At 35.9% G+C, this 56,725-nt stretch carries 59 protein-coding genes (2 of these 59 cut by a window edge); 17 read left to right on the top strand and 42 right to left on the bottom strand.

Going from position 1 to position 56,725, the window contains the following annotated elements:
- Window positions 1–667: the 5' portion of an AraC family transcriptional regulator gene (locus tag ACXAGS_RS05530; protein WP_474905252.1), read on the bottom strand. The gene continues 245 nt to the left of window position 1, outside the view; only the first 667 of its 912 coding nucleotides appear in the window; the start codon lies at window positions 665–667; its stop codon lies beyond the left edge, outside the window.
- A gap of 199 nt (window positions 668–866) precedes the next feature.
- Here ACXAGS_RS05530 and ACXAGS_RS05525 point away from each other — a divergent pair, with 199 nt between their 5' ends.
- Window positions 867–2,390 (top strand): aldehyde dehydrogenase family protein, encoded by a 1,524-nt coding sequence (locus ACXAGS_RS05525; protein WP_474905250.1) that lies wholly within the window; start codon window positions 867–869, stop codon window positions 2,388–2,390.
- Window position 2,391: 1 nt separating this feature from the next.
- Window positions 2,392–2,742, top strand: coding sequence for a DUF779 domain-containing protein (locus tag ACXAGS_RS05520; protein ID WP_474905248.1), 351 nt, complete (start codon window positions 2,392–2,394; stop codon window positions 2,740–2,742).
- A 50-nt stretch (window positions 2,743–2,792) separates the two neighbouring features.
- Here the strand turns inward: ACXAGS_RS05520 and ACXAGS_RS05515 are convergent, their stop codons facing one another.
- Together ACXAGS_RS05515 and ACXAGS_RS05510 are read right to left on the bottom strand one after the other, a co-directional pair.
- Window positions 2,793–3,344 (bottom strand): DUF4251 domain-containing protein, encoded by a 552-nt coding sequence (locus ACXAGS_RS05515; RefSeq protein WP_474905247.1) that lies wholly within the window; start codon window positions 3,342–3,344, stop codon window positions 2,793–2,795.
- 91 nt (window positions 3,345–3,435) lie between these two features.
- Window positions 3,436–4,374, bottom strand: a complete 939-nt coding sequence (locus ACXAGS_RS05510; protein ID WP_474905245.1) for an EamA family transporter — start codon at window positions 4,372–4,374, stop codon at window positions 3,436–3,438.
- A gap of 103 nt (window positions 4,375–4,477) precedes the next feature.
- Here ACXAGS_RS05510 and ACXAGS_RS05505 point away from each other — a divergent pair, with 103 nt between their 5' ends.
- Together ACXAGS_RS05505 and ACXAGS_RS05500 are read left to right on the top strand one after the other, a co-directional pair.
- Window positions 4,478–5,080 carry a GntR family transcriptional regulator gene (locus tag ACXAGS_RS05505; protein WP_474905244.1) on the top strand — a complete coding sequence of 201 codons (603 nt, stop codon included), beginning with the start codon at window positions 4,478–4,480 and terminating at the stop codon, window positions 5,078–5,080.
- 39 nt (window positions 5,081–5,119) lie between these two features.
- Window positions 5,120–5,257, top strand: a complete 138-nt coding sequence (locus tag ACXAGS_RS05500) for a hypothetical protein (protein ID WP_474905242.1) — start codon at window positions 5,120–5,122, stop codon at window positions 5,255–5,257.
- On the opposite strand, the gene ACXAGS_RS05495 is transcribed toward ACXAGS_RS05500, so the two are convergent.
- Genes ACXAGS_RS05495 through ACXAGS_RS05445 form a run of 11 tightly spaced genes read right to left on the bottom strand, consistent with a single transcriptional unit; the run spans window position 5,254 to window position 15,095 of the window.
- A complete protein-coding gene (locus ACXAGS_RS05495) occupies window positions 5,254–5,856 on the bottom strand; it encodes a nucleotidyltransferase family protein (protein WP_474905240.1) in 603 nt (200 codons plus the stop codon). The genes ACXAGS_RS05500 and ACXAGS_RS05495 overlap by 4 nt on opposite strands.
- Window positions 5,856–6,863 carry an XdhC family protein gene (locus ACXAGS_RS05490; RefSeq protein ID WP_474905238.1) on the bottom strand — a complete coding sequence of 336 codons (1,008 nt, stop codon included), beginning with the start codon at window positions 6,861–6,863 and terminating at the stop codon, window positions 5,856–5,858. The genes ACXAGS_RS05495 and ACXAGS_RS05490 overlap by 1 nt, the downstream gene beginning before the upstream one ends.
- Window positions 6,864–8,060 (bottom strand): molybdopterin molybdotransferase MoeA, encoded by a 1,197-nt coding sequence (locus ACXAGS_RS05485; RefSeq protein WP_474905236.1) that lies wholly within the window; start codon window positions 8,058–8,060, stop codon window positions 6,864–6,866.
- Between the two features lie 2 nt (window positions 8,061–8,062).
- Complete coding sequence (locus tag ACXAGS_RS05480; RefSeq protein ID WP_474905235.1) at window positions 8,063–8,833, bottom strand: sulfite exporter TauE/SafE family protein; 771 nt, start codon at window positions 8,831–8,833, stop codon at window positions 8,063–8,065.
- Window positions 8,820–9,890 (bottom strand): ThiF family adenylyltransferase, encoded by a 1,071-nt coding sequence (locus ACXAGS_RS05475; protein WP_474905234.1) that lies wholly within the window; start codon window positions 9,888–9,890, stop codon window positions 8,820–8,822. Before ACXAGS_RS05475 ends, ACXAGS_RS05480 begins: the two co-directional genes overlap by 14 nt.
- Window positions 9,877–10,470: an NTP transferase domain-containing protein gene (locus ACXAGS_RS05470; RefSeq protein ID WP_474905233.1), complete on the bottom strand. Its 594-nt coding sequence runs from the start codon at window positions 10,468–10,470 to the stop codon at window positions 9,877–9,879. Before ACXAGS_RS05470 ends, ACXAGS_RS05475 begins: the two co-directional genes overlap by 14 nt.
- A 10-nt stretch (window positions 10,471–10,480) precedes the next feature.
- Window positions 10,481–11,464: a GTP 3',8-cyclase MoaA gene (gene moaA / locus ACXAGS_RS05465; protein ID WP_474905232.1), complete on the bottom strand. Its 984-nt coding sequence runs from the start codon at window positions 11,462–11,464 to the stop codon at window positions 10,481–10,483.
- A gap of 9 nt (window positions 11,465–11,473) precedes the next feature.
- Entirely contained in the window at window positions 11,474–12,112 is a 639-nt protein-coding gene (locus ACXAGS_RS05460; protein ID WP_474905231.1) for a transglutaminase-like domain-containing protein, read from the bottom strand.
- A gap of 6 nt (window positions 12,113–12,118) precedes the next feature.
- The gene (locus ACXAGS_RS05455) at window positions 12,119–12,373 is read right to left on the bottom strand and encodes a MoaD/ThiS family protein (RefSeq protein ID WP_474905229.1); all 255 of its coding nucleotides are present in this window, start codon (window positions 12,371–12,373) and stop codon (window positions 12,119–12,121) included.
- Window positions 12,374–12,380: 7 nt separating this feature from the next.
- Window positions 12,381–14,615 carry a xanthine dehydrogenase family protein molybdopterin-binding subunit gene (locus tag ACXAGS_RS05450; protein ID WP_474905227.1) on the bottom strand — a complete coding sequence of 745 codons (2,235 nt, stop codon included), beginning with the start codon at window positions 14,613–14,615 and terminating at the stop codon, window positions 12,381–12,383.
- A gap of 18 nt (window positions 14,616–14,633) precedes the next feature.
- Window positions 14,634–15,095, bottom strand: a complete 462-nt coding sequence (locus ACXAGS_RS05445; protein WP_474905225.1) for a (2Fe-2S)-binding protein — start codon at window positions 15,093–15,095, stop codon at window positions 14,634–14,636.
- Window positions 15,096–15,261: 166 nt separating this feature from the next.
- Between ACXAGS_RS05445 and ACXAGS_RS05440 the strand changes: the two genes are divergently transcribed.
- From ACXAGS_RS05440 to ACXAGS_RS05430, 3 genes are all read left to right on the top strand, one after another.
- Complete coding sequence (locus tag ACXAGS_RS05440) at window positions 15,262–16,350, top strand: vWA domain-containing protein (RefSeq protein ID WP_474905224.1); 1,089 nt, start codon at window positions 15,262–15,264, stop codon at window positions 16,348–16,350.
- Window positions 16,351–16,488: 138 nt separating this feature from the next.
- Window positions 16,489–17,310: an OmpA/MotB family protein gene (locus ACXAGS_RS05435; RefSeq protein ID WP_474905222.1), complete on the top strand. Its 822-nt coding sequence runs from the start codon at window positions 16,489–16,491 to the stop codon at window positions 17,308–17,310.
- Window positions 17,311–17,402: 92 nt separating this feature from the next.
- Window positions 17,403–18,326, top strand: coding sequence for a 3-keto-disaccharide hydrolase (locus ACXAGS_RS05430; RefSeq protein ID WP_474905220.1), 924 nt, complete (start codon window positions 17,403–17,405; stop codon window positions 18,324–18,326).
- 49 nt (window positions 18,327–18,375) lie between these two features.
- On the opposite strand, the gene ACXAGS_RS05425 is transcribed toward ACXAGS_RS05430, so the two are convergent.
- Both ACXAGS_RS05425 and ACXAGS_RS05420 read right to left on the bottom strand, forming a co-directional pair.
- On the bottom strand, window positions 18,376–19,860 hold the full coding sequence (locus tag ACXAGS_RS05425; RefSeq protein ID WP_474905218.1) for a M14 family zinc carboxypeptidase: 1,485 nt from the start codon (window positions 19,858–19,860) through the stop codon (window positions 18,376–18,378).
- Complete coding sequence (locus ACXAGS_RS05420) at window positions 19,853–20,509, bottom strand: peptidoglycan recognition protein family protein (RefSeq protein ID WP_474905217.1); 657 nt, start codon at window positions 20,507–20,509, stop codon at window positions 19,853–19,855. The genes ACXAGS_RS05425 and ACXAGS_RS05420 overlap by 8 nt, the downstream gene beginning before the upstream one ends.
- Window positions 20,510–20,628: 119 nt before the next feature.
- Between ACXAGS_RS05420 and ACXAGS_RS05415 the strand changes: the two genes are divergently transcribed.
- The gene (locus ACXAGS_RS05415) at window positions 20,629–21,966 is read left to right on the top strand and encodes a serine hydrolase domain-containing protein (protein ID WP_474905215.1); all 1,338 of its coding nucleotides are present in this window, start codon (window positions 20,629–20,631) and stop codon (window positions 21,964–21,966) included.
- 452 nt (window positions 21,967–22,418) lie between these two features.
- Window positions 22,419–22,820 (top strand): hypothetical protein, encoded by a 402-nt coding sequence (locus tag ACXAGS_RS05410; protein ID WP_474905213.1) that lies wholly within the window; start codon window positions 22,419–22,421, stop codon window positions 22,818–22,820.
- Between the two features lie 25 nt (window positions 22,821–22,845).
- Here ACXAGS_RS05410 and ACXAGS_RS05405 read toward each other — a convergent pair whose 3' ends face one another.
- From ACXAGS_RS05405 to ACXAGS_RS05395, 3 genes are read right to left on the bottom strand one after another with little or no spacing between them, the layout of a single operon-like run.
- Complete coding sequence (locus ACXAGS_RS05405) at window positions 22,846–23,691, bottom strand: 1,4-dihydroxy-2-naphthoyl-CoA synthase (protein WP_474905211.1); 846 nt, start codon at window positions 23,689–23,691, stop codon at window positions 22,846–22,848.
- Between the two features lie 2 nt (window positions 23,692–23,693).
- The gene (locus ACXAGS_RS05400; RefSeq protein ID WP_474905209.1) at window positions 23,694–24,053 is read right to left on the bottom strand and encodes a hypothetical protein; all 360 of its coding nucleotides are present in this window, start codon (window positions 24,051–24,053) and stop codon (window positions 23,694–23,696) included.
- Window positions 24,040–24,684, bottom strand: coding sequence for a SatD family protein (locus ACXAGS_RS05395; protein ID WP_474905207.1), 645 nt, complete (start codon window positions 24,682–24,684; stop codon window positions 24,040–24,042). Before ACXAGS_RS05395 ends, ACXAGS_RS05400 begins: the two co-directional genes overlap by 14 nt.
- A 112-nt stretch (window positions 24,685–24,796) precedes the next feature.
- Between ACXAGS_RS05395 and ACXAGS_RS05390 the strand changes: the two genes are divergently transcribed.
- Both ACXAGS_RS05390 and ACXAGS_RS05385 read left to right on the top strand, forming a co-directional pair.
- A complete protein-coding gene (locus ACXAGS_RS05390) occupies window positions 24,797–25,219 on the top strand; it encodes a GNAT family N-acetyltransferase (RefSeq protein WP_474905205.1) in 423 nt (140 codons plus the stop codon).
- 106 nt (window positions 25,220–25,325) lie between these two features.
- Entirely contained in the window at window positions 25,326–26,159 is an 834-nt protein-coding gene (locus ACXAGS_RS05385; protein ID WP_474905204.1) for a formate/nitrite transporter family protein, read from the top strand.
- A gap of 57 nt (window positions 26,160–26,216) precedes the next feature.
- On the opposite strand, the gene ACXAGS_RS05380 is transcribed toward ACXAGS_RS05385, so the two are convergent.
- The gene (locus tag ACXAGS_RS05380) at window positions 26,217–27,446 is read right to left on the bottom strand and encodes a glycosyltransferase (RefSeq protein WP_474905202.1); all 1,230 of its coding nucleotides are present in this window, start codon (window positions 27,444–27,446) and stop codon (window positions 26,217–26,219) included.
- On the bottom strand, window positions 27,446–28,957 hold the full coding sequence (locus ACXAGS_RS05375) for a DEAD/DEAH box helicase (protein ID WP_474905200.1): 1,512 nt from the start codon (window positions 28,955–28,957) through the stop codon (window positions 27,446–27,448). Before ACXAGS_RS05375 ends, ACXAGS_RS05380 begins: the two co-directional genes overlap by 1 nt.
- 229 nt (window positions 28,958–29,186) lie before the next feature.
- On the opposite strand from ACXAGS_RS05375, the gene ACXAGS_RS05370 reads away from it, so the two are divergent.
- Complete coding sequence (locus ACXAGS_RS05370) at window positions 29,187–30,050, top strand: sigma-70 family RNA polymerase sigma factor (RefSeq protein WP_010518862.1); 864 nt, start codon at window positions 29,187–29,189, stop codon at window positions 30,048–30,050.
- 560 nt (window positions 30,051–30,610) lie between these two features.
- Here the strand turns inward: ACXAGS_RS05370 and ACXAGS_RS05365 are convergent.
- The 6 genes from ACXAGS_RS05365 to ACXAGS_RS05340 all read right to left on the bottom strand — a co-directional run bounded on the left by ACXAGS_RS05365 (window position 30,611) and on the right by ACXAGS_RS05340 (window position 39,739).
- Window positions 30,611–31,771 carry a YaiO family outer membrane beta-barrel protein gene (locus tag ACXAGS_RS05365; protein WP_474905198.1) on the bottom strand — a complete coding sequence of 387 codons (1,161 nt, stop codon included), beginning with the start codon at window positions 31,769–31,771 and terminating at the stop codon, window positions 30,611–30,613.
- Window positions 31,772–31,838: 67 nt separating this feature from the next.
- Entirely contained in the window at window positions 31,839–34,145 is a 2,307-nt protein-coding gene (locus ACXAGS_RS05360) for a sulfatase-like hydrolase/transferase (RefSeq protein ID WP_474905197.1), read from the bottom strand.
- Entirely contained in the window at window positions 34,145–35,575 is a 1,431-nt protein-coding gene (locus tag ACXAGS_RS05355) for a glycosyltransferase family 2 protein (RefSeq protein WP_474905195.1), read from the bottom strand. The genes ACXAGS_RS05360 and ACXAGS_RS05355 overlap by 1 nt, the downstream gene beginning before the upstream one ends.
- A 5-nt stretch (window positions 35,576–35,580) precedes the next feature.
- On the bottom strand, window positions 35,581–37,482 hold the full coding sequence (locus tag ACXAGS_RS05350; protein ID WP_474905194.1) for a HEAT repeat domain-containing protein: 1,902 nt from the start codon (window positions 37,480–37,482) through the stop codon (window positions 35,581–35,583).
- Window positions 37,483–37,627: 145 nt separating this feature from the next.
- On the bottom strand, window positions 37,628–38,002 hold the full coding sequence (locus tag ACXAGS_RS05345) for a response regulator transcription factor (RefSeq protein ID WP_474905192.1): 375 nt from the start codon (window positions 38,000–38,002) through the stop codon (window positions 37,628–37,630).
- Window positions 38,003–39,739: an ATP-binding protein gene (locus ACXAGS_RS05340; protein ID WP_474905190.1), complete on the bottom strand. Its 1,737-nt coding sequence runs from the start codon at window positions 39,737–39,739 to the stop codon at window positions 38,003–38,005. It lies immediately after the preceding gene.
- Between the two features lie 166 nt (window positions 39,740–39,905).
- Here ACXAGS_RS05340 and ACXAGS_RS05335 point away from each other — a divergent pair, with 166 nt between their 5' ends.
- Complete coding sequence (locus ACXAGS_RS05335) at window positions 39,906–41,207, top strand: dipeptidase (RefSeq protein ID WP_474905188.1); 1,302 nt, start codon at window positions 39,906–39,908, stop codon at window positions 41,205–41,207.
- On the opposite strand, the gene ACXAGS_RS05330 is transcribed toward ACXAGS_RS05335, so the two are convergent.
- Window positions 41,204–41,623 (bottom strand): acyl-CoA thioesterase, encoded by a 420-nt coding sequence (locus tag ACXAGS_RS05330; RefSeq protein ID WP_010518871.1) that lies wholly within the window; start codon window positions 41,621–41,623, stop codon window positions 41,204–41,206. The two genes, ACXAGS_RS05335 and ACXAGS_RS05330, sit on opposite strands and share 4 nt — an antisense overlap.
- Window positions 41,624–41,921: 298 nt before the next feature.
- Here ACXAGS_RS05330 and ACXAGS_RS05325 point away from each other — a divergent pair, with 298 nt between their 5' ends.
- On the top strand, window positions 41,922–42,329 hold the full coding sequence (locus tag ACXAGS_RS05325) for a glyoxalase (RefSeq protein ID WP_474905186.1): 408 nt from the start codon (window positions 41,922–41,924) through the stop codon (window positions 42,327–42,329).
- On the opposite strand, the gene ACXAGS_RS05320 is transcribed toward ACXAGS_RS05325, so the two are convergent.
- Complete coding sequence (locus tag ACXAGS_RS05320; protein WP_474905184.1) at window positions 42,326–43,003, bottom strand: DUF2461 domain-containing protein; 678 nt, start codon at window positions 43,001–43,003, stop codon at window positions 42,326–42,328. The genes ACXAGS_RS05325 and ACXAGS_RS05320 overlap by 4 nt on opposite strands.
- Window positions 43,004–43,106: 103 nt before the next feature.
- Here ACXAGS_RS05320 and epsC point away from each other — a divergent pair, with 103 nt between their 5' ends.
- Both epsC and cysM read left to right on the top strand, forming a co-directional pair.
- A complete protein-coding gene (epsC, locus tag ACXAGS_RS05315) occupies window positions 43,107–43,901 on the top strand; it encodes a serine O-acetyltransferase EpsC (protein ID WP_474905182.1) in 795 nt (264 codons plus the stop codon).
- Entirely contained in the window at window positions 43,894–44,778 is an 885-nt protein-coding gene (gene cysM, locus ACXAGS_RS05310; protein WP_474905180.1) for a cysteine synthase CysM, read from the top strand. Before epsC ends, cysM begins: the two co-directional genes overlap by 8 nt.
- A gap of 52 nt (window positions 44,779–44,830) precedes the next feature.
- Here the strand turns inward: cysM and ACXAGS_RS05305 are convergent, their stop codons facing one another.
- The 6 genes from ACXAGS_RS05305 to ACXAGS_RS05280 all read right to left on the bottom strand — a co-directional run bounded on the left by ACXAGS_RS05305 (window position 44,831) and on the right by ACXAGS_RS05280 (window position 51,212).
- Complete coding sequence (locus ACXAGS_RS05305) at window positions 44,831–45,370, bottom strand: hypothetical protein (RefSeq protein WP_474905178.1); 540 nt, start codon at window positions 45,368–45,370, stop codon at window positions 44,831–44,833.
- 40 nt (window positions 45,371–45,410) lie between these two features.
- Window positions 45,411–45,911, bottom strand: a complete 501-nt coding sequence (locus ACXAGS_RS05300; protein WP_474905176.1) for a Dps family protein — start codon at window positions 45,909–45,911, stop codon at window positions 45,411–45,413.
- Window positions 45,912–46,101: 190 nt separating this feature from the next.
- The gene (gene corA / locus ACXAGS_RS05295; RefSeq protein WP_474905174.1) at window positions 46,102–47,175 is read right to left on the bottom strand and encodes a magnesium/cobalt transporter CorA; all 1,074 of its coding nucleotides are present in this window, start codon (window positions 47,173–47,175) and stop codon (window positions 46,102–46,104) included.
- An 85-nt stretch (window positions 47,176–47,260) separates the two neighbouring features.
- Window positions 47,261–48,418, bottom strand: a complete 1,158-nt coding sequence (locus ACXAGS_RS05290; protein ID WP_474905172.1) for a hypothetical protein — start codon at window positions 48,416–48,418, stop codon at window positions 47,261–47,263.
- Between the two features lie 109 nt (window positions 48,419–48,527).
- On the bottom strand, window positions 48,528–49,991 hold the full coding sequence (locus tag ACXAGS_RS05285; RefSeq protein ID WP_474905170.1) for a MoxR family ATPase: 1,464 nt from the start codon (window positions 49,989–49,991) through the stop codon (window positions 48,528–48,530).
- A gap of 60 nt (window positions 49,992–50,051) precedes the next feature.
- Window positions 50,052–51,212 (bottom strand): vWA domain-containing protein, encoded by a 1,161-nt coding sequence (locus ACXAGS_RS05280; RefSeq protein ID WP_474905168.1) that lies wholly within the window; start codon window positions 51,210–51,212, stop codon window positions 50,052–50,054.
- A gap of 78 nt (window positions 51,213–51,290) precedes the next feature.
- Between ACXAGS_RS05280 and ACXAGS_RS05275 the strand changes: the two genes are divergently transcribed.
- Entirely contained in the window at window positions 51,291–52,094 is an 804-nt protein-coding gene (locus ACXAGS_RS05275) for a DUF1853 family protein (protein ID WP_474905166.1), read from the top strand.
- Window position 52,095: 1 nt separating this feature from the next.
- Here the strand turns inward: ACXAGS_RS05275 and hisIE are convergent, their stop codons facing one another.
- The 7 genes in view from hisIE to hisC are tightly spaced (at most 57 nt apart) and all read right to left on the bottom strand, a layout consistent with a single transcriptional unit that may run on beyond the window.
- Window positions 52,096–52,692, bottom strand: coding sequence for a bifunctional phosphoribosyl-AMP cyclohydrolase/phosphoribosyl-ATP diphosphatase HisIE (gene hisIE, locus ACXAGS_RS05270; protein WP_474905164.1), 597 nt, complete (start codon window positions 52,690–52,692; stop codon window positions 52,096–52,098).
- A gap of 57 nt (window positions 52,693–52,749) precedes the next feature.
- On the bottom strand, window positions 52,750–53,505 hold the full coding sequence (gene hisF / locus ACXAGS_RS05265) for an imidazole glycerol phosphate synthase subunit HisF (protein ID WP_474905162.1): 756 nt from the start codon (window positions 53,503–53,505) through the stop codon (window positions 52,750–52,752).
- A gap of 16 nt (window positions 53,506–53,521) precedes the next feature.
- Window positions 53,522–54,295: a 1-(5-phosphoribosyl)-5-[(5-phosphoribosylamino)methylideneamino]imidazole-4-carboxamide isomerase gene (locus ACXAGS_RS05260; RefSeq protein ID WP_474905161.1), complete on the bottom strand. Its 774-nt coding sequence runs from the start codon at window positions 54,293–54,295 to the stop codon at window positions 53,522–53,524.
- 45 nt (window positions 54,296–54,340) lie between these two features.
- A complete protein-coding gene (locus tag ACXAGS_RS05255) occupies window positions 54,341–54,760 on the bottom strand; it encodes a GNAT family N-acetyltransferase (RefSeq protein ID WP_474905159.1) in 420 nt (139 codons plus the stop codon).
- Between the two features lie 2 nt (window positions 54,761–54,762).
- Window positions 54,763–55,341, bottom strand: coding sequence for an imidazole glycerol phosphate synthase subunit HisH (gene hisH / locus ACXAGS_RS05250; RefSeq protein WP_474905157.1), 579 nt, complete (start codon window positions 55,339–55,341; stop codon window positions 54,763–54,765).
- Window positions 55,338–56,474: a bifunctional histidinol-phosphatase/imidazoleglycerol-phosphate dehydratase HisB gene (gene hisB / locus ACXAGS_RS05245; RefSeq protein WP_474905155.1), complete on the bottom strand. Its 1,137-nt coding sequence runs from the start codon at window positions 56,472–56,474 to the stop codon at window positions 55,338–55,340. Before hisB ends, hisH begins: the two co-directional genes overlap by 4 nt.
- On the bottom strand, window positions 56,475–56,725 hold the final stretch of the coding sequence (gene hisC, locus ACXAGS_RS05240) for a histidinol-phosphate transaminase (RefSeq protein ID WP_474905153.1). Its footprint extends 796 nt past the window's final position; 251 of the gene's 1,047 nt are visible here — the last part of the coding sequence; the start codon falls outside the window, past its right edge; it ends in the stop codon at window positions 56,475–56,477.

Here is a 56,725-nt window from a genome sequence, read left to right as displayed (position 1 = left end):
TATCCGCTAGTTCTTCATTACTTATAGGCCTATGGATGTTGTTTTTTATATATTCAATTACGTATGCTAACTTATGCGTACTAGCCAAAGATTTACTTTGAGCGCTATAGGCTTTTCTTGAATTGGCTTGTAAAATTCTAATAATCAGTTCTTGTACCATATTGGTTACAAATAACTCTTTAGATGGGTGATTCTCTGTAAACAGGTAAACCAAACGCTGCAGTATTTGATAAATACCACCATCATTGGTGAAATGAAAATTATAATCCATCAAATTCCACTCCCTACCATCCGTACGCTGCATTTGTTCGTTCATACGCTGTACTACCCTAGTAATACGTTCTTCTGAAATTTCCATGGCCAAACAGCGCGTGGCATTATCTGTTTTTGCCTCCGGAAAGTCTATCCGCATTAATTCGTTAGCGGGTAAAATGAGGGATTCCCCTGGTAAAAAGTCAAACGATTGTTTATCCCTAAGATGCATTATTTTTTTACCCTGTAGCATACTGGCCAGCACTGGTGTGTTAAACTGTAAGTGTACCTGTTGTGCTATTTTATGCGTCTCAAAAACATGCATGGCTACTTCTTCCATAGTATAAGAAGTATAATTTTCTACAAGGGTGGTTAATTTACGACCTTCATAAAATGATTTTGGTAGCTGCATCATAGCGTTATTAATTTGCTAACTATTTAATTTTAATTCTGTAATATTCTTAAAATTAGCGTTAATAATTATCAATTTACCACATTTTGATAGAATTGTGCAAACAGTAGATAGAAATGTTCATAAAAGATAGCCTCTATTTCTACTAATTTGGCTATTAGGCATTTAGCCGTATTCACAAACTGTATAAATAGATATAATTATGAGCAATGTAAAAACTACCGAACAAGATGTGCTTAGAAAGCCACAGTTTAAAAATCAATATGATAACTATATAGGTGGCAAATGGATACCTCCTGTTAAAGGACAGTATTTTGATAACATTTCTCCTGTAGATGGTAATAGTTTCACCAAAATTGCAAGATCTACCGAAGAAGATATTAATCTGGCCCTAGATGCCGCGTGGGCAGCTGCGCCAGCTTGGAACAACTCTTCTGCAACAGAACGTAGCAACAAACTACTTAAGATTGCAGCTATAATGGAAGAAAACCTAGAAGCTTTGGCAAGAGCAGAAACATGGGACAATGGAAAAGCCATTAGAGAAACTATGGCTGCGGATATACCTTTGGCCGTAGACCACTTTAGGTATTTTGCAGGGGTAATTAGAGCTGAAGAAGGTTCCTTAAGCGAACTGGATAGTACCACTATTTGTATGAACGTAAAAGAGCCTTTAGGGGTTGTTGGGCAGATTATTCCTTGGAATTTCCCAATTTTAATGGCCGCTTGGAAATTGGCTCCTGCCTTAGCTGCTGGTAACTGTGTGGTTATAAAACCTGCAGAACAAACCCCAGTTGGTATTCTGTTATTAATGGAATTAATAGAAGGTGTTTTACCAGACGGAGTACTCAATGTAGTAAACGGTTTTGGTGTAGAAGCCGGTAAACCATTGGCCTCTAGTACGCGAATTAATAAAATTGCTTTCACGGGCGAAACCACTACTGGCCAATTAATTATGCAATATGCTTCTAAAAATATAATACCGGTAACCCTGGAATTGGGCGGTAAATCGCCCAACATTTTCTTTGAGAGTATTATGGACGCAGATGATGCCTTTTTTGACAAATGCTTAGAGGGTGCCGCTATGTTTGCTTTAAACCAAGGTGAAGTCTGCACCTGTCCATCTAGGATTTTAATCCAAGAAAGTATTTACGACCAATTTATAGAACGTGTAGTTGAGCGTGTAAATGCCATAAAGCTGGGCCATCCGTTGGACCCAACTACTATGATGGGAGCGCAAGCCAGTAATGATCAATATGAGAAAATCTTAAATTATCTGGATATTGGCAAAGATGAAGGTTGTGAGGTTTTAGCTGGTGGGGCAGCCGCCTATAACGAAGGTCTAGAAGGCGGATACTATATACAACCTACTTTATTAAAAGGAAACAATAAAATGCGCGTATTTCAAGAAGAAATATTTGGACCGGTAGCTTGTGTAACCACGTTTAAAGACGAAGCAGAAGCTATTGAAATTGCCAACGACACCCTTTACGGTTTAGGGGCGGGCGTTTGGACAAGAGATACGCACCAAGCATACCAAATTTCTAGGGCCGTGCAAGCTGGTAGGGTTTGGGTAAATTGTTACCATTTGTATCCGGCACACGCACCTTTTGGCGGTTATAAAAAGTCTGGCATTGGCAGGGAAAACCATAAAATGATGCTAGACCATTATAGGCAAACTAAAAACATGCTTGTTAGCCATGATAAGAACGCTTTAGGCTTTTTCTAAAATGGTAGAACGTGTATTAATAACCGATGCCGCAAAACATGTGGTGGACCAATTGCGGGATAAGCATGGGGAACTTATGTTTCACCAAAGTGGTGGATGCTGCGACGGTTCTTCGCCAATGTGTTTTCCTAAGGGTGAACTTATGTTAAATGAAACTGACGTTCTGTTAGGAACAATTCATGGCTGTGCGTTTTATATGAGTAAAGATCAATTTGAATATTGGAAACATACCCAGCTAACCATTGATGTGGTAACCGGAAGGGGCTCTAGTTTTTCTTTAGAAATACCATTGGGGTTACGCTTTGTTGTAAAATCAAGGATATTTGCTCCAGAAGAACTTGCCCGTATTTAAACCATTGCATCTTAGTTACAAAAACCGTTTGTGTAAAAGCAAGCGGTTTTTTATTTTTCCAAAGTACTTATTTTGCCACTATAAGCTATTGTGTTTCTATAAGCACTATATACTTGTAAACTAGCTTTACCATTGGCAAATACGGTACCCCTAAAATCAAAACCTTCGCCATCTACCCCATTTGCCTTAAAACTAAAAATATAGGTGTTCTTTTTAGGAACATATTCTAAATTAATAGTACCCAATTCTTGCGTAACTTTTATACCGGCAGTTTCAGCATTGTACGCTCCCCCAAATTGACGCTCCCCATAATAGGGCAGGTCTACCGTTAAAGAATCATTCTTCACTTTTAAAAAGTTACTACCGCCGTTAATAACAATTCTGGAGGGGCTACTACCAGGTGGAATTAACCCACTGTTGGTAACAGCGGTTAATGCAGTAGTAGTTAAAGGCTGTATTTCTTGTGCCTCAAATTTGAAATCGGCATTTTCCAAACATTCTTTTAACTTAGGATTGAACGTTGTACCATTAGCATCACTCACCGTTTTACAAGCAACCAAAGCTATAGTTGCAAAACACAAAAGGCAGACTATTTTTTTCATGTCTAATAATTTGAAATATAGAAATTTAAGCATTCTTAATGAAATGGATATTTCATATAAAAACCATGCTTTTTAAGTACAAAAAACGTGCCTAAATTTCACCTTGTTTACGTCTGAATCTAGAAAAAATAACCAACTTCTTTTTTGTGTTGATAAAATACACTCCTGTAAGTAAAACCACAGCAGCTATTATGGATTGCGTAGTAATAATTTCATCTAAAAAGAACCAGCCTAAGAATAAGGCAACTATAGGGTTTATGTAAGTAGAGGTAGCTACTTTTTCAGGTGAAACGGTTTTTAAAAGGTAGTTAAAAGCCGTGAAGGCGATAATACTACCAAAAAGGACCAAAAGAATCATAACAATTTGGGTTTTACCGGTCCAATTGACTGGTGAACTCCACTCTTCCTGAAAAATTAGACTCATTAATGCCAATAGGATACCACCGGTAAGCATTTGGTAACCCGTATTTACAAAATAATTTTTAGGTAAATCTGCCTTTCCAACAAAAAGACTGCCGTAGGCCCAACTAATTAAACAGGCAAATATCATGATTAACCCAAGAACGCTGTTTTCATTTTGTAGTAACTCATCTTGTCCTACCAATAAGTAAATACCGATCATACCAAGGCCTACGCCTATAAGACTCATGGGTAATATCTTTTTTCCTTGTAAAATGCGCATTAGCAAGAGCACTATTAACGGCTGTATGGAAATTACCAGCGCAGCAAAACCACTATCTATAAAACGTAAGGCCCACACCACTACCCCATTACCAAAACTTAAAAACAGAAACCCAGCTATGACCGTGTTTTTAAATTGTTTCAAGGATATACCAATTGGTTTGCCCATTAATTTGGCTAATAGAAAAATAAGGATTCCGGCGGTTACAAAGCGAAAGGAAGCTAACATGAAAGGTGGTAACTCCGTAACTGCTATTTTATTTAATAAGTATGTAGAACCCCAAATTACATAGATGGCAAAAAATGCCAATAGTATAAATAGTGTTTGCGGGTTGGAATCTTTTTTCATCTGATTTAAACAAATATCAAAGTTATTCTTTTTGTTCCGGTTAAAATAGTTTTTTAAGGGGGGACTAATTTTGTGTAACTTTAAATCGTATACGATTTAAACTATGTTACGAGACCGTGTTAGAGAACATCTATTACTAGAAATTGAAGAAGGCAATGTTCAATTAGAGCAAACCATAAATTTAGCCAAGGTAGCACGTGAACTAGAGTTGAGTGTTACTCCTGTTCGTGAAGCTTTGAGTCAATTAGAGCAAAGTGAAATAGTTGTCTCTGCCCCCAATAGAGGATTTATAGTTCCCAATTTAAATCTTAAAATATTACATGATTTATACCAAACAGTATCCGAATTGGAGGTTTTGGCATTAGATGCCATAAAAGAAAATGTATTAGAAAATTTTAAGGTAAAACCCGAATCTATTTCTATTAAAAACCGACTACAAGTAAATAAGCAATTGATGCTATTGGGTAAAAATAAAGTTTTGCATCGCTTAGTTTTAAATTTACATACCAGAATTGCCTTTTATGAAGGCATTTATTTAAAAAATCAATTGCTTTCCGATTCTTTTGTACAACAATGGGCTAGTATACAAAATGCCGTGTTAGAAGAAAATATACCAACTGCTAAATTACTTTTGAAGATGAATTGGATTTCCATTTTAGAACTAATGGAACAACGGGTAATGCTTAATCAGAACGTAAATTTTTAATTCAGAACAATCAACCGGAATACTGAACGTTATGGTATTATGAAATTTTTGAACGATCAGATAAAAGCAAAGTCAAAAACCAAAAAGAGTTCTTTGGTTAGAAGGCAAATTTCTTGTGGTATTTTTCAAGAGCTGGATAATAATAAAAGTAAAGAGGTTAAAGACTTGGGTAGCTAATTAAGGCTTCCATGTTTAACGTATAGCTTTTCGTAGGTTTCCCTATCGTCTATGTCTATAAATTGCTCACTTTGAGCAGTCATTTTTAGTACATTTTTGTCGTTAATTTTCATCAGTTTTTTAGCTCCTACTTTACCTGATAAATTTGTCAAATCTTTAAAGTATTTTTTATCAAAAACTGCTGGTACTCCTACAGCATTAACATACTCCGTTGCACAGATTTTATTTACGCTGCATTTTAAAATTAAACGCTCTAAGTAGTTTTTTTCAATTAAAGGTTGATCGGCCAAAAGAATTAAAATGTTTTGTAATTCTTGATTTTGTTGCAAATAGTCTACCCCTATGCTAATGCTCGTACCCATACCCTGCATCCATTTATCATTGATAACATAAGGAACAGAAAAACTTATCTTTTTTAGGATAACATCGGCATGTGCACCTAATACTACAACAACCGTATCTGAAATGCTTTTGGCTTTGTCACAGGCTTTTTCTAATAACGTGCTATTTTTCCAAGGCAGTAATTGCTTAGGCGCTCCCATACGGCTCGCTTCGCCCGCAGCCAAGATTACTATTCCTGAAAAATGTAATTTACCCATTATACGTGTATTCTGTCTTTTTTCAACAATAAGGGCTGAGCATCTTTCTTTCGTATAACCGTTAAAATTTCAGATAGAATGGACAAACATATTTCCTCTGGGGTTTCTGCTCCCAAATCCAATCCTACGGGTCCTTTAATTTGAGAAAGAAAATCTTCCGAAATATCCGGTTGTTGTTCCCATAATTCAGCAAAGAGACTTTCCCTTCTCTTTGCAGGACCTAATAACCCAAAATAAGCTGGGAAACAACCATTAAGTTTTAACAGATAACTTAAATCCTTAGAAAAACTATGGGTCATTAATACTACCGCCGTTTGCTTATCTATGTTTACATTTAAAGCTGTAGCTTCTGTTTCTATAAGTTCAACTGCTCCAGGAAAATCAGAAAGTTGTTTTGCCTCTCGCGGGTCTACCACAACTGTAACCTCCCAACCGGTTAACGTGGCAAATTCACATAGTTTTACGGCATCGTGCTCCCCACCAATTATAAGCAATCTAAAACAGGGTGGTAGTTTTTCTTTAAAACAGTCTAAGTCTTTTGGGTCTACAAGGGTATTGCCTATAGGAATATGTTCTTCTGCCAATACAACGGTGGAACCAAATGCATTATTCTCCTTATATTCTGGTAAAAAGTAACTATTTATTTCTAAATATTTCCTAGAACGTAAGACAGCTTCAATCTTGGATACCCCTTCTTCTTTAGGAGCAAACGGCTCTATTAAAATCTGCAATATGCCTTCGCAACCTAAACGGTAACGACCATCATAGGTTATTACCTTAGGCGTTCCGGTTTTAAAAACACTAACCGCTTGTACTGCAATTTCCTTTTCTACGCATCCACCACTAACAGCACCAACCATTTTACCATTAGCGGCTAATAACATACGCACCCCGGGCCTTCGATAAGAAGAGCCTTCTAAGCCTACCACACTTGCAAGTACACAGTTAACGCCCAAGGCCTGCTGTTCTTTGTAAGTAGCTATTATTTTTTTGAATTCGTGTGTCATTTAAACGATTCTTTTTGTAGGTACAAAGGGCACCCAATCTCCTATTTTGTGCATACAATCTGGGGCTAATTCCACAAATCCGTTTGCTTTGCACAAACTGGTTAAGTCCCCAGAACCGTTACCTAAAATTAACCTTGCTTCTAGTCCATTTCTGGTTAGGCTAGCATGGGTTCTAATAAAACGGGTAAGTGGAAGGTCATTTTTAAAAGCATCTACCAGTTGTATTTTATGTAATTCAACTTCTTGATGCAAACTTTTATATAACCAAGGAACAAAATAGAGATGAAAATTTGCAAAAGTAGATGCCGGATTACCAGGAAAAGCAAATACTGTGGTATTCTGTCTTTTGTTATTTCCGAACCAAAACGGTTTGCCTGGCCTTTGTTGTACACGATGAAACAATTTGGAGGTACCTATTGCTTCTAATATGTCCGGTATATAGTCGTATTTTCCTTTTGATACACCACCACTTAAAATCAAAACATCAAAATCCTTGGAAAGGTCTTCTAATGTTTTTTTTAGTACTTCTGGGTTGTCTCTTAAATGAAAACGTTCCCAGGTTACACCCAATTCTTCTAGGGCTGCCGCAATACTATAAGCATTGCTAGTTCTTATTTGATGCGGTTTAGGCGTTGTATCTACCGCTACCAGTTCATTACCCGTAGCAATAATGGCTACTTTTGGCTTTCTATAGACCGTAACTTGGTTTTTACCTACGGAAGCTAAAACACCAATTTCTGCAGGCGATATTTTTAGGCCTTTTTCTAAAACCACATTGCCCTGAAGCTCATCTGAACCTTGCTTATGGATATTCTGGCCCTGATTAACCTGTTTTTCAATTTTTGCTATTCCATCTTGAATTTGTAGTTGTTCGTACATGATTACCGTGTCCGTACCCAAAGGTAACATGGCGCCTGTCATCACTTCTACGGCTTGCTGCTTATCATTTAATTCTAATTCTGGGGTGCCTGCGGCGGCTATTCCATTTAATTTAAATTCCCGTTGTCCATTCTCGTATGCTTCAAAAGCTATAGCAATACCATCTTTGGTAACCCGGTTAAATGGCGGAAAATCCCTATCCGTATGTATGGTTTCTGCCAAATACTGCCCAACGGCAACTTCTAGACCTACCTTTGTTGTGCCTAGATTGGCAGTATTATCCAAAACAATTGCTTTTGCTTCTTCAAAAGGAATCATAATTAAAAATTTAATTGCAGTCCATTAATACACACTACACGTATTCCTACTAAAAATACCAATATGGATGTGATTAAACGTATTGCTTTAGCGGACAATTTACCCAGACTTATTCTAACACCCAACTGGCCTCCCAAAAATACGGCTATGAGAAGACCAATAATATGTGGCCAGTATAAAGACAAAGTATTTGATACCAATAAGCCTCCTATACCGGAAATGGAATTTACCCAAATGAAAAAACTGGCCAATGCGGAAATTACAATGGGCCTATCCCATTTTAAATGATTTAAGATAGGTGCCAAAAAAATACCGCCACCAATGCCTACCAAGCCAGATAAAAAACCTATAGCACCTCCAAGCACATAACTTACCCAAGGAGCGTATTGCTTAGGCTCTTCTTTAAAATTAGAATTAAGTGTTTGGAATGCTAAGGCCAATGCGGATATAATTAGAGAAAAACCTAAGATGATAAAAAACACATTCTGTGTAAGTTTAAATATTGCGCCAATAAAAGCCAAGGGAATACTGGTTATTATAAAGGGTAGAAATTTCTTAAGAGAAAGGTGTCCGCTTTTAAAGTACAAAATACAACTACCGGTTACTACTGTTAAATTACAAATTAAAGCCGTACTTCTTATCGTGTAAAAATTAACTAACACTAGGGTTAATATGGACAAGTAACTACTACCACCTCCAAAACCTACACTAGAATATAAAAGTGCAATAACAAAAAAGAATACAACCAATAGCGCAAAATCAACTATTTCCATTATGAGCTAAATAGTGGTTTATACCTCCAATAATATTAATAACCTGGGCGTTTGGCTTATAAGCTTTTATTTTTTGATATGCTGTAGCACTTCTTTTACCAGATTGGCATACCAAATACGTGTAATTAATCGTCGACAATTCGTTTAAACGATATTGTAACTCATCCAAGGGTACATTAATTGCGTTTGGCAAGTGAAAGTCGTTAAATTCACTCGGCTCACGAACATCCCATAAATCATATGCTGTTTTCAACTTTAAAAATTCCTTTATAGAAATGCTATTAACTTCATTAACGCAACCGGGTGTTTTGTAAGAAGCTTTAAGTTGACTAATTTTTGCGGTGTTCTCTTGTTTTTTAAATTGAATGTGTCTTGTTTGTTGGGTAAGACCATCATACAACAACAGTTTTCCAACTAAAGGCTTACCAATAGCTGTTATAACTTTTATAGTTTCTAAGGCTTGTAAAGAACCAATAATGGCAGGTAGCACTCCTAAAACACCATTAACATTACAATCAGGAATACTATCCTGTTCTGGTGGATTAGGAAACAGACATCTATAGGTGGGGCCGTCTTTAAAATTAAAAACACTTATTTGCCCTTCAAAACCATGCAATGCGCCGTAAACAAATGGTTTATTTAATAAAACACAGGCATCATTAATTAGATATCTAGTTCCAAAATTATCCGTAGCGTCTACAACAACATCAAATTCTGCAATTATTTCTAAAGCATTTGTTGCATCTAAATAAGTATTAAAAGGGATGAAATTGGTGTTCGTGTTTTGCGCTTGTAACTTCTTAAGACCTACCACCAATTTAGACAATCCAACTTCATTTTCTGCATATAACACCTGTCTCTGAAGGTTATGTAATGCTATAACATCATTTTCTACAATGCCAATAGTGCCAACACCCATTGCATTTAAGTATTGAACTACAGGTATACCTAATCCTCCCAAACCAACCACCAGTACCTTTGCTTGCTGTAGTTTATTTTGGTTAATGGCACCAAAACTGGATAGGGATGTTTGTCTTAAGTACCTAGTGTGATTCATTGGCAATTATAGATTTGGCATGCTCATATTCAGCCAGTGTATTAGCATTGTAGACTACCCTATCATTAATAGGATATACCAACTTAGTGTCTGAATTGATTAAAAATTTTCTTGGACAAGAACTTTGAGCCGCTTGCATATAAGATATGGCTTCCTTTAAACCTTTAGGTTCCCATATTGAGACTAGGGGCTCTGGAAGCTTTGTTTTTTGAGTAGCCATGGCCGTTGCATTTCTTTCTGTATCACGTTCCGCTTTAAGCAATTTTAAGTTCTTAAGGTCCATTAACGGTAAATCACAAGCCAAAACCAACCAACCAGCATCTGGATGTGCTTTGTGAGCACTTAAAATACCATTAAGGGGTCCACGGTACTCGTTTAAATCTAAGATGCACTTATCCTTGGGATAGTCTACTATTTGCTGGTTATCTCGTATACTATAAAATGTGCTATCGCATACCTGTTCTAATAGTTTATAGAGGTATTTACTTTGGGGCTCCCTATGGTAATTTAAGGATGCTTTATCCGTACCCATTCGGCTACTTTTACCGCCCGTTAATACTAAACCATATAATTTTTTCATCTGCATTAAGTTAACCCCCAATTGAAGTCATGGAACTATCAAATACCGCACTATTTTCTTCTTGCGCTTCAAATCCTGTTTTAGCTCTATTACCTACTACTTGCTTTAAAATATTTCCTATTTCTGAATTATTGGACGTGTTACGCAAAAAGGTTCTTAAGTTGGCCTTGGGTTTTCCGTATAAACAGGTAATTATATCTCCTGTTGCGGTAATTCTTAATCTATTACAACTGCCACAAAAAGTTCTGCTAAAAGATGGGATTATACCAAAGGTAGCAATATGCCCTTCTATTTGATAATTTATAGCGGTAGCGGTGGCTGGGGCATTTAACTTCTTAAATTTTGGGTATACGGTTCTTATGTGTTCCAAAATAGCTTTATAGTTCCATTTGATGCTAGAAAATCCTTTTGTACCTCCGTTAAAAGGCATTTCTTCTAAAAATCGAATACTTACCGGATAATTTTTAAACCAATCCAAAATAGATAAAATGTCTCCTTCGTTTTGGTTTTCCAATACTATAAAGTTAACCCGAACATTAAAGCCCTCGTTAATTAATTTTACCAAGTTACCATAGACCGTTTCAAATTGCTTTCTTCTAGTAATACGCTCAAAAGTAGCTTTTTCTATGGCATCTAAACTTACGTTGATGTTGGTAATACCCAATTCTTTTAATTCTTGTATATAAGGGCCAATTAACGTGGCGTTTGTGGTAATGCTTATATCCTTTAATCCGTCAAGATTGCTTAAATACCTTAACAATACCATTAAATCTTTACGTACAAAAGGTTCGCCACCGGTTATTCTAATCTTATCAATGCCTTGCTCAACAGAAATTTGAGCCACCCGTTTTAATTCTGCTATGGAAAGTAATTCGTTCTTTTTAACAAAGTTGATTCCCTCACTTGGCATACAATAATTACACCTAAGGTTACAGCGGTCTGTTACCGCCAGTCTTAAGTAATTGATTACCCTATTGTGATTGTCTATCAACATAAAACTAATTTAAAACTTAAATGTGGTTTTATTGGTGTCAACAGTAAATACAGTAGGATAGTGTTCTCTAATGTTTTCTAACATAAAATCTAGTGGAACATCATCAAACGTTCCGTAGTCCTCTAAATATTCCATAAACGCGGCACCTTCTTGATTGTATTCTTGGAACATAGAGTCGGTTTCTCCATCAAATTCCAAGGGAGCCACTTTACACAAGGTACATAGTTCTTTGTTAAAAGCAGGTGTTGCCTTGACCCACTTGTCTTTTAAATAAACTTCTGCCATACCATGGGGTGTAAGCACGTTGGTACCAAAACGTTCCGTTAGGCGTTCTACGGCTATATGATTGGTTACCTTAGCTAATCTTAACCTAGCGGGTATTCCCAATCCCCTTAGCGCAGCTATTAATAGTATGGCTTTATCAATGCAATGTCCTTTAGCTTTGACCGCCAAATTACTGGCAATGTAATGATTCTTATCTGTGCTAATCGTGTACGGATCATACCGGTACCCGTCCCTGACCAACAGATATACCTTCTTTGCAATTTCAACCTTAGAAAGATTTTTATTTTTAAAAGGTGCTATTAAATCTTGAATTTCTTTAGCGCTATAATTTAAATAGGCTGTTTCTTTTAGATATTTTTCCATACACAATTATCCCCCGCTAACCGGTGGTATTAATGCAATTTCGTCGTACGAGTTAATGGGTTCTGTATCATTTGCATAATTGTTATTCACAGCAATAGCCAAAGAAGTTAGCTTGGCCAACTCTGGATAGCCATTGGTCAAAAATTTTCTTAAATCACCCACGGTTTTTAAGGTTTTGTTACCTGTAAAATTAGCTGTAGGTATAGATAAGGTTGGGGTGCCAATAATATCTTTGGTTACCCCAAATAGTAATATGGTCATAAATTAATTATCCTATTATTTCTTTTTCTTTTGGTTGAAACAATTCTGGAAATTTAGTAAAAGGTTGCTGGTAAAAACGATTACCGGTTGCCGCTTTTAATGCATTGGCTATGGCACCGCCAGCTGGTGGTAAGGTAGGTTCTCCTAAACCTGTTGGTGCTATTTCATTTTGAATTAAATGCGTTTCTACAACGGGAGCTTCTTTCATTCTAATTAAACGATACTTATCAAAATTTGAAGCGCTAGGTTTACCAGCCTCAAAATTAAAATCGCCAAAAAGGGCATGCCCTACTCCATCTACAATTCCACCTTCTATCTGGTTTAATGCTCCCAGTGGGTTTACTACTATACCACAATCTACCACACAAGTAATTTTTTTAATTACAGGAACGCCATCTTCTACAACAACATCCGCAACTTCGGCCACATGTGTATTGTGGCAATAATAATTTACGAATCCTTGATAAACGTTTTCATTTGTACCCCAACCAGATTTCTCCACGGCTGTTTCAATTACCTTAATCATTCGTTCGGGCGAATACTGGATACGTTCATCTGCTTCGGGGTTTACCTTTTTAAGTAAATCTAAGCGCAACTGTACGCGGTCTACGTTCATGTTCTCTGCCAGTTCATCAAAAAAGCTTTGTTCAGCGTAAGCTAAAAAGTTTGTATAGGGTGCCCGCCAAGCCCCTGTGGTAATATTACTTTTATGGCTAGCTACATCTACTTTATAATTTTCAATGGCTCCAGCTGGGAAAAAGTTGGGTATTAATCCATACATATTAGAATTAATGGCCGCTTCTTTTAAATGGTAAGCGGTTATTTTACCATCTTTTATTCCTGCCTTTATTCTATACTTGGTGGCCATCCGGTAAATACCATCGTTCATATCATCTTCCCTAGAATACACCACCTTCACTGGTTTTCTTACTCTGTCCGCTATTTCCGCAGTTTCTAAAACAAAATCACCGTATAACCTTCTACCAAAGCCACCGCCCATTCGTGTCAGTTCTAACTCAATTTCTTCTGGTTTGCGGTCTAGCATTGTTGCAACAGCACCCGCTTTCCATGCGGGAGTTTGTATTGGGCCAACCAAATGTACCCGCTCATCGGTAACATTTGCATAAAAATTCATAGGTTCCATGCAATTGTGTGGCAAAAAAGGAGCTTCATATGTACGCTCTATTATTTGGTCCGCTTCTTCAAAGGCCTTTTCTACATTTCCGTCTTCGCGCATGGTTGTAAACACTTTGCCATCTAACAAGGCCAACATGGCATCGTCATGCTTTTTGGTATCTTCCAAAGCGGTTACCTCCTTCCATTTGGTTTCCAAGGCTTTTTTTGCCTTAAACGCCTGCCATGTGCTCTTGGCAAGAATAACCACCTTGTCTGATGTTGAAAGTATTTCTGCAATATTAGGTTGAGCCTTTATTAGTTTACGTGCTTTTTCACCTATGGTAAATACATCAACTACTCCGTCCATATTTTTTACGGATGTGGCATCATAATCCTCAAGTGCCATACCAAAAGCAGGTGGCCTGGCTACTGCGGCAAATAAGGTGCCTTCTGGTTTGTAATCTACCCCAAACAATGGCTTTCCAGTAATTATCTGGTCTATATCTACGTTGGGAGTATCTTTACCAATTATGGTAAAGTCTTTAGGCTTTTTTAAAGTAATCTTCTCTGGTATTGGAAGTTGTGCCGCAGCATTAACCACATCTCCATAACCTAGTGTTTCATTTGTCTTGGTATTGGTAATAACGCCTTCTTTGGCCGTGCAGTTAGCGGAATCTATATTCCATTGTGCAGCCGCCGCATTTACCAACATTTGTTTAGCGGTAGCCCCCGTTCTTCTTAGTGGTTCCCACCCATGACGTAAAGATTGACTACCACCAGCTACTTGTCGCTGGTAATTAACAGTGTCTAATTTGGCTTGTTGTACATAAACCTTGTTCCATTTTACATCTAGCTCTTCTGCAATAAGCATGGGCATTGCAGTTTTTACACCTTGTCCAATCTCTGGATTTGGGGCAAAAATGGTTACCGTACCATCTTCCGCTATTTTTATGTAAGCATTAAAGTCTTGATAGTTAAGCTTGGACATGTCTGCGGGTGGAACAAAGTTAGATTTCTCTTTACATGCCTGGAAAAGATTAAATCCGATTAATAGTCCACCACCTGCTAAACCAGAAGTACGCATAAAGGCTCTTCGGCTAAAATTTTGTGAATTAGATGTTGCCATTTTATGAGTATTTTCTGATTAGTTCATGTTCTTAGCGGCTGTTTCTACCGCTTTATAAATTCTATTATAGGTACCGCAACGGCAAATATTACCATGCATGGCATTTTTAATATCTTCTGATGAAGGTTCAGGGTTCTGTTCTAAAAAGGCAGTGGCCGTCATAATTTGTCCGGCTTGGCAATACCCACATTGGGGTACATCGGCCTCTTTCCACGCTTGCTGTACGGGGTGTTCACCATATTCAGATAATCCTTCAATAGTACGTATGGTTTTATCCGCTATCATGTCTAAGGTTAAACTACAACTGCGCATAGCAATACCATCTACATGTATGGTACAAGCCCCACATTGACCAATTCCGCAACCAAACTTGGTGCCTACTAAATTTAAATGGTCCCTAAGTACCCACAAAACTGGGGTGTCTGAAGCTACCTCTACGGACTCTTTCTTTCCGTTTACGTTTATCTGATACGTTGGCATAACCTTTTTATTTTTCAAAAGTAAGTTATCAAATTCTATTGAGGCAAATACATTTTTAACCTATCAACAGTTTAATTTAACTTTTATTTAGCGGTGTAATATGATTGGGTTGAAAAATTTCTGCACGATTATTGCGTTGTAGTATCTGAACCGAAAAATGAAAAAAATGAAAAACTTCTTTAGGCAACTTTCTTGCCTATTTATGCTAGCACTTGTAGTAGCTTGTGGTAATGCAGATGACGATGTGAATTTCAACTTAAACCAGAATGAATTAGGAAAAGGAGAAGAAGTTGACGACTGCTTGAACTTTGGCGAGAATGATTTAATATTGAACATACAGGAAAAATACACCACCCTTCCAGGAAAAGTTTCCATATTATTTAAAGTTAGTGATACAGACGGCAACCCCGTTTCTGGTTTAACGGCCAATAAGTTTACAATTTACGAACAAGGCAGAAACGACGATTGTTTCAATACCATTTCTTCTAGTGAATCTTTTGCGCGCATTTCTCCAAACACCCAAATATTTAGCAACAACACCATATTGGTTTTAGATTTAAGTAATTCTGTGCTACAAGGTAGTTTAGAAGAACTAAAATCTGCCTCTACTACTTTCGTGAACAATGTGATGCCGGCTACACCAACAGATTCCTTTAAAATGGCAATTTATTGGTTTGATGGAGAAGATGAACTACATCTTTTAAATGAACTTACGTCTTCTGCAACAGAATTAACTACTGCCATTGAAGGTATAACGGCAGATATTAGCAACGACCCATCAACAGATTTGTATGGAGCGGTTATAAAATCTACCAACATTGCAGAAAACGTTTTAAAGCAAAATACCAGTAGTAGTGTAATTGGTGCGGCCTCTGTGGTTTTATTCACAGATGGTACCGATCAAGCCTCTAGGTATAAAGAAGCAGACGCCATTAAAAAAGTAGAAGATGCCAATCCAAACATTTCGTTTTTTAGTATTGGTCTTGGCGCGGAAATAGATACGCAAGTGTTGCAAAGTATTGGCAAGACAGCTAGTGTTGTTGCCGCTAATGCATCTGAACTAGAAGCCACGTTTAATCAAATATCAGCCAGAGTATCAGAACAAGCAAATAGCTTTTATTTGTTTGAGTATTGTACGCCAAAGAGAGATGGTAGTGGTACTAGTAATTTAGTAATTCGCGTTATAGATGGTTCTTTGCAAGGAGCCGTACAAACAGAATTTAGCGCCAATGGATTTACCGGTGGATGCGAATAATTTTTTTAACGATAACCTGCTATAAGAGAGCATTAAAAGCCCGTCTATTTGTAGACGGGCTTTTTTTATATGATCCAAAACGGTTTCTACTGCGTATATACTTTTGAAAACGATTAATGAACACTTAAAATTTTCAAAATGAAAAAAGTATTGTTTACCGGTCTTGTGGCTTCTGTAGTGCTAACAGGCTGTGTTTCTAAAAAGAAGTATGTAGCCTTAGAAGAAAATTTAGCACAGACCCAAAGCCAACTAACCAAGACGCAGGTAGAGAAAGAGGAATTAGCCTCTAAACTTTCCAAAATAGAAGCTCGTGTAGCAGAATATAATGCCAAAATCAACTCTTTAAAAGAGGTAAACGATAGCCAGTTTCAAATTAAAGGGAACACGGTAATGAGCAATAGCAACAAGGCTAAAATGGAAGCTACTTTGGCTAAGGTTGATCCTGCCAAACTAGCACAAGCCAAAACAATGGAAGATTCTGTAAACTTGGCCATTTCTTATAATCTTAAGAATTCTATTTCTGATGAAAATGATGATATAGACGTTTTTGTTGATAAAACTGTTGTTATGATCAACATTTCTGACAACCTTTTGTTTAGAACGGGTAGTTACCGCATAAACGATAAAGCTAACACTGTATTGGGTAAACTTGCAGAAGTTATAAATTCTGAACCAAGCATGGAAGTAATGGTAGAGGGCCATACGGATTCTAGATCTATTAACACTGCTGTGGTAGAAGATAACTGGGATTTAAGTGTAAAACGTGCTACTTCTGTTGTACGTACCTTACAAGAGAAATATAACGTAGATCCAACCCAGTTAATAGCTGCCGGTAGAAGTGAATACCAACCATTGGTAGAGAACACGGATAAAGATAGCATGGCTAAAAACAGAAGAACACGCATAGTTATTATTCCAGATTTGGATAAATTCTTTGCCCTTTTAGATTCTGAGAGCTAGAATACGAACACATCTCACAAATAAGTAGAAAAAGGAAGGGTAATACCTTCCTTTTTTATTTTGGTTATCTTTCGGGTTAAAATAGTTAGACCATGACCAAAAAAATATTCACTTTACTTCTAGTAATACTATTCACCCAAATTACATCTTCGCAAGAAAACCCATTAGAAGGCAGATGGGACTTAGAAATGAATTTTGACGGAAAAACACAACCTTCTTGGTTAGAAATTAGACATTCTGGACACGAAACCTTTGTTGGACGATTCGTTTTTGCCTTTGGTAGCGCAAGGCCTATTTCTGAAGTTAAATTAGATGGTAATCATTTTGAATTTACTATCCCTAGGCAGTGGGAGCCTAAAGGACAAGATATGCATTTTAAGGGTAATTTAAATAACGGTGAATTATCTGGTATAATGACATATACCAATGGTGATAAAATAAACTTTACCGGTGTTGCGGCGCCCACTTTAGCCTACAACACTACCCCTAGAATGGGTGGTACAATAAAACTATTCAATGGTGAAAATTTAGACGGCTGGCATGCAGACCGTGACCAAAACCAATGGATAGTAGAAAACGGAATTCTTAAAAGCCCTAAAAGCGGTGCAAATCTTATAAGCGACCAAAAGTTTGATGATTTTAAAGCTGTAATTGAATTTAAGTATCCAAAAGAAAGTAATAGTGGAATTTATTTGCGTGGCCGATATGAGGTACAAATTGCGGATAACTACGGGCTTAAACCAAGTGATATTTATTTTGGTGGCGTTTACGGATTTTTGGAGCCCAATGAAAATGCAGCCAAAAAAGCGAATGAATGGCAACGATATGAAATTACCTTAATAGGAAACCGAGTAACTATTATAGCCAACGGTAAAGCAATTATAACAGACCAAACTATTCCTGGTATTACTGGTGGTGCCCTAGATAGTAAAGAGGGAGAGCCAGGAGCATTCATGATTCAAGGAGACCATGGTCCGGTTGAATTTAGAAAATTTGAAGTAACACCTATTCAATAAAAAAGAGGGCTATTTTGCCCTCTTATTATTAGTGTAAAGCATTTAAATACTATTTAATTAGTATACCGTTTCCTGTATTTTGTGCTTCTAGAGGTTTACTTAGGTCAATTAGAAATCCGTTTACTACTGCGTGCGTAATTTTTTCTTCTTTAGCCAAAAAGAAGGTAGGGTTTACCCCAGGTTGTAACCTAAAATCTGGTAGCTTATAATTTTTGGAAACCAAGTTAATTGGCGAGTTAGAGAAACTTAATTCTTTTGGAAAACTAGTGGTTCTTACATAAGCGTTGCCCGTTTTCAAAAGGTCTACAGCATTAAGGACAAAAAATTCTTTACCTGTTGGTTGTACGGTACTTACCGCTATTTTTGGAGGAACTATTGTATATCCTGTAGCGTCAAAAGTTTCGTAACCGTAAAAAGTAGATAAATCTCCTTGGTCTACAATACTACTTCTATAGTGGAATTTAGAATGATAAGCGTCATCTATTTCATTTCTGTAAATACCTAAATCTAAAGTATACTCTTTATCATTTAAAATATAGGTGGCATTTTCTATTTTTAAGTCTAACATCTTACGATCATTCCTAGGTATTTCCTCATATGCCTCTATTGCAATGTCCTTATAACTTTCATTGGCAATAGTATGCAAAGCTGCCAAAATAGATACATAATTTAGTTTGCGTATCTCTTGCTTTTCCCTGTCATTTTTGTAACCGCCAGATTCAATTAAAATTAGACTTGTACCCCATTTCGCTATATTGTCTCCAAATGCACGGGGTTCAAAATCATCGCCATATCTACCTACCTGGCCTGGAGCATATTTTTGAATTATATTATTCATGTAAACAATAACCTTCATGGCATTTGCACGTACATCATTAATATCTTTTTCATAATTGTAGGCAGTAGCCAAATAAGAGATGGTTGCTGGTTTATTGGTACGTTCCGCATTATAATACCGGCTCTGATCATGTAAATTAAATCCAAAATCTGCATTTATGCTATCGCGAATTCTTTTTAAAACCTGGCCTTCTGGAGACTGTAGCCTTAAGGCATCTCTGTTAATATCAATACCTAGCGCATTTCTTCTGGTAAATACTTCTGCACCGTCTGGGTTAAGCATCGGTAGAAAATGCAAAGTTAGTTTACTAAGAATTGCTTTTTTTTCGGCTTTAAAAGCTTTGCCATTCAAAAAATTAAAAATATCAAAAATGGCTTGGGTTGCTGTTGGCTCATCACCATGCATTTGACTCCAGAGAAAAACATTTATTGGACCTTCTCCTATACTTATTAAACGTAAATCCCTACCCTCTATAGATTCTCCAACCTTTTTTACAGTGTACCTAGGGTCAGTTTTTAATTTATTAATCAACGGTTGTAGTTGATGGTGCTTTATTCTTCTTTTATCAAGTGTTTCTTCCTTGTAATCATTATAAGTGCCGTACAAACTCTCAGTAAAGTCTTGGGCAATTAAATTAGACTGACACGACAAACAAATTAAGAAAGCGTAAAAGAAATTACTCTTTAGTTTAATCATTAGGTATGGGTTTAAATTTAAAGGCTTTTGTAGCCCTGCGTAATTTAGTCATAAAATCTTTTCCCGGGTCTGTTTTAATGGTGCGGTAACTTTGGTCTACTTCTAACCAAAGCGGGTGATCTTCAAAATAAGTATACTCGTAATGTCCTATTAGGTATTCTATGGGGTATTTGTTTTTTAAATAGGTTATTAAATCAATATTCGCTTTTAATTGTTTCTTGGTCAACGGTGTGCTTTCCGTACCGCCTACATTTTCAATACCAACGGCGCAATGGTTTAAGCCAATTACATGCCTAGCCATAAAAGTTTCTGGCATTAACCGGTAGATAGTGCCATCTTGGTCTATTAAAAATTGACTGGAAACATTTAAATTTCCAGCACTGGTTATATCTTTTCTAGAACTAGGTAAAGTATTGTCTTTAAATGCATTAAAAGATTCTTCTAGAGTAGGTATAGCGGTCCAATGCACAACAATCATTTTGGGGTCAATGGTAATATGGTCCTGCGCCAAGTTATAATGTTCCATTAAATAAGATTGTGTCATGGCAATTCGGTCTTCGTCAAAATCTATTGGCTTATCAATAATCTTTGCGCCCGTTGCACAACCTATAAGTAAATATCCAAACAGTATAACTAAAATTCTATGCATAATTCTAAAATAAACTATTCTAAAACCAGTACCAAAAAACAAATATTTGACCTATAGTAAAAGCTATCTACTACCTTACTTATTAATGGTATATTTAAAGTACATTAAAATTGAAGATTATGAAATGGTTTAAACGAATTGCCCTTTTACTATTAGTGTTAATAGGTATCCTCTTTTACTTGAACCATAAAAAACTAACTATGATTTCTGGCTACGCCGCTAAATATATGGTCTCTAGTGTTCTGATTGCCAATCATGTACCAGATAGGGTTAAAAAAGTTGATTTAGACGCACCATTGATAAAATTAGCAGATGTAACCTACAATAATTCTAAAAAAGAAGCTACTGCAAATGTTTATGGCTTACAAAATCGTAAGGCCATATATAGGCCCGGCCTCGGGGGAGCACTTGTACCAGATGATTATAAAATTTCAAAAACAAATCTAAAACCAAATAGAAGTCAGCAATTTGATTCTATTGCTTATCCTTATGGCCATTTGCCGCCAAAGGATAGTACGTTTAAGGAAATAGATTACGACAAACTGAGTAAGGCCATGGCGCAGGTCTTTTCTAATCCAGAAATTCAAAAGACAAGAACGGCTTTAGTTTTATATAAAGGACATTTGATCGCAGAACGTTATGCCGATGGTTTTAATGCTGAAACCCCTGTTTTAGGCTGGTCTATGACCAAAAGTTTACTTGCCACCTGTTTTGGTATTCTAGAGCACCAAGGAAAGATTAATTTGGATTGGCCGGCACCTATTGTGGAATGGAAAAATGACAACCGTAAAAATATAACGTTAAACCATTTATTACGTATGCAAAGTGGCTTGGAATGGGAAGAAGATTATACCAAGATATCTGACGTTACCCAAATGCTGTTTCTAGATAGTGATATGACAATTGCGCAAAAAAATAAAAAAGCAATTGCTAAACCGGGCGAAATCTGGAACTATTCTTCTGGTACTACCAACCTACTCTCTGGAATTCTTCGGCAACAATTTAGAGATTACCAAGATTATTTGAACTTTCCTTATTCCGAATTCTTAGATAAGATTGGTGCACACAGTTTTTTAATTGAAACAGATATGGCTGGCAATTTTGTGGGGTCCTCTTATGGCTGGGCCAGTACTAGGGATTGGGCACGTGTTGGGCAATTGTATTTAGATAACGGTGTTTGGAATGGAGAAGAACTTTTTGATAAAAGTTGGATAAAATACATAACAAGACCAACGGCTAATTCTAATGGTACTTATGGTGGACAATTTTGGCTAAACAGCCAAGGAGACTATCCAGACGTTCCTAAGGATTTGTATTCAATGAACGGTTACCAAGGGCAACATGTTTACATTATACCGTCCAAGGATTTAGTAATTGTACGAACTGGTTTGGGTGAAAGACCTGAATATGATGCCAATGCATTTTTATCTATGGTTGCTGCTGCTGTGGTAGAATAAATCTTATAACAGTATTTTATAAACATACCACACTTTATAGGGCTTACACAACAATATTTTCTTTTACGGAAACAAGCTACATACATTTACATCGTAATAAACAAAGAAGTAAATTTTTTCATTTTCATATAGTGTTCTCGTAAAAGGGCCTTCGTCATCTGACAAGGCTCTTTTCAATTTAAACAGGTTCTGGCTACAGTAAAACACAATTTTTGAGCTAGACCACAATTTAAAGGCACTTCACAACAATAATTTCAGATTAGCTTCCTAGCCTACTACATTTACAACGTATTAAATAAGAAAAACAAAATTTTCATTTTCATATAGTGTTCTCGTAAAAGGGCCTTCGTCATCTGACAAGGCTCTTTTCAATTTAAATATACTCTCAAAACTATGTGACCTCTTTTCTCTTTTGGTGTCTTAAATAGTGTAGAACGATAACACTATTACAAATGAGAAGGACTATACTTTTATTAGCTTTAGTATTAATGGGTTTTATGGGTGTTACAGCTCAAACCACAGAAACCACCAATGCAGTAGAAGAAGTTACAGAAGAAGTATCTGATAAACTTTTAAAAGAGCGCGAAAAAGCAATTAAAGCGGAGCAAAAAGCGGCCAAACAAGCAGAAAAGGCACTTAAAAAGCAACATTCTCTTGAAAAAAGTATTTTAAAAGCGCAAAAAAGAGTGCGTTCTAATGAACGACGAATTGCCAAATTGAGAAATAAATTAAAAATGGCAGAAGAATTAGAGCCTGTTAAAAAAGAAAAGCTAGAATACCAACTTGCCAAGGCTGAAAAAGAATTAGAAGGCAATCAGAAAAAACTAAATAAAACCCGTTCCAAATTATACTAAGGAACGGGTTTCCTTTTTTTAGGATTTAAGGAATCCATTTATTTTCTCCAAAATTAGGCTTTCGCTTTTCTAAGAAAGCATTACGGCCTTCTTTAGCTTCATCCGTCATGTACGCCAAACGGGTGGCTTCTCCCGCAAATACTTGCTGGCCAACCATGCCATCATCCGTTAAGTTCATGGCAAATTTCAACATTTTTATAGATGTAGGGGATTTAGCCAATACTTCTTGTGCCCATTGGTAGGCTGTTGCTTCTAGTTCATCATGGGGTATTACCGCATTAACCATTCCCATTTCGTAGGCTTCCTGTGCCGAATAATTTCTACCTAAAAAGAAAATTTCACGGGCTTTCTTTTGTCCCACCATTTTAGCCAAATATGCAGAACCATAACCACCATCAAAACTGGTAACATCGGCATCTGTCTGCTTAAAAATTGCGTGTTCCTTACTAGCCAAAGTCATATCGCAAACTACATGCAGACTGTGCCCGCCACCAACGGCCCAACCTGGTACAACGGCTATAACCACTTTGGGCATAAAGCGGATTAAACGCTGTACCTCTAGTATGTTTAACCTATGGTAGCCATCTTCACCAACATAGCCTTTGTGTCCCCTAGCCTTTTGGTCTCCGCCACTACAGAATGCCCATTTACCATCCTTAGTAGAGGGTCCTTCGCCAGAAAGTAAAACCACCCCAATAGAAGTATCTTCTTGCGCATCATAAAATGCCTTATACAATTCGGCCGTAGTTTTAGGTCTAAAAGCATTGCGTACGTCTGGTCTATTAAAGGCAATACGTGCCACACCATCGCACTTTTTATAGGTAATGTCTTCAAATTCTATGGCCGTTTGCCAATTGGGTGTTTTATCCATTTTTATAAGTTAATTTGTATAAAGGGTTTAAAAAGTAGGAATGCCAATACTGCAGCGGCAATAGAGATAAAGTTTCCTACTATGAAATAATCATTATTTACTTTAGCTTCTTTATCGCTATCTAAACGGGTGCCCAATTTAATAGCACCAAAAAGAATCAATGCAGAACCTTGAAAATTCGTTAGCAATAAAAAGGTTAAAAAAACACGCTCTAAAAAGCCTTTGAGCCAAGAGGTACTTTTTTGTCCTAAACTTTTTTTACTGTTTTTGGGGTCTAACCATTTAGATACCGCATAAAAGATAATGAGCAAAAAAACCTCTATAATTACATAATATAAGATGTGAAATTTAAGTTCGCTCATTAGCTATAATATTTAAAATCAATGCTTTTACGGTATCGTAAGCTTCAATTTTTAAAGAATTGTACTTTTTCCAAGCTCCAGAACGGGTTTTGTACAACCCAAGTTCTTGCAATTTTTTATAATCCTTATGGGTTAAAAATGCGGAAATAATTTCAGATTCACTGCTTTTCCAACCGCTTTTTATGTTCTGGTACAAATATAAGCTCAGTTGTAGTTGTGTATCTGTATACGATTGTAATGCTACATAAAAATGTGACTCCCCATCTTTGAGCAATTCTAAACCTTCTCTGGCCTGTGTTAAACCACTACCGTACATCTCATGTGCTATTCTTGGATTTATAGGTGTTTCTATTTCGCCATATAATAAGGCATAGCGTAGTTTAAAAGGAAAGCCCAATTTCAACAATTGCTCGTCTAAATAAAAAACAAGCGTAAATAACGCATTTTTACTAGCTACCACACCTTGGAACTCATCTCCTAGCGTTATGGTCAAGGGCGATAATATACTTTCCTGGAAATTAGTATTAACTTGCTGTATAAGCGATTTAAACGCTTCCATAAAACCTTTATCCTTACCAATGGAGCGGCTATCGATAACATCTGCCATAATTATGTAGTACTGCTCTGCCATAATATCCTATTTTTGGAAACAACAAACAATGTTTCTTAAAAACGGAAACAATATACAAAATTTCCTTCAAATGGAAATAATTAATTAAAAGAAAGCCGGTATCTTTAACAAAATGAAAACCGTAATACAAATAAGACCCATACACTATACTAAAACATGGCCTATAAGGCATAGCGTAATGTGGCCTAACCAGTCGATAGATTTTGTAAAACTAGAAAAAGATGCAGAAGGTTCGCATTTAGGCTTGTTTGTAGGTGAACAATTAACCAGCATCATTTCTTTGTTCCATACATTAGAAGGTTTGCAATTTAGAAAGTTCGCTACACTAACCAAAGCGCAAGGAAACGGATACGGTACCCATTTGTTAAAGGAAGTGCTTAAAAACTATTCTAATAAATCTATTTCTCGCATTTGGTGTAATGCACGTACAGAGAAAGCTGAATACTATGAGCGCTTTGGTCTTAAACAAACAAATAAAAAATATGTGAAAGGCGGGATAGAGTTTGTGGTGATGGAGAAATTGTTTCAGCATTAACTATTCCTAGAAATTACCTTGATTGAGTTAGTCAGAAGGGGTAAAAGCACGCAAAAAAACCAATTCAGTTAATACAACATGTTTAATTCTAGTAATTTGCCATGCTATGGCAGAAAAAGAAGAACTAGATAAAAAAATTGAGGAGGTACATGAAAATGCAAACCAAGAACAGGTAAAAACTGAAGAAGATATTTTGGTAGACCAACTTTGCGAAGGCTTGGAAACCTACAAAAATAAGAAGACCAATGTTTTAATTAGTGCCCTAATTGCAGGTTTAGAAATCGGGTTTAGTTTTTTACTCTTGGCCATTCTTCACCACTTATTAAAAGGTAAGGTTTCAAAAGACCTTCTATTTCCACTATTAGCATTTGCCTATCCCGTTGGATTTATCATTGTAGTTCTGGGGAAATCTATCTTATTTACCGAGCAAACTTCATTACTAACCCTTCCGGTTTTGCACAAAAGACGTTCTGTAAAAGAATTGCTAAAACTATGGGGTATTGTTATTTTAGGTAATTTATTGGGTGGGTATATTTTTGCCTTTTTGGGCGGCCATACCGGGCTATCATTAGAGATTATAACAACAGAAAGCATAGAAGAAATTGCGCATCACGTTTCAAAATCTGGACCGCTTTTAACCTTAGGTAGCGCTATTTTTGCGGGATGGCTTATGGCCGTGTTATCTTGGCTTTTAAGTTCTTCTAGAGATACTATTAGTAGAATTGTTATTATCTATTTAATAACCTTTACGGTAGGTTTTGCTGGTTTTCACCATAGTATTGTTGGAAATATAGAGGTATTTGCCGGATTACTATTTACGCACAAGATTTCTTTTATCAATTACCTGAGTTTTCAAAGTTTGGCCCTGTTGGGTAATGCCATAGGCGGAGTGGTCTTTGTGGCTGGTTTACGTTACCGTGCTTTTGCCTCTAATTTTTAAGGTATTTGGTAACGCCATTATAGCTTCAATTAAATATCAAAAAACAAAAAAAGTACATTAATTGCCTTTGTTCTTTTCTGTAATCCACTTACCCATAAACTTGGTTGCATTCAGGGCATTGGTATATAAAAGATTACCTAAAATGTTTTTAGCACGATGCGTTTCAATATCTTTTTGAATAGCATTAAGTGTTTTAAGGAACTTTTCCGATTGTTTGGTTTTGTCATAATTGTTTTTCAGAAAAACAAACCCTCTTACTTGCGCATCTTGCCAGAGTTTTTCGTTTTGATAGAAGTTAATAGCTTCGTCAACAAATTCTTTTTTAGTGTTCCCCACACCTCCTGGCCAGTTATTAAGATTTCCCATCCCCTCTACGCCTATTTTAGTAGTAATGCTAGGCGTGCCACATTCCATTGCTAAACTTAGTTTACCTTTAATACCTGCCCCAAACCGTAAAGGTGCCAGTACCAAACGTGCTTGTTCTACTTTCTTTTTTAAATCTTTTACCCAACCATGCACTAAAAATCCTTCTTGTGGATTATGCCACTCTAGCACTTTTTGTGGCAAATAAGCTCCGTAAACGTTTAACTTGGTATTCTTTGGTAATTTTTGGCGTAACAACGGCCAAATATCCTGTTTTAAATAGGCTATACTGTCTACATTTGGTGCATGTTTACCGTTACCAAAAGTGATTACGTCTTTACGTTTTTCATAATTTGGCGATTCTTGCGTAGGAGGTTCTAATAAAAATGGCAAATGCAATAGGTATTGCGGTTGTATACCAACTTCCTGCTTTAAAAGCTGCGTTTCGTATTCGGATACAAGAAGGGTTAAGTCACAACGGTAAATACTGGCAATTTCACGTTGTGTTTTTGAATTGGCGTACCAATATTGCAATTGAAATTTCTGCCTTTTTTTATGGGCTAATTGCCGTGCGTCTCTTAAAGAATGTAGGTCTTCCGTATTTAAAATCCGTAATGCATCTGGGCACTGTTCCCGTATACGCCAACCAAATTGTTCTTCTAACATAAACCGGTCAAAAACAACTACATCTGGTTGTAGTTGCTTAACATAGGCATCAAATGTGTTGCTATTTAATGCAATTGCTTGGCAATGTACACCTAGTGTTTCTAAATTAGCAGAATATTCCGTTTTGGTAGCAGTTGTAGCAAAATGTACTTCAAAATTATTGGTTAAAAACAATTCCAATAGTTGCAACATACGCTGACCGGCCGCTGTGGTATCCGGTTCTGGCCAAACATATCCTACAATCAATAGTTTTTCCATTACATACGTTGCGCAAACTTCTTAGAAATACTAGAACGCAATTTGCGTTCGTAATCTTCTTCTAACCATTCTTTGTAATTCTTAGTATTATTCATGATACAATACGAATATTGGCGCACGCGAAATTGAATTTCATCTTTCAATTCCTTGGCCAAAATTCGAGCATCAAAAACATCTTCAGAATTTTCTACGCAAATCTGGGCATGTTGTTCAATACTACGTTCCAAAACTATTTTAGACTTGAGACCTTCAGCAAATACTTTTTTGTATTCCGCTTTAATATCAAATTTTATATTTTCAGAATTCTTGAATTTTGCTCTTAATTCATCTGGCATTTGATACACAAATTCGCGCTCAATGTCTTCATCGTTCTTGATATTTTCCAAATAAAAGTCTGGAAAATGGAAAATCTCCTGCCAATCTATAGGTTCGTCCCAAGGTCCAAAACGGGCTATATTGTTACCTAAATCCACCACATTGAACGATTCCTTGTTCTTATAGGTTCTAGAGCCCCTACCTATCATTTGAAAATACAAGGTTAATGAACGGGTGGCACGGTTTAAAATAATGGTTTCTACAGAAGGTTCGTCAAAACCTGTGGTTAAAATACTTACGGACGATAAAATTGCATCTGGAGTTTTATGAAACCATTCTAATATTTCTTTACGTTCCGTGGCCGTATTGCGGTTATCTAAATGCCTAACATTATAGCCTGCCTTTTTAAAGGTTTCATAAACATAATAAGAGGTATTGATACCATTGTTGAAAATAAGTGTTTTGGTGCCTTTACCTATTTCTTCATAGGCTGCAAGCAGTTTTCCCAACATGCTGTGGTTACCATAGAACTCTTCAGAAGATTTTACGGTGTAATCCCCGTTCATACCTAATTTCAAGGTTCTAAGGCTTACATCATAATTGTACAAGTTGGCTTTGGCCAAGAAACCATCCTCTATTAAAGACTTAATACTCTTACCTACGATCAACTTTTTATAGTTGTCTTTCATAGGTAGTTTAATGTTACTACTTAATGGCGTTGCCGTAACACCTAAGATATTCGCCTTTTCAAAGAATTTAAATAGTTTTCTAAAACTGTTGTAGTGCGCCTCATCAATAATTACCAGGCCAACATCCTCCAACTTAATTTTATCTTCCTGTAATCTATTGTTCAAGGTTTCTACCATGGCCACAAAACATTTGTATTTGTCTTGGTCCGTTAGTTCTTTAACCTCGCTATTAATAATCTTGTTGCTAACCCCAAAGCCTTTTAGCATTTTAGAGGTTTGCCCGCTTAACTCTATTCTGTGGGTAAGTACAACTACTTTTTTTCCGGTCTGTTCTATGTATCTTCTGGTAATTTCAGAAAACACAACGGTTTTACCACCACCAGTGGGTAATTGGTAAAGCATGTTGCTCCCTTCTGGCATTTTATCCAACTCGGCAAAAATCTTTTTAAGATCTGCCAATTGGTAATCGTATAAGTTCTTTTTAGCAACTTCTTTTTGTAACTCCAAAATCTATTTATGGTTTAGGCGATTTTTAAAAAACCCTACAAAATTAGCAGATTTTTGCCCCGGTAAAAAGAAAAACAACGGCTTTCCTTGGTAAAATTTGATATCTGTCTGAAAACCCATGATTTAGCCTTATTGGTAAATTTTGGAAAACATTACCATTTGGTATTTGGAAAAATGGGCTAAAAAGCCTATAATGAGTAATTATATACAAATCTGAATTATATAAAGAATGAGGCAATTAAAAATCATTAAGCAGGTAACTAACCGTGAGTCCAAATCCTTAGATAAATACCTACAAGATATAAGTAAAATTGATTTAATAACTGCCCAAGAAGAAGTAGAATTAGCACAGCGAATTAAAGCAGGTGACCAAGTGGCCTTGGAAAAATTGACCAACGCTAACTTAAGGTTCGTAGTTTCTGTAGCCAAACAATACCAAAACCAAGGATTAAAACTTCCCGATTTAATTAATGAAGGAAACGTTGGTCTGGTTAAAGCCGCCAAACGATTTGATGAAACTAGAGGTTTTAAATTTATTTCTTATGCTGTTTGGTGGATTAGACAATCTATTTTACAAGCACTGGCAGAACAATCTAGGGTTGTACGTTTGCCTTTAAATAAAATTGGTTCTATAAATAAGATTAAGAAGACATTTTCTTATTTGGAGCAGGCACATGAAAGACCTCCATCTCCTGAAGAGATTGCCAAGGAGTTAGATATGACGGTTTCTGAAGTAAAGCAATCTTTAAAAAATACCGGGAGACATGTATCTATGGATGCGCCCTTAAAAGAAGGTGAGACTTCTAATTTATATGATGTTATGCGCTCTGGAGAATCTCCTAAACCAGATAAGTCTTTATTACATGAATCTTTGTACACAGAGATAAACCGTGCACTAGAAACCCTTTCGCCTAGAGAAGCAGACGTGGTACGTTTGTATTACGGAATTGGGGAAAACCCTAGCATGACACTTGAAGAAATTGGCTCCACGTTTGATTTAACGCGGGAACGTGTACGCCAGATACGAGAAAAAGCCATTAGAAAGCTAAGACACAGTTCTAAGAGCAAAATACTTAAGACCTATTTGGGTTAAATAAAAAAGGGAGCTTTGAATAAAAGCTCCCTTTTCTATTAACACACACTTAAACTAAGAACAATTTAGTTGATTAATTTCAAAATGATTTAAAATTTCATTCAGGTTCTGAATAAAATTGGTGTAAGCACTATTTTCGTTTTTGTAGTTTTTCATGACTAAGATTTTTGATTTGGTTTTGACTATAGGTAATCTAATTCTACTAATTGGTTTACACTTAAAATTTCATTCAATTCTTGCAAGAAAGCTAAGTACTCTTCACCGTAGGTATCGTATAACATAGTGGTAGTGATTAAGTTAATTTAATTTGGGTTATTAACTGATACTAACTTATTTCAATCTGGTCAGCTCTTCAACAATTTGTGGTGTATGCTTTTATTTTTGTTGTGAAAGTTTAGTTAAAAGTATTTCTATTGGGTTCTAACAAACAACTTTGTCGGTCTTGATCTTGCTACCATGAAAAAAGATTAAAAAGTACCAGTGTAACTATACTAACAGCAAGAAATAATAGGAATTAGCCAAGACTTAACGAAATAATGTGCTCTGGGATACCCGTTACCCTATTTAAAGCGAATTTGATAACGCAAACCTGCGTTAAAACCCCAGAAATAGTTTCCTGAGTCAAAAGCCAACTCCTGCCTACGTACGCCTGCATTAATGGTATACACATTGGAATTGTTTTTGTTGGCAAATTGATATTCCAAATCTACCCGTTGACTTTCCAAATACAGAATAGTTTCAGACAATAGCCTATCATTGGCAATAAATTGGTTCAATTGAGAATCAAACCCATAAGTAAGTCTTGCACCAAAATAAGTATCCCCATCCCTAAAATAACGTCTAGCCAATAAGGTGCCTGAAACACCAATACCTCCATCATCTTTGATGGCTACATATGGCCGTGCAGAGAAATAAGAATTGCCTTTATACCATCCAAATGAGCCCGTACCAATAATTGCGGTACCGCCAGCACCAAATTGAATATATCTACCTCCAATAGAAGCTTCAAAACCCTTAGGAAGTTCCTTGTAAATTTCTGCACCCGCAGTGTGGTTAGGAAATATGGTTGCTTTAGAATAAAAGTAACCTAAGTAACCATGCCATGATTTATTTATCTTAGGATAATACTCTAAACCATATTGTATCCCTATGGTATCTAGTCTTTGAGAAAATTGTAGTTGTGGAATTACCGTGCCAATCTTGGAACGATGCTGATAGTTTAACTCTCCCCTATAAATAGGATCATAAACCATATCAAAAGCCTCGGCGCCCGTAAAAACACCAATGGTATTTCTTCTATTTAACTCCTGATTTTCTTTTTTAAGTGTTTCTTGTATTTCCGGCGTAGTGGTAATGGCCGTAATTAGCTCCTCTCTTAACGTTTCTAATTCCGCATCTGTACCCAAATATGATATTGCCTTTTGGGTTAAACCTAATGCTATTTGATTGTTCTGAGCATACTTCTCATTGCGTATGGCAGCCATCCAAGCCTCTCTGTGGTTACGTTTGTTAGAGGTAATCTTGTTTAGTTGCCTACGGGCATGGTCATACTTGCCGTCCCAGCTATCTAATTTTGCCAACAAAACAGAAGCATCTGAGTATTCTGGATAGTGTTTTAGCAGTGCATTTAGTTGTTTTCTAGCAGCAACTTTCTCACCACTAAAAGCTAAATCCCTTGCGGTAATAAAATTAGCATCGGCATCCATAGTAGTCTGCGCCATGGTTTTGCCCATAGTTCCAAACAAGAGGAATAATAAACAAATATGTAGGTAGTAAAATTTCATTCAATTATAAGGAACTTATAGCTTTAATTTGTTGGTTACACCTTTTTAACTTGAAAGCCAAATCATCTGAGCTAACTCTATTTTCTTTTAATTTATCAGCCAAAAAAGCTGCTCTATGATTATTTCCAGACCAGTAGTACGCATCTAAAAGTGCAGCATACCCATCTTCATATTGCGGGTACAGTTCTACCACCTGTTCTAACAATTCTATACTGTCATAATAACGTTTAGACCAAGAGAATATTCTACCCTTTAATATTTTGGCATCTACATGCCCAGGAACTTTATGCAAAATGTAATTTGCCAATAACAAGGCGCCTTCTAAGTTGCCAGAATGGGCCAACTCTTTTGCTGTTTGGTACCCTTTATCGTAATCAAGACCAGAAAATACACTATTAATATAGACCAAGTCCGCATCACTAAATACTTTGTTATCTGCTGGAAAAATGGCCAATTCCTTGGGTAATAATTTATCATAAGCAGTTACATATTTAGAAACCGCCTTGTAGGCTTTAAACCTTGATTTCAATCGTTTTCTTTCCGTTGTGGATTCTATTGGTTTTAACTCTCCCATAGGTTGCACTTTAACAAGTTGATCGTCTAGTAAAAAATAACCGTTACTATAAAAATCCTCCAAATAGCCTTTCCTATTATGCAGTGCAAATTCTTTTTCATTTTTAAATAAGCCTGAACCCAACCATGCAACCTGCTGTGGCGATTTAATTTGATAGTTCTCCTTTAAATAACCTAAGATGCTTGGCGCAACATCTTGGTGGGAGGCCACTGTAGTAATAACTTCTGGATTTTTAATTAGCGGGCCATAGAAAAAGAATGGAACGTGATGCCTTTCTATTGCATTTTCTGAAGGCAAATATTTATTTGCGGTACTGGTAACTAAAAATAAAGTATTCTGATGTTCTTTGGTTTCTCTATGAAGATTTATAAATTTTTCTAATTGTTTGTCCACATAAATTAAAGAGGCAAAATATTCCTTGTTTTTTTGAATTTGCTTTTGAACTTGCCTTGAAAAATTTGGGTTTAAGGCAATTTTTTCAACCTGATTTATAAACGTATCCTGTTCTGGGAAATTAAAGGGTCTTTGACTACTTAAATTTAGTAGTACTTCTATTTTGGGTGTATTTGGTATTTGGTAAGAAGAGGCCCACTTTCTATACAGTTCACCATCCGGATAGCCTAAACTCACTCCAGCTCTATCTTCTAACTGTAGTTTATAATTAGGCCCAAATTTGCTTTTATCCAAAACCACATCTACATGCTCTTGCTTTAAATAGGTGTCTAGACCACTAATTCCTAAATTACCACCATAATGAAAATAGCTTCTATAACCATTCTTTTTCAAAACACTATAAATGGTATTTCTGTTTATAGCCTGCGGCAACAACGAAAAACCACTATTACCATAAGGTAGTGAACCTGTAATGTTGGTAACCGCGTCATTTATTTCTGTTCCATTACTATAAAAATTTTGCCATTGAACAGAAGCGTTCGCCATTTTTACCAGATTCGGCATAAAAACCGCCATTTCGTTCGTGGAATCTGTGAAGTGTTTTGGTATACCGTCTAAGATTATTATAAATAGGTTAGGTGTCTTATTAGTTTGATTAATAAACTGGGACAGTTCATTGGTTGGCAAGTTTGGCTTTAGCAATGGAAATTCCCTTTCGCCCTTATAGGTATTTAAATCTAGTGTCTCCTTGATTTTATTGGCAAATAGGTATTGGGTTTTATTCTCGTTTATATAATTCTTTTCAACAAATAGACTACCTATTATAAATACCAACAAAAAGAAAATATACGGATATAGATGGCCTAAAATTGCGTTGAGTCTATTGGCAAATTTATAGCTGAGCACAAAAGAGCCTACAAGGATAACCATTAATATGAAGAAGTGAAGAATACTGCTTAAGGTAAGGGTTAAATTAAATCCTTCGTTTAAGGCATCATAACTTAAAAGCGAATAGTTTTTGACAAAATAGAGTACCAGAATGGCTTCCAAAAAAAGCAGAACACCATAAAAGACCATACTTAGTTTGTAGCCTAACCCGGGTTTACGTTTTTCAAAAAAACGAAAGGCAAACAAAAAGATAAAAGCGACTATTGAAGCAAATCCAAGCTGATTTATAAATAAAACATAGAAAGCACGATTAAATACCGAAGCAATAACCCCTTGGTCATATAATTGTATTTGCTGGTATATTCCTAATACAATAAGGGATATAGCAAAACCAAGATACAAGCGAGTGTAATCTTTAAGTGTACGTATTTTTTTTATGTTGGCTTTAACTTGCATTAGGCTGCTTTACTAAATCCTTTACGGGTCATGGCGCCCCATCCCGATTGTATGTTGAACAGTTTTTTATAATTTCCCTTTATAGCAGACCAAACCACTATAGGATGAAAAGCCACCGGTTCAATAATGGCACAGAACATTAGAATTAGAATATCCTTAGTTTTGTTGTATTGGTTATAGGAATACACATCCCACAGAATGGCATAAAAAGAGAACATAATGCTAAAGGCATATATGGCTGCCGTAATTGCTACAAAAAACTCCCAGTTTAAAATACCCATAAAATAGAAAATGATAATGGAAAAGAAACCAAAGAATTCTAAGATTGGAGACAACCATTCATAAAAAAACCAATACGGATAACTTAATAATCCTAATGTTCCGTATTTGGGATTAAAAAACATTTCCTTGTGCTTCTTAAGGGTTTCTAAATTACCTCTAGACCACCTATCTCTTTGTTTAACCAAAACCTCTAAACTTTCAGGAACCTCTGTCCAACACAAAGGGTCTGGTATGTATTCTATGGTATATGGAATCTTTTGGTCATGCATATATCTACGCATTCTAAATACAATTTCCATATCTTCCCCAACGGTATTGGTGTCATAACCACCGGCTGCAATGGCTACTTCGCGATCAAAGAATCCAAAAGCCCCAGAAATAATCAATAAACTATCTATTCTACCCCAAGCCATTCTACCTAACAAAAAGGAACGTGTGTACTCTAACAGTTGAAAACGGGCCAGCCAGTTGGTAGGCAGATTTATTTGTTCTAATGTACCACCAGAGATGGTACAGGAATTGGCTACGCGGATTACCCCACCTACGGCAATTACCTTCTTTTTACTACGCTGAGAAAACGATTTTACTATGTGTAATAAAGCATCTGGTAATAAAAGACAATCTACATCTATACAGCCTACATACCTATTTTCTGATAAATACATACCCGTATTCAAAGCATCGCTCTTACCGCCGTTTTCCTTGTCTATTACGGTAAGCTTACCAAAGGATTTTTGTGTGGATTTATAAATACCGCGAATGGGTTTAGACCTCCAATTAGGATCAATTTGCTTTTCTATTTTTTCTAAATGAAAGGCAGCAATAAGTTTTTCCAGGGTATCATCTTTACTACCATCATTAACCACCATTACCTCGTAGTTAACATACTTTAAACTTAATAAAGAACGTACGTTTTCTACAATGGTCATACCCTCATTATAGGCAGGCGCAATTATGGTAATTGACGGCGCCAAAGGCGAAGCCATTATTTTAGATAGGTCATTAAAACTGTTTTTTTTACGATAATGTAGTGAGTTCCTTGCAGATAAGTAGCCCATTATGGTAAATAAACTGAAAAGTACAATAGAAAAGGTGAGAAACACCATGTTCATGTACTGAATCAATATTTCAATGGAGCCACTACTCATGCGGATTAGGAAACTAACTTGTTATAATCTTTATTAAAATATTCTGGAGCAATCTCAAAACTGAATAATTGCTCTATCTCCTCTTCTTGGTTTGGATTTTCTTTTTCCAAACTCTCGTTCAGAAACAACAATTCTAAAGGTAAACGATGGTCTGCCAACTCTTCCTGTTTTGTTGCCTCCCCTCCTATTTCTTCTACGTCAACAACCACTTCTAAATTTTTAATACTATTCAGGTTAATTGTTTCCAATTCATCTTTTTCAGTATTGGTTGGTTTTGGCTGTAATCTATCCAAAGCCTCTCTTACGGCAGCTAACAGTACCTTATCTGTTTCAGTTTCCAATAAATGATGTAGAAAAACCACCTCTTTGTCCGTTCCAATTTTACCTGCTTCTTTAACCAGTACTACTTTACCCGTATGGTCTCCATAATTGAACAAGGAATAAAACACACTATCTTCTGGCTTATAATTGGTATCGAAATCTACAGCTTCATATTCAGGTTGGTTGGTATCTGTAAGGGTATCCACACCACCATTTACATGTTGGTTTTCGTTCTTTTCCAATCCTTGTAATATTCTAAAGGCTTTATATCTAATTTCGGAATGGTCTTCTTTTTCGGCTATAAATTCTAAAAACTTTATATCCTGTGGATTGGAGCTTTCTTTTAATTCAAGTAATAAATTTATTCGCGCTTCTTGGGTCATATGGATATAGATATCCATTTTTTCTTGGGTAGACATGGTATGTGCGTTTTCTGCATCCAAACCTTTGTTAGGGTTTAAATGATTTTCATAGTAGCTTTCTACTGTTTCTTCTGCAACGGTTACCACATCATAAACTTCTACTTCTGAAAACTCTATACTAGCTTGTTCCGCTGGAAGAACTTCCTCGTAAATCACGGTAATATCCAATAAGGATAAAAAGTCTAATTCTGTTTCTTCTTTTATAACATTATCTACCTCTGGTAGTTCTTCTAATTCTATTAAATCTTTAGAAGGCAAGACAGCATCTGGTTGTATGCGATTCATAGCACTTTGTGCCTTACTAGCAACAAGAAAATTCTTATCGTTCTTGCTTACGTCTTCTAGAAAAAATAAATCACTAGGAGTACCCATTTCTGCAAAAGCGTTTAAAATAGCTATTTTAACATCATTATTACTTTTCCAAAAAACCCGTTTCATAGTGGGTAAGGCCGAATGAAAATTAAAATCGATTATACAGTTTACAGCCGCGGCCTTTATAGTATCGTTTTTATGTTTTACCAACGTGGTTATAGCAGCTTCTGCCCCAATTTGGTTGTAATGTTTAATTAGACGTAAGGCAAACAATACTACGTCTCTATTACTAGATATTAGCCAATCTTTAAATTCTGGTGGTCTGTACCCTTCTTTATTTCCTAATACTTCTATAAGTTTTAATTGTTGCCACTCACTAATTGCAAAACGGGTAGAATCTAAAACATACTCAATACCTTCTGTTTTTAAACTCACCGTGGCCAACTCGGCCTGTTTACGTACCACACTTCGTCTATCATTAACAAAGCGCTTAATAATGTGGTAGGCATCTTTAACGTTCATTTTAGACAGTTGCAATATGCCCTTGGCTATCTTGTGCCACTGCCAACTGTTTAATTTTTTATAGGCATCTTCATGTAAACCCAATTCCTGGTATAATTTAAAAAGACGTTCTCTTGTAGAACCCGATACATCCTTTTGTAAATCAAAAAGAACTTCAGAAATGACTCTTCTAAATTGTTTGTCTTTTAGATAATCCCTAATGGTAATTTTAAGTTCTACATATTCTTTTTGTTCCTCTTTTGGACCTTCTGGTGTGTGGAACAAAAAATTACTAATAACCGGAGCCAATTCTGCTCGCTTGGCTTCAATTTTTTTAGTGGTAGCACTCATTTTATTTCTGTAATAAAAAATAAACAGAAAGTAAAGTGCGCCTAACAGAATAAATAAAACTGTTAGGTCCCATAAAAGGCTGGTATGTATTTGGGGGATTTCGATAAGTAGGTAATTTTTGGGGGTTAGTTACGTACTAGTATTATTATCTTTTTCTTATAAGTTCTCTTTTTACACGGACCAACAGTTCTGATGGACTTACGGGTTTTGAAATAAAATCGTTTGCACCCAATTCAAACGCGCTAACTACGTTCTCGTCGTTTGATGCTGCACTAATAAGTATTATTGGAATTTGACTATTAAGTTGATTTCTTAGATAGTCCGTTAACTCAATACCCGAAAAATAGGGCATCATGATATCAGAAACTATTAAGTCTGGTATTTGTGAGTCTAACTCTTCCTTAACCTTTTTACCATCTTGGCATAGTGTTACGGAAAAGCCTTCTTTTTCTAAACGATATTTTAAAAGTGATGCCAACATAACATCATCCTCTGCTAATATCAAACTCTTGTTATCCATTTAATTTCCATTCAACAAACGGGCTAACTCTTTATCAATTTGCGCTTCTACCACTCCGTAAGCATCAATAAAACACGTGTACTGTTCTTTAATGCCGTTAAGATTTGTAGCCGTTCTGCTAAACTCCTGTATCTGTTCTACATAATTAAGTAGACCATTTGCCTTTACCATTTTTAAAGAAGATTTTATTTTGTGGGCGGCAAAGCCAATACCAGAATAATTCTCTTCTATTAAATGTACCTTGGTTTTACCAATAAACTCAACAACATTGTTTTTTAGCATGGTAACCAATTCTTCTAACAAATCAGGTTTTTGCAAGCACTCATTGAACAAACCTTCTAAATCTACCAAAGGTTGACTTTCAGAGTTATTCAAAGTTAGTTCCGGGTTAATACTTTCCTTTTTGTCGTTGTTAATGTACTGGTCAATTCTGGTCAAAAGTTCTTCTGTTTTACAGGGTTTAAGCATAAAATCTACTATGCCGTAGGCTTTATAGCTTTCTTCTAAAGAAGCTTGTATGTCTGCAGATAGTAGTATAATTGGAATTTGTGGTCCGTCTACTTTAATTTGGATGTCCTTGGCCAATTGCACACCCGTAGTATCTGGTAACCGCATATCCATTAAAATGAGGTCTATTTTTTCTGTTTTTAAAATGTAGAGGCACTCTTCCCTATTTTCTGCCAAAAAGGGGTGTCCGCCACATTGTTTTAATCTACTTTCCATTAATTTTCTGGAAAGAAAATCGTCTTCTACAACTAGAATATTTGCTCCGGCTATACTTACACTTGTTTGTTTGGTCTTTTGTGTTTGTACGTTTGCTGCCATTTGCACTACTTTTTGATATGGTAATATAACATTGAAAGTTGTGCCTTTGCCCAATTGACTAGATACAGCTATGCATCCCATCTGTTGTTCTATCAATGCTTTAATAATGCTAAGTCCAAGACCAGAACCGCCATATTTTTTATGGCTTAGTTGAGTGGCTTGTTTGTATGATTCAAATATGTGTTTTAATTGGTCGTTTGCAATGCCTATACCAGTATCTGCAACTATAAACTCTAGAAACACCTGTTTTGAACGGTTTTCTTTAAGCTTAACTGTTAAATCAATACTTCCTTGTTCTACAAATTTTATTGCATTTCCAATAAGGTTTAAAAGAATCTGGGACAATTTTGCCGGGTCTCCCAACAGGGTATCTGGTATATTCTTATCATAAACAAGGTTAAATTTCACCTCATTCTTTTGATTAATTAAAGTTTTACATAAAAAAGCTACCTCGTCAATAACATTTTTTGGTTTAAAACTAACTTGCTCGTACGTTTCATGACCAGTAGCTATTTTACTATACTCCAATAACTCGTTAACTAAGTTAAACATGCTATTAGAAGCCACATCCATTGCCTTTACCAACTCTAATTGCTGTGTGTCCAAGCCCGTATCCTTTAACAAATCTAAAAAACCCATAACGCTATTTAATGGCGTTCTTATCTCATGACTAACATTAGCAACCAGGTGTAAATCAGTAACACCTTGTTGGTTTGGCTTAGCTGAGTTATTAAAATTTAGATTTGAACTAGTTTCAACATCACCAAAAACCCTAGACTCCAATCCGTTCTTAAAGGCATTAAAAGACGCCTTTAAAGCCGCGGCATCTTGACTTTTTAGCTCAGCGTAAGAAAAATTTTCTAGTCCGCTCTCTATTTTAGTCAAATAATCTAATAACTCTCTAGTATCCAATGCGTTGTGTTTTTAAGGTTGATTTTTGGCTGTCTATAAATTGTAAATAGCTGGTTTTATTAACTTTAAAACTCCCTATTTAACCCCCTACATACAACTAATTGTTACCTAGTGCTCGTTTTTTGTTGTCAAATTGCTTTTCTTGTAGGTATAAAACTCAAGACCAATGAAAAAACTCATTTTTATTTGTTTAGCGCTAACTGTTTTTAGTTGCAAACAAAAACAAGTACAAGACAAATCAGAAAAAGTAAATACGGAAGACTTAGCTAAGAAAATACATGAAGAGGTGTTAACCGTTGATACCCATATAGATATCAACGTGAAAAACTTTACAGATAGTATTAATTACTCCCAACAATTAGACACCCAGGTTGACTTGCCAAAAATGGAAGAAGGAGGCCTAGACGTAGCCTGGTTTATTGTTTACACAGGCCAAGATACCTTAACAGCTAAAGGTTACGAAAAAGCAGCTGAAAACGCTATGGCAAAGTTTGATGCCATACATAAATTATGCGAAGTATATGCCCCGGATAGAATTGGTTTGGCAACCTCTAGCAAAGAAGCTAAAGCTATTGCGGCATCTGGTAAAAAAGTAGCCATGATCGGTGTGGAAAATGCTTATCCTATTGGCGAAGATTTAAGTTTATTTGAAACCTATTACGATAAAGGGGCAAGATATATTTCATTGTCCCACAATGGACACAGTCAATTCTGTGATTCCAACACGGGTGAAGCGGAAAATGATTGGTTATATAATGGTTTAAGTGATTTAGGTAAAGAAGCTGTAAATGAAATGAATAGACTTGGCATAATGATAGATGTTTCTCATCCATCAAAAGAGTCTATGAAGCAAATGATAACCTTATCTAAAGCACCTATTATTGCATCACACTCGTCTGCTAGGGCCTTATGTGATCATTCCCGTAATCTAGATGATGAACAATTGGCACTATTAAAAGAAAATGGTGGTGTTGTACAAACTGTTGGGTTTAGTTCTTATTTAAATACAGCTAAGCATGAAGAAAAATCTGCTTTTATGAAAAAAATATACCAAAAGGTAGCAGATAGTTTAGATATAGCTTGGTATGAACGGTCTCAATTTTCTAGTCTTACGCCAGAACAACGCCAAGATTTTATGCAGAATTATAGAAAAGTTATGAAAATTGGTAAAGATATGGCTACTTTAATGCCAGATGCGCCAAAAGGAGTTACCGTTTCTGATTTTGTAGACCACATAGACTATTTAGTTGAAAAAATGGGAATAGACCATGTAGGTATTAGTTCTGATTTTGATGGAGGTGGTGGTATTACTGGGTGGGAAGATGCTTCTGAAACCTACAATGTTACCTTAGAACTTGTTAACAGAGGCTATACCCAAGAAGAAATTAAGAAATTATGGGGCGGTAATCTATTTAGGGTGTTAGATGAAGTAGAGCAAGTGGCAAAAGAAATACAACAACAATCTTAAGGCTTTTTACCTTCTTGTTCCTTTTCTTTTTTCTCTAACCGATCTTTTACGTATTCTACTTTAGTTTTACCATGTGGGGCCGGTTTGCCGGCCTCATTTAGGTTAACTAAAATTATATTATCTACCGTAACTATTGTTTCGTGAGTCATTTTATTTCTAACCTCACAATTTAAGGTTAGACTACTATGTCCAAATTTCTTTACCTCTAATCCAATTTCTACAATATCACCTTGATTGGCAGTGCTCATGAAATTAATTTCAGACATGTATTTGGTTACTACACGTTTATTTTCAAGTTGAATTATACCATAGATAACCGCTTGTTCATCTAACCAAGTAAGTACCTTACCTGCAAACAATGTCCCATTTGCATTTAAATCCTCTGGTTTTACCCATTTTCTGGTATGAAATCTCATTACAGCCATATTTTAGCACAAAATTAGCCAACTATTTTCAACTAATCACTTTTAAGCTCCTAAACCTTTTACTTTTAATAATCTACCAGTATAGGTCTTAAAAAAATTCATTACCTATAAATTATAACCTACAATAACATAAAATGAACAAAAAAGGATTGGACCACTAAACCATAAAAAATCCGAGCCATTAAATATTTAAAAAATACCAATTGTTCATATCATAGTTAAAAACTAAGTTAAAAACGAATTGAAATAATCTTGTTTAGCCGTAATTTTAGATAAAACCATTTTAAATATGGAAGATAGGGCCACTCTCCTTTTACAGGCACGTCCGGTAATTAAAGCCGCAAAAGTGCATGAAGGAACAAGTACAGATGAGCGTTTTCAAAATTTAACGTTACGTCCAATCATTAAGTTTCAAAACAACCTTTTTATTGCCGTTTTCAAAAATTATATTGCCAAGCACAAGTATAAGTTTTACGAACTAACTCTGCCGCAACAACTGCAGTATATAGAAAAAGCGATACAGAAAGATATCAAGTTTAGAAATTCATTAAAAGGAATGGTAATTGCGCATTTTACCATTGAAGAGTACGAAACGTACATCAAAAACTCTTCTGCCTTAAATAAAAGAATGATGTATATGGTTATAGAGCGTCTAAAAGATCAAATTCAATTATTAGATAGGGAGCTGGCCGTTTAAAGTAATGACTCTCCATTTAGATTTGTAGTTAATATATCGCTCATTAAATCAAAAAAAGGACGAACGGTTTTAAACGATTGGTCTATTTCTGATATAAAATTATTGGACAGCACCTCCTTATCTGTAAATTTTCTGGTAAAGATAAATTGCTTCTTTTTTATAAATTCAATGTTGGGATGAGCCTTGTCAAAACCCTTTGGCGCAGTTTTAACCTCTTCACCTTCCATATTACCCCATAGTTCTTTAAATTGACTTTCTTCAAGTATTTCTTTAAGTTCGTTTACATCCAATTCAAATTCTTTTCGTATTCTAAAAAGGTCTTCTTTATTAGGCCCAAAAAAACCAGTTGCAATAAATGTGGCTCCAGGTTTTACCCGTACATAATAACCACCTCTTAAAGCTGCTCCCATTCTAGAAAATGAAGCGGCAAAATGAGATTTAAAAGGGGTTTTATCCTTGGAAAAGCGAACATCTCTATATATTCTGAACATTTTTAACCGCTCTATGTCATCATGTTTCTCTAAGTTATACTTAATGGTATTAAAGAAATTTTTTGTCGCCTCTTTATGCAATTCAAACGTAGGCTTATGCAAGGCAAACCACTCCCTGTTATTGTTTTCCTGTAAATCTTCTAAAAACTTTAAGGTATTTTTTGTAATGATGCTTTTTTCCATCCGATTAATGCTGTTTATACATTAATGCTAAAGTTAACTAAATATAACCCTATCACTAATTAGTATTTGGCTAATTTAGTTCTTGCAAACAAAGAAAATGCTTATGGATAAGCAAAAGATAATTGAACAGATAAAAGCACATAAAAATCAGCCTTGTTTGGATTTTAGGCTTAAAACAACCACGGAAGCCTTTACAAACACCTTGTTTTATACTTTGTTCGATTCCAACACACCTTTATTAGAAAACCTAGATAAATTGGAGCAACAATTTGAGGTTTTAGTTGATTTGGCTTGTTGGGATGCGGATAAGCCATGTAGCAAAGTTTGGGATCGTTATGTTCAAAAATTACCTACTATATTAGAAAGATTAAATATGGATGCACAAGCTACTTTAAATTGTGATCCAGCATCTTTGTCTATAGAAGAAGTGTATATGGCCTATCCAGGGTTTTATGCTATTGCTATTTACAGACTATCCCACGAGTTGTATGCAGAGGGTTTTCCGTTAGTGCCAAGATTAATGACCGAGTATGCTCATAGACAAACCGGAGTAGATATTAATCCTGGAGCTCAAATTGGCGACTCTTTTCATATTGATCACGGAACAGGAGTAGTAATAGGCGAAACGGCGGTAATTAAAAACAACGTAAAAATATACCAAGGGGTAACTTTAGGCGGTTTATATGTTGCCAAAGATTTGCAAAAAATTAAAAGGCACCCCACAATTGAAAGTAATGTAACTATTTATGCGAATGCTACCATCTTAGGTGGTGATACTATTGTTGGAGAAAATTCCATTATTGGCGGTAACGCTTGGATAACACAATCCGTACCTGCAGACTCTACCGTTTTTCATTCGCCTACAATTAAAATAAAACCTACTAAGAATCATGTCTAAACATATTTTAGAACTAATTGGTAATACCCCACTCATAAGCGCAAAAAAAATAAATCCTAATCCAAACGTAAACTTACTTTTTAAACTAGAGGGTCAAAATCCTGGTGGTAGTGTAAAAGATAGGCCGGCTTTAAATATGATTAAGAGTGGATTGCAGCGTGGCGATTTTGATGGCAATACTAAATTAATAGAGGCCACTAGTGGCAATACGGGAATAGGTTTGGCCATGGTTGCGGGTATTTTTGGATTGAATATTGAACTGGTAATGCCAGAAAATTCTACTGTAGAACGAGTTAAGACTATGGAGGCCTATGGGGCAAAGGTTACACTTACCCCTGCAGATATTGGAATTGAAGGTGCAAGGGATTATGTTTTGGATAAAGTTACCAAGGAAGGCTATGTAATGTTAGACCAATTTGGCAATACGGATAATTGGCAGGCACATTATAAAACTACAGGGCCAGAAATATGGCGAGATACAAAAGGACAAGTCACCCATTTTGTATCTAGCATGGGAACAACGGGCACCATAACAGGAACTTCTACGTTTTTAAAAGAACAAAATTCAGACATAAAAATAATTGGGGTACAACCAAAAGAAGGAGCAAAAATTCCTGGTATACGTAAGTGGTCTACTGAATACGTTCCAAGTATTTATGACGACAGTAAAGTTGATGAAATTTTATATGTTTCTGAAGATGAAGCTGTGGAAATGACGAAAAGACTGGCTAAAGAAGAAGGAATCTTTGCCGGTATGAGCAGTGGTGGTGCCGCTGTAATTGCCCAACGGATTGCAGAAAAAATTGAATTCGGAACGATAGTTTCCATTGTTTGTGATCGTGGAGATAGGTATTTATCTTCCAACATATACAAATAAAAAACAGGGCAAAAGCCCTGTTTTTTATTAAATTAAGTTCTGCTTACATAAATTATTTACTCATGTTAGCATCTTTCAAGTTTTCTACAACAAATTCTATTTCTTCACCTTTTTTGTTGGTGTAAACGTAGGTTGTGTTCATCTCGTTTTGACTTTTCATTTTAAAATTTTGCTCCTCTAATACTTTTAGGTTATTTCCATCTTCAACGGCAATCATAACATCATCACCGTTACTTACAAGGGCAAAATCTGTCTTTTCTTTAGTCATGTAACTAAATTTAATAACCTCGTCTATATCGTCATCGGCATCTCTGTCAATTTTCACCGTTTTTGTTACTTTAACCGGTGGAAAGATTCTATCCTCATTTACCTGGCCCTTATCTTTTGGGTCTGTTTTTACTTCCGCATCCACCATTGTGTTAATCATAACGGAATTTTTTACTTTCTTTCCATTTTCATAAAAACTTAGCGTTTTGGTAGTTGTTTCGTTTTTAATCTCATCTCTACCTTTTTCTTGCCAGTTTTCTTGGGCAGACATTGCCGTTACTGCGAATAAAGAAGTTGCTAATAGTATATTTCTTAAATTTTTCATTTCAATTTTTTTTAGATTAATAATTATGTTGGCTATTTTTTTATGCTGGCACACTTCGTTTTAACGTATCAGAAGTAGATTTTGTCCAAGCATCTAACATCCAACTGCTTTTTTCTAATTCCCTAATGTAAGCTCCTATCAAATCAATAGTACCCTCATCTTCTATTTTGTCCGCTTCGGCTACTACATTTCCCATTTGTTTTATTAGGATTGCATGCGCTTTCAATAGGTCTTCTACCATTTGATTATCATCCAATATTTTTGTAGTCTCTTCTATACTAGAAGTTTCCAAATAAGAAGACAAGTTACTCATTGGATGATAACGTAGCGTAAGCACACGTTCTGCAATTTCATCTATTTTTACTCGAGCGTCAGAATATAATTCTTCGAACTTTTCGTGCAAATCAAAAAAATTGCGACCTACAATGTTCCAATGGTAGTTTCTTAATTTCTGATAGTACAATTGGTAGTCTGCCAATAGAGTATTTAACTCTATTACTACGGGCAAGACTTTCTCTTCGTCTAGATTTAAATAATTCATTTTTAATATTTTAAGATTCAACATTTAGTAATGTTGGTAGTGAAGATTTTTAACGCTTTATAAAAGCCACTTTAGCTAATTGCCTGTTTGCGAATAACAAACCAACACTATCAATATATGGCGTGTAGTACTTTTGTCAAGTGATTTAACGGGCTTTAACCCAATAAGGAAAGTGTTAACATAAGAAGTGTTAAAGCCAACCCTTCTTTTTAAAGTATATTAACAAACCAAGCCCGATTATAAAAAAAGACGCCCACACCAAGGGATAACCATAAGGACTATTTAATTCAGGCATATTAGTAAAATTCATCCCGTAGATACCAGCTATAAAAGTAAGCGGAATAAAAATAGAAGCGATTACGGTTAATACTTTCATAACCTCGTTCATTTTATTACTCATGTTGGTCATATACATTTCCATAAGACTGGTAACCATTTCACGGTAAAGAACTATATCTTCATTGATTTCTGTGCAATGGTCAAAAGTGTCTCGCAAAAATAGTTTAGTGTCTTCTTGGATTAGTTGGTGCTCTGTGGTCAATAATCTATTTACTATTTCTTTTACAGGAAACACCCATTTACGAATGCGGAGTATTTCTTTTTTTAATGTTTGTATTTTTCTAGCGGTTTCTTTGGTTGGATTTTCATAAACTTCCTCTTCCAAATTTTCCAGTTCATCTTTAACATCGTCCAGCGCTACATAATAATTATCCACTATAGCATCTAACAGTGCAAAAAATAAATAGTCTGCCCCCCTACTCCTGATACGGCCGTATTTGTTAATAATCCTTTCACGAACACCATTAAAAACGTCCTCATCTGTTTCCTGAAAAATAAGCACCTGTTTGTCCAACAATATAAAGCTAACATGCTCTATTTTAATTTGTTTGTTTGTATCTAGGTATAACATTTTAAAAACACCAAAAAGATGATCTTCATATTCATCTACTTTTGGTCTTTGTAAAGTATCCATTACATCTTCTAGTAGAAGATTATTTAAGTTATAGTGATTACCAATACTATTTATGGCGTCTTCATCTGAAATACCTACCACATTTAGCATGGAAGTTTCCAGTTCGTTCTTTATGGGTAGTTTAATGTAGGGAACTTCTCTCTGTTGAAAATCATTCTCATTATAGGTGATAAGCTGTAAGTGCGAAGGAGCTTTTTCTTTTGTGCCTACATACGAAATATGACCTGGTGCCTTACCTAATTTTGATTTGGATCTAGAGAATTTTGGAATGATTTTCTTTTTCTTAGCCATATTAAAAAATGTAATAAAACAAAGTAAATAAAAAAAGCCCTTTCGGAAAGAAAGGGCTTTTAACTAAAATTAATTATGTTTTGTTTTAATTGGAAGTAGCGATTTGTGTTACGGTATAAACACCGCCTGTTACCTCTAGATTGAATACTGGTATTTGACCACTTGTTGGCAGTGTGTTAGCTGTAAATGTATATGGACCTCCGTATGTATTACCTGAATCGTCCAAAAATTCAAATGTTACAACTTCTGGCTCCGTACCGTTAAAGCTATAAGCGTCTAGTTCAATTACGTAGGAACCATCAGCTAAGTTTCCTTCTGCAATAAAAATGTCTTCAAAACCACCAACACCTGAGGACGAAGAATAAATACCGTTATTTGATTGATCCACGATATCCATATCAAACTGATCTCCAGAATCCCAAGTTGCAGTTATTTCAAATCCAATATTTGCTTCTTCCAAGGTTATATCAATTTCATTATTAGTGCCTATTACAACATCGTCATTTAAAACGGAATCAATTATTAAAGTAGCTTCTAAATTTTCCGCAGGAGTAAAAACACCATCATTTAAATCAATGGCTATATTTACTTCTGTTTCACCCGCAGGAATGATTGTCCTGAGCGTTGTTCCTCCGTAAATACCATAACTATTATTAGAAGAACTAGATTCAAAATAAACAACTATATCCTCATGTATTGGCTTGCTTAGAATTGCGCGAAATTCACTGTAATCGTATTCCTCTTGAGTAACCGCGTTAGATTCAAAGGCGATTATGGCAGCGCCATCGGTTACATCAATTTGGACTGCACTAGAAGATGATGGACTTACAGAACTTGACAAATCTGCCATACTTATGATTATATTCTCTACACCAGATTCAAATTCAGCATCCGATACAATAGATAATTCAATAGTACCTGTAGTTGAACCTGCGGCTATAGAAATAGATTCACTGCTAACCGTATAATCTTCTCCTAAAGTAGCCGATCCATTAAAATTAAGATTGATTTCAGCAGTTCCTTCAACAGCATTTGGAATGGTTGCTGTAATGGTAATCACTTCCGCGTCTGCTTCTGTAGTCATGGTTGCAGTACTACTTAGACTAACTGTTTCAGGTTCTATGTAAACCGGAACTTCTACAGGAACCTCTACCGGAACTTCTACAATTTTCTCTTCAATTTCTGTTTTTGTACAGGAAGCTAAAACTGCAACCGCACCAAGCATTAAAAGGGGTTTTCTCATGTTTTTAGATAAATAAAAGTTAATTGATAGGTTAATAATTTACTAACCCTTATGCATAACGTTATAAATCTAAAAATATTCTTAAAAAGTTTAATAACATAGAAAATAATTACAATCCACTAATGTAGTTTCCGTACAAGTCATTGAATTGCAATCCCTTATTGATACGTTGTTTGCTTAATTTTTTATAAGCTACCAATCCCCAAAGTAATAATTCCTTTAAAAAATACTGATCTTGTTGGGTAATTTCATCCCCATATTCCCGAGCCAAATGGTTTAAAGGAGCAATTGCATTTAATTTATGCTGATATTCCTTATCGCTATCGGCATCTAACAATTCAAATCCGTCTTGGTCAAAAAACCAACTTATAATATCATCATAGGCCGTTGGCTCACCCTTACGTTCTAGTTTACTAATTTCTGGGAAGTACTTAGGAAAAATTGTCTTAATAGCCTCTTCTATCAATGCTTCGGCAACAAAGGCAGCACCTTCTTGTTCGCCCTCATAAACCAATTCTATCTTTCCTGTAATAGCGGGAATAATACCCATAAAATCGGTTAAACGTACTTGAGTTTCCGTATCACCATTTATTAGCATTCTTCTTTTTGCAGTGCTCAATAAGTTTTCATAAGCAGTAATACTCATACGAGCACTAACTCCACTCTTAGCATCTACATATTCACTATCACGCGCTTCAAAGCTTATCTGTTCCAAAACATCTTTAGCTAGTTCTGGTACATAGATTTCTTTATTTTCAGAAAGTAACGCGCTTACTTCTTGCTGCGTAATTTTCTTAGCAATTTCTAATTCTTCTGGGTAATGCGTTAAAATTTGAGAACCAATCCTATCTTTCAGCGGCGTTACAATACTACCTCTATTGGTGTAATCTTCTGGATTTGCTGTAAACACAAATTGAATATCTAATGGTAAGCGCAACTTAAAACCACGTATTTGAATATCGCCCTCTTGTAAAATATTGAACAAGGAAACCTGTATTCTAGCCTGTAAATCTGGTAATTCGTTAATCACAAAAATACAACGATTCGCACGTGGTATCATCCCAAAATGGATAACCCTATCGTCTGCGTAACTCAATTTTAGGTTCGCCGCTTTTATAGGGTCTACGTCTCCTATTAAATCGGCCACCGTTACATCTGGCGTAGCCAATTTTTCAAAAAAGCGGTCCTCTTTTGGTAACCAAGAAATAGGTGTTTCGTCCCCTTTTTCTGCTATAAGTTCTTTTGCAAATCGGGATAATGGATTAAATGGGTCGTCATGAATTTCAGAACCTGCTACATAAGGAATAAAATCATCCAACAGGTTTAGCATTTGCCTGGCTAAACGTGTTTTTGCTTGCCCTCTTAAACCTAGTAGGTTAATGTTGTGTTTGGATAAAATGGCACGCTCTAGTTCAGGTATTACAGAATCTTCATAGCCCCAAATACCTTCAAATACAGTTTCGCTATTTTTAATTTTGCCAATAAGATTATCCCTTAATTCGTCTTTAACAGATTTTGAGGTGTAACCCGCCTTTTTTAGTGCACCAAACGTTTTTATGTTCTCTATTTTCATATACTTTTTTTTATTAACTCTAACTAAGTAGAGTTGCATAGCTCTCTAAACTAAAAGCTTTTATTTAATTCTTTTTCTTCTATTGTTTTCGTAATCTTCAAAAATCATTTCACCAAGACCTTTAAGGCCTGTGTAAAATGCTTTTCCCTTATTGGTTGCTGTAAATTCTCGCACAAACTGCATTAAGTAGGGGTCTTGGGCAATCATAAACGTAGTAATGGGGATGTGCAGTTTTCTAGCCTGTGCGGCCATATTGTAGCATTTTTCCACAATATATTCATCTAGTCCCACACTGTTTTTATAATAATCGCCATTGGGCAAACGCAAACAGCTAGGTTTACCATCGGTAATCATAAAAATCTGTTTGTTGGTATTACGCTTTCTACGCAACATATCCATTGCCAATTGTAGCCCTGCTACCGTGTTGGTATGGTACGGCCCTACTTTTAAATAGGGTAAATCTTTAATGGGGATTGGCCAAGCATCATTACCAAAAACCAATATATCTAGCGTGTCTTTTGGGTATCTGGTGGTAATCAATTCTGCCAGCGCCATGGCCACTTTTTTAGCTGGCGTTATACGGTCTTCTCCGTACAATATCATTGAGTGACTAATATCTATCATAAGTACGGTGCTCATTTGTGCTTTGTGCTCCGTATCTTCTACCACCAAATCATTTTCATCTAACATAAAGTTACCTATGCCATGGTTTATTTGGGCATTGCGTAAACTCTCTGTCATAGAAATATGCTCTAGGCCATCTCCGTAGCGGTATTCTCTAAAATCGCCCGAGTGTTCATCTCCTTTTCCTAATTTTCCGGTCTTATGATTACCAGAACCACTACGCTTTATTTTTCCAAAGATTTGGTCTAACGCACGTTGCCGTAGCATACGTTCTAATTTAGCGGTGATATTTATAGTTCCACCACCGTTACCATCTTGCCCTTCCTCACCTTCACCTGCCGTTCCATCACCTTGTTCAAACTCTTCACGAATGTAACCTTTACGTTTAAGGTCTTCTATAAAATCATCTATAGTGTAATCTGGAGTAGTTAATTGATATTCTTCATCTAACTGACGAAGCCAATCTATGGCCTCATCAAAATCACCCGAAGTATGTGTGATTAACTCCTGAAAAATATCAAATAATTTTTCAAACGGACTCTGGTCTGGCGCACTGTACGTGGTAAAAAGGAATCCTTTTCTTGTTATCATAGCCATACCTTAAAATTACTGTATAATGCTTAGTTGTCGTTATTTTTTATAAAAACTTAACGCTTTCCGTAAGTTTGTTTAAGGATGAAAGCACTTATAGAAGCATTTTACCAGACTGCGCCACTTTGGACCAATGAACAATTTGGATTGCGGCAATTTGAATTTCCATCTGTTGATGCAAATGCTGTAGATAACATAGCTATTCCACAAAAACTCCGTTTAGGCCACCAAATGGAATACGTGTTTAGACATCTAATTGAAATATCTGAGACACATGAGGTTGTCTTTTCTAATATCTTAATAGATGAAGGTAAAGTACGTTTGGGCGAGTTGGATTTTATTCTAAAAAACAAGGTGACTAATACCTATGTACATGTAGAACTGGCCTACAAATTCTACATTATAAATAAGGCTATATCAGAACCCGTGCACCGCCTTATGGGGCCTAATAAGCGGGATATGTTTTATACCAAGTTAGATAAGCTAAAAGAAAGGCAATTTCCGCTTCTACACCATTCCAGTCTTAAACATAAATGGGATGTACTAGCGCTAAATCCCTTAGAAATTGAACAACAATGTTGTTTTAAAGCACAACTTTATACCCCTTTTAAGGAAGAAAGTTTGGCCATACGACCCTTAAATACTGCTTGTCATTCTGGTTATTGGCTACATTTTGACCAGTTCAATTCAAAACCTTTTAAAAACTATCAATTTTATATTCCAACTAAAACGGAATGGCCCTTATTACCACACCATCAAGTTTCGTGGAACAATTTTTACAACACTTTGCTAGACATCAATCTTAGACATCTTAAACAACAAGCGCCAATGGTATGGGTACGGACAATCGAGGGAGAATTATTTAAATTGTTTGTGGTATGGTGGTAATTTAATGTCTTTCTATCAATACCTTTTCTATATCCTTCAAGGTATACCCTTTAGCTTGCAATAAGATTAAATAATGAAAAAGTAAATCAGCACTCTCATTTAAAAACAATTCTTCATTATCGTCTTTTGCTTCAATAACCGTTTCTACAGCCTCTTCCCCTACTTTTTGAGCTATTTTATTAATACCTTTTCTAAAGAGTGATGCTACATAGCTTTTTTCATCTTCCTTATTTTCTTTGCGGGAAGTAATTACCCTTTCCAACTCCGATAAAAAGCTAAAATTCGGCGCGTTTTCTTCATTCCAACAGGTATCTGTACCCGTGTGACAAGTAGGCCCTGCTGGTTTTACTTGTACCAATAAAGTGTCGTTATCGCAATCTACCTTCATAGAAACCAATTCTAAAAAGTTACCACTTTCCTCACCCTTGGTCCATAATCTATTTTTAGAACGACTAAAAAAAGTGACTTTACCTGTGTCTTGGGTTTTATCAAATGCTTCTTGATTCATGTACCCTAACATCAACACATTTTTGGTACGTGCATCTTGAATTATTGCGGGTACTAAACCATCTTTATCTTTTGAAAAATCGATTTTCATTATGTTGTATTCTCTTGTTGTTTTTAAACTTTTTTAATTTGAACAATATCCTAATAATCAAATACGTACTGGAATTCCTTTTTCTTTTAGCTGTTGTTTTAAATCTGGAATGGCTATTTCTTTAAAATGAAATACACTAGCCGCTAAAGCAGCATCTGCCTTACCTTTTTTAAAGGTATCCGTAAAATGGGACATTGCTCCCGCTCCACCAGAAGCGATTATAGGAATATTTACCAAACTAGAAAGTTTAGCCAATTCTGCATCTGCAAAACCATTTTTGGTACCATCATGGTCCATAGAGGTAAATAGAATTTCACCAGCACCACGCTGCTCTACTTCTTTAGCCCAGTCAAACAAATCCAATTCCGTAGGTACTTTACCGCCTACCAAATGCACTTTCCAGCCATCAGTAGTTTTACGGGCATCTATAGCCACAACAATACATTGCGAACCAAATTTGGCCACCAACTCATTGATTAAATCTGGATTCTTAACCGCTGATGAATTGATAGAAACTTTATCAGCTCCGTTTTTAAGTAAGATATCTACATCTTCCACAGAAGAAATTCCGCCACCTACAGTGAATGGAATATTTAATTTTTCTGCAACGTGATACACCAACTCCGCAAGTGTTTTACGCTTTTGCTCAGTGGCAGAAATATCTAAGAAAACGAGTTCATCTGCACCTTCATCTGCATAACGTTGGGCTAATTCTACGGGGTCGCCAGCATCACGTAAATCCACAAAATTGACGCCTTTTACGGTTCTGCCGTCTTTTATATCTAAACAGGGTATTATTCTTTTTGTAAGCATATCTTTTTCAACGTAATTACAACGAAAGAATATATCCTTCCAATTGCTTTAAACTTATTCTATTTTCATAAATGGCCTTACCAATAATTACTCCCTCACATCCTATTTCGTTTAGTTTGGGAAGTTCATCAAAAGTAGAAATACCACCACTGGCAATCAATTTTATTTGATGCTCAATATCTTGCACACCACTACCCGTAATTTCTGTAGTAACCGTTTTTGTTTCTTTTAATATTTTCTGATACAAATTGAATGCTGGCCCTTGCAACATGCCATCTTTAGAAATATCTGTGCAAATAACATAAGAAATGCCTTTGGCTTGATACTCTTTTATAAAGGGAATTAATTCTTGGTCTGATTCTTCTTGCCATCCCGAGACTGCTATTTTTTCGTTATTGGCATCCGCGCCAAGAATAATTTTGTCGCTACCGTGTTGTTTTATCCACCCTAAAAAAGTATCTGGGTCTTTCACGGCAATACTACCACCAGTAATTTGATTTGCACCACTTTCAAAGGCAATACGTAAATCATCATCCGTTTTTAATCCGCCTCCAAAATCAATTTTCAAATCTGTTTTTGTAGCAATTTGCTCCAAAACCTTATGATTTACAATGTGTTTGGACTTTGCACCGTCTAAGTCTACCAGATGCAGGTACTCTATACCATGGTCTTGAAACTCTTTAGCTACTTCTAACGGATTCTCATTGTATATTTTTTTGGTATCGTAATCGCCCTTAGACAAACGAACACATTTACCGCCTATAATATCTATTGCTGGGATTATTCTCATTTTTTATAGTTTTAAGTACTGAGCCTTAGGTATTAAGTAAAACAGCTAATCTAATTTTGCCTTATCTATTGACATCCATAATTCTGAATTGCCCACACATTTAAAACCATATTTTTCATACAGTTTATGCGCATCTCTTGTTTTTAAACTGATAGTCAACACATTGTTGATACAAGCATCTTCCAAAATATGGGCTACAAGCCATTTACCCAATCCTTTGCCTTGGTAATCGTTAAATATGATAACGTCCATGATATAAGCAAAAACAACTTGGTCCGTTAGTACTCTCGCAAAGCCTACCTGTTCCATAGCATCATTGTAAACACCAAAACAAATCGTGTTTTCAATGGTAGTTTTAGTTTGCTGTTCGGTTCTATAACCACCCCAATACGATGTTTTAATCGCTTTATGAATTTTATCAAACTGCAACAAGCTTTTGTCCTTGGAAATGGTGTAACCAATCATAATTACAAACTCAAGAAGTTTTTAAGTATCTGAGCACCATATTCGCCCGACTTTTCTGGGTGAAACTGTACACCGTAAAAATTGTCTTTTGCCAAAGCAGCACTGTATTCAAGTCCGTACGTACTTGTTGCAATAGTGGCTTCGCATTTTGGAGCATAAAAACTATGGACCAGATATATAAAATCGTTCTCCAAATTTTTAAACAAGGGAGATTGTAAGTTTTCAATCTTATTCCAACCAATCTGGGGCACTTTTACACTAGTCTCAAACTTAACAACATCCACATCAAATATGCCTAAACCTTTTGTATTGCCTTCTTCAGAAACATTACACATGAGCTGCATACCCAGGCAAATTCCCAAAACTGGTTGTTTTAGCGTAGGAATGATGTAGTCTAAACCACTTTCTTTTAGCTTATGCATAGCAGAGCTTGCTTCCCCTACCCCTGGGAAAATTACTTTTTCCGCATTACGAATAACTTCAGGGTCATTACTTAGCACAGCTTCTACTCCCAAACGTTGAAAGGCAAATTTTATGCTCTGTATATTACCTGCTCCATAGTCTATAATTACCAAACTCATAACATTCCTTTTGTAGATGGTAAAATCATTTTTTCTTTGTCTTGTTTTACCGCCATTTTTATCGCCTTTGCCAACGCTTTAAAAATTGCCTCTATTTTGTGGTGCTCGTTAGTGCCCTCTGCCTTAATATTTAAATTGGCCTTAGCCCCGTCCGTAAACGATTTAAAGAAATGATGGAACATTTCTGTAGGCATATCACCTACCTTTTCACGTTTAAAATCGGCTTCCCAAACCAACCAATTTCTTCCACCAAAATCTATGGCAGCAGAAGCCAAACAGTCGTCCATTGGCAAACAAAATCCGTAGCGTTCTATGCCCAACTTGTTGCCTAACGCTTTATGGAAAACTTCACCTAAGGCTATTCCGGTATCTTCAATAGTATGGTGTTCATCTACCTCTAAATCGCCATCTACCTTAATATCTAAATCCATTTGACCATGGCGCGCAATTTGGTCCAACATATGGTCAAAAAACTTTAAACCCGTATCAATATTGGCTTTACCAGTACCATCTAAATTTACTATGATGTGAATTTTAGTTTCCTTGGTTTCTCTTTTAATTTCCGCAACTCTATCCTGCACCTTTAAAAATTCGTAAATGGCTTGCCAATCATTACTTTCTAGAGCAATATAATCGTCCAAATCTTTACGTTCAACTGTAATTTCTCCAGTACCCAAATTGGTATTATCATTAATGAAAATCCCTTTTGCACCTAAATTTTTAGCCAGCTCTACATCGGTTAGTCTATCGCCAATTACAAACGAATTTTCTAAGTCGTATGCATCCGAAAAGTATTCCGTTAACATCCCAGTACCTGGTTTACGTGTATCGGCATTTTCGTGTGGAAAAGTTCTATCTATATAAACCGCATCAAAATGAACACCCTCATTCTCAAAAGCGGTAATAATAAAGTTGTGTACCGGCCAAAAGGTATCTTCTGGAAATGCCTCGGTACCCAAACCATCTTGATTGGTTATCATTACCAAGCTATAATCTAGCTCCTTAGCAATTTTACCCAAATAAGTAAATGCTTTTGGATAGAAAATCATTTTTTCAAAGGCATCTATTTGCTCATCAACAGTTTCTTTGATGATGGTGCCATCACGGTCTATAAATAATACTTTTTTAGCCATTTAGAGGGCTTTTAAGGTTGAAATTAGTTTGTTGTTCTCTTCTGTCGTACCAACGGTTAGTCTAAGCGTATTCTCGCACAGCGGTTGGGTACTTCTGTTTCGTATTACGATGCCTTTTTCTAACAATTGGTTGTATCGCCTATCGGCATCATCAACCTTGATTAGAATAAAATTAGCGTCGCTATCAAAAATTGTTTCTATATATGAAATTGTAGCAATGGCTTCTGATAATCGCTTACGTTCTTGTAGTA

The organism is Croceivirga sp. ABH4_376 (assembly GCF_056160685.1).
This window is presented reverse-complemented; position numbering and strand designations above follow the sequence as displayed.

What these genes read in the sequence shown, in the direction of transcription:
- ACXAGS_RS05525 (WP_474905250.1), top strand. Translation starts at nt 867, where the DNA reads ATGAGCAATGTAAAAACTACCGAACAAGATGTGCTTAGAAAGCCACAG.
- ACXAGS_RS05520 (WP_474905248.1), top strand. Translation starts at nt 2,392, where the DNA reads ATGGTAGAACGTGTATTAATAACCGATGCCGCAAAACATGTGGTGGAC.
- ACXAGS_RS05515 (WP_474905247.1), bottom strand. Translation starts at nt 3,344, where the DNA reads ATGAAAAAAATAGTCTGCCTTTTGTGTTTTGCAACTATAGCTTTGGTT.
- ACXAGS_RS05510 (WP_474905245.1), bottom strand. Translation starts at nt 4,374, where the DNA reads ATGAAAAAAGATTCCAACCCGCAAACACTATTTATACTATTGGCATTT.
- ACXAGS_RS05505 (WP_474905244.1), top strand. Translation starts at nt 4,478, where the DNA reads ATGTTACGAGACCGTGTTAGAGAACATCTATTACTAGAAATTGAAGAA.
- ACXAGS_RS05500 (WP_474905242.1), top strand. Translation starts at nt 5,120, where the DNA reads ATGAAATTTTTGAACGATCAGATAAAAGCAAAGTCAAAAACCAAAAAG.
- ACXAGS_RS05495 (WP_474905240.1), bottom strand. Translation starts at nt 5,856, where the DNA reads ATGGGTAAATTACATTTTTCAGGAATAGTAATCTTGGCTGCGGGCGAA.
- ACXAGS_RS05490 (WP_474905238.1), bottom strand. Translation starts at nt 6,863, where the DNA reads ATGACACACGAATTCAAAAAAATAATAGCTACTTACAAAGAACAGCAG.
- ACXAGS_RS05485 (WP_474905236.1), bottom strand. Translation starts at nt 8,060, where the DNA reads ATGATTCCTTTTGAAGAAGCAAAAGCAATTGTTTTGGATAATACTGCC.
- ACXAGS_RS05480 (WP_474905235.1), bottom strand. Translation starts at nt 8,833, where the DNA reads ATGGAAATAGTTGATTTTGCGCTATTGGTTGTATTCTTTTTTGTTATT.
- ACXAGS_RS05475 (WP_474905234.1), bottom strand. Translation starts at nt 9,890, where the DNA reads ATGAATCACACTAGGTACTTAAGACAAACATCCCTATCCAGTTTTGGT.
- ACXAGS_RS05470 (WP_474905233.1), bottom strand. Translation starts at nt 10,470, where the DNA reads ATGAAAAAATTATATGGTTTAGTATTAACGGGCGGTAAAAGTAGCCGA.
- moaA (WP_474905232.1), bottom strand. Translation starts at nt 11,464, where the DNA reads ATGTTGATAGACAATCACAATAGGGTAATCAATTACTTAAGACTGGCG.
- ACXAGS_RS05460 (WP_474905231.1), bottom strand. Translation starts at nt 12,112, where the DNA reads ATGGAAAAATATCTAAAAGAAACAGCCTATTTAAATTATAGCGCTAAA.
- ACXAGS_RS05455 (WP_474905229.1), bottom strand. Translation starts at nt 12,373, where the DNA reads ATGACCATATTACTATTTGGGGTAACCAAAGATATTATTGGCACCCCA.
- ACXAGS_RS05450 (WP_474905227.1), bottom strand. Translation starts at nt 14,615, where the DNA reads ATGGCAACATCTAATTCACAAAATTTTAGCCGAAGAGCCTTTATGCGT.
- ACXAGS_RS05445 (WP_474905225.1), bottom strand. Translation starts at nt 15,095, where the DNA reads ATGCCAACGTATCAGATAAACGTAAACGGAAAGAAAGAGTCCGTAGAG.
- ACXAGS_RS05440 (WP_474905224.1), top strand. Translation starts at nt 15,262, where the DNA reads ATGAAAAACTTCTTTAGGCAACTTTCTTGCCTATTTATGCTAGCACTT.
- ACXAGS_RS05435 (WP_474905222.1), top strand. Translation starts at nt 16,489, where the DNA reads ATGAAAAAAGTATTGTTTACCGGTCTTGTGGCTTCTGTAGTGCTAACA.
- ACXAGS_RS05430 (WP_474905220.1), top strand. Translation starts at nt 17,403, where the DNA reads ATGACCAAAAAAATATTCACTTTACTTCTAGTAATACTATTCACCCAA.
- ACXAGS_RS05425 (WP_474905218.1), bottom strand. Translation starts at nt 19,860, where the DNA reads ATGATTAAACTAAAGAGTAATTTCTTTTACGCTTTCTTAATTTGTTTG.
- ACXAGS_RS05420 (WP_474905217.1), bottom strand. Translation starts at nt 20,509, where the DNA reads ATGCATAGAATTTTAGTTATACTGTTTGGATATTTACTTATAGGTTGT.
- ACXAGS_RS05415 (WP_474905215.1), top strand. Translation starts at nt 20,629, where the DNA reads ATGAAATGGTTTAAACGAATTGCCCTTTTACTATTAGTGTTAATAGGT.
- ACXAGS_RS05410 (WP_474905213.1), top strand. Translation starts at nt 22,419, where the DNA reads ATGAGAAGGACTATACTTTTATTAGCTTTAGTATTAATGGGTTTTATG.
- ACXAGS_RS05405 (WP_474905211.1), bottom strand. Translation starts at nt 23,691, where the DNA reads ATGGATAAAACACCCAATTGGCAAACGGCCATAGAATTTGAAGACATT.
- ACXAGS_RS05400 (WP_474905209.1), bottom strand. Translation starts at nt 24,053, where the DNA reads ATGAGCGAACTTAAATTTCACATCTTATATTATGTAATTATAGAGGTT.
- ACXAGS_RS05395 (WP_474905207.1), bottom strand. Translation starts at nt 24,684, where the DNA reads ATGGCAGAGCAGTACTACATAATTATGGCAGATGTTATCGATAGCCGC.
- ACXAGS_RS05390 (WP_474905205.1), top strand. Translation starts at nt 24,797, where the DNA reads ATGAAAACCGTAATACAAATAAGACCCATACACTATACTAAAACATGG.
- ACXAGS_RS05385 (WP_474905204.1), top strand. Translation starts at nt 25,326, where the DNA reads ATGGCAGAAAAAGAAGAACTAGATAAAAAAATTGAGGAGGTACATGAA.
- ACXAGS_RS05380 (WP_474905202.1), bottom strand. Translation starts at nt 27,446, where the DNA reads ATGGAAAAACTATTGATTGTAGGATATGTTTGGCCAGAACCGGATACC.
- ACXAGS_RS05370 (WP_010518862.1), top strand. Translation starts at nt 29,187, where the DNA reads ATGAGGCAATTAAAAATCATTAAGCAGGTAACTAACCGTGAGTCCAAA.
- ACXAGS_RS05365 (WP_474905198.1), bottom strand. Translation starts at nt 31,771, where the DNA reads ATGGCGCAGACTACTATGGATGCCGATGCTAATTTTATTACCGCAAGG.
- ACXAGS_RS05360 (WP_474905197.1), bottom strand. Translation starts at nt 34,145, where the DNA reads ATGCAAGTTAAAGCCAACATAAAAAAAATACGTACACTTAAAGATTAC.
- ACXAGS_RS05355 (WP_474905195.1), bottom strand. Translation starts at nt 35,575, where the DNA reads ATGAGTAGTGGCTCCATTGAAATATTGATTCAGTACATGAACATGGTG.
- ACXAGS_RS05350 (WP_474905194.1), bottom strand. Translation starts at nt 37,482, where the DNA reads ATGAGTGCTACCACTAAAAAAATTGAAGCCAAGCGAGCAGAATTGGCT.
- ACXAGS_RS05345 (WP_474905192.1), bottom strand. Translation starts at nt 38,002, where the DNA reads ATGGATAACAAGAGTTTGATATTAGCAGAGGATGATGTTATGTTGGCA.
- ACXAGS_RS05335 (WP_474905188.1), top strand. Translation starts at nt 39,906, where the DNA reads ATGAAAAAACTCATTTTTATTTGTTTAGCGCTAACTGTTTTTAGTTGC.
- ACXAGS_RS05330 (WP_010518871.1), bottom strand. Translation starts at nt 41,623, where the DNA reads ATGAGATTTCATACCAGAAAATGGGTAAAACCAGAGGATTTAAATGCA.
- ACXAGS_RS05325 (WP_474905186.1), top strand. Translation starts at nt 41,922, where the DNA reads ATGGAAGATAGGGCCACTCTCCTTTTACAGGCACGTCCGGTAATTAAA.
- ACXAGS_RS05320 (WP_474905184.1), bottom strand. Translation starts at nt 43,003, where the DNA reads ATGGAAAAAAGCATCATTACAAAAAATACCTTAAAGTTTTTAGAAGAT.
- epsC (WP_474905182.1), top strand. Translation starts at nt 43,107, where the DNA reads ATGGATAAGCAAAAGATAATTGAACAGATAAAAGCACATAAAAATCAG.
- cysM (WP_474905180.1), top strand. Translation starts at nt 43,894, where the DNA reads ATGTCTAAACATATTTTAGAACTAATTGGTAATACCCCACTCATAAGC.
- ACXAGS_RS05305 (WP_474905178.1), bottom strand. Translation starts at nt 45,370, where the DNA reads ATGAAAAATTTAAGAAATATACTATTAGCAACTTCTTTATTCGCAGTA.
- ACXAGS_RS05300 (WP_474905176.1), bottom strand. Translation starts at nt 45,911, where the DNA reads ATGAATTATTTAAATCTAGACGAAGAGAAAGTCTTGCCCGTAGTAATA.
- corA (WP_474905174.1), bottom strand. Translation starts at nt 47,175, where the DNA reads ATGGCTAAGAAAAAGAAAATCATTCCAAAATTCTCTAGATCCAAATCA.
- ACXAGS_RS05290 (WP_474905172.1), bottom strand. Translation starts at nt 48,418, where the DNA reads ATGAGAAAACCCCTTTTAATGCTTGGTGCGGTTGCAGTTTTAGCTTCC.
- ACXAGS_RS05285 (WP_474905170.1), bottom strand. Translation starts at nt 49,991, where the DNA reads ATGAAAATAGAGAACATAAAAACGTTTGGTGCACTAAAAAAGGCGGGT.
- ACXAGS_RS05280 (WP_474905168.1), bottom strand. Translation starts at nt 51,212, where the DNA reads ATGGCTATGATAACAAGAAAAGGATTCCTTTTTACCACGTACAGTGCG.
- ACXAGS_RS05275 (WP_474905166.1), top strand. Translation starts at nt 51,291, where the DNA reads ATGAAAGCACTTATAGAAGCATTTTACCAGACTGCGCCACTTTGGACC.
- hisIE (WP_474905164.1), bottom strand. Translation starts at nt 52,692, where the DNA reads ATGAAAATCGATTTTTCAAAAGATAAAGATGGTTTAGTACCCGCAATA.
- hisF (WP_474905162.1), bottom strand. Translation starts at nt 53,505, where the DNA reads ATGCTTACAAAAAGAATAATACCCTGTTTAGATATAAAAGACGGCAGA.
- ACXAGS_RS05260 (WP_474905161.1), bottom strand. Translation starts at nt 54,295, where the DNA reads ATGAGAATAATCCCAGCAATAGATATTATAGGCGGTAAATGTGTTCGT.
- ACXAGS_RS05255 (WP_474905159.1), bottom strand. Translation starts at nt 54,760, where the DNA reads ATGATTGGTTACACCATTTCCAAGGACAAAAGCTTGTTGCAGTTTGAT.
- hisH (WP_474905157.1), bottom strand. Translation starts at nt 55,341, where the DNA reads ATGAGTTTGGTAATTATAGACTATGGAGCAGGTAATATACAGAGCATA.
- hisB (WP_474905155.1), bottom strand. Translation starts at nt 56,474, where the DNA reads ATGGCTAAAAAAGTATTATTTATAGACCGTGATGGCACCATCATCAAA.